The organism is Ruminococcus sp. 5_1_39BFAA, assembly GCF_964240875.1.
Classification (GTDB): domain Bacteria; phylum Bacillota; class Clostridia; order Lachnospirales; family Lachnospiraceae; genus Blautia_A.
This window is the reverse complement of record NZ_CAXSVO010000001.1, coordinates 513,920-571,590: the sequence shown is the minus strand read 5'-3', so window position 1 is coordinate 571,590 and position 57,671 is coordinate 513,920. Positions and strand designations below refer to the sequence as shown.

46 protein-coding genes (2 of these 46 running past the window's edge) are annotated in these 57,671 nt (G+C 46.1%); 35 read left to right on the top strand and 11 right to left on the bottom strand.

The genetic code is table 11. From position 1 onward, the window contains the following. The 9 genes from ACESZH_RS02515 to ACESZH_RS02475 all read left to right on the top strand — a co-directional run. Positions 1-2,389: the 3' portion of a glycoside hydrolase family 2 TIM barrel-domain containing protein gene (locus ACESZH_RS02515; RefSeq protein WP_373216719.1), read on the top strand. The gene continues 689 nt to the left of window position 1, outside the view; 2,389 of the gene's 3,078 nt are visible here — the last part of the coding sequence; its start codon lies beyond the left edge, outside the window; its stop codon occupies positions 2,387-2,389. 1 nt (position 2,390) lies between these two features. Further along, the gene (locus ACESZH_RS02510) at positions 2,391-3,755 is read left to right on the top strand and encodes an MFS transporter (protein ID WP_373216717.1); all 1,365 of its coding nucleotides are present in this window, start codon (positions 2,391-2,393) and stop codon (positions 3,753-3,755) included. A gap of 131 nt (positions 3,756-3,886) precedes the next feature. Then, positions 3,887-4,375 (top strand): RNA polymerase sigma factor, encoded by a 489-nt coding sequence (locus tag ACESZH_RS02505; RefSeq protein ID WP_373216715.1) that lies wholly within the window; start codon positions 3,887-3,889, stop codon positions 4,373-4,375. Beyond that, positions 4,359-5,069, top strand: a complete 711-nt coding sequence (locus ACESZH_RS02500; RefSeq protein WP_373216713.1) for a zf-HC2 domain-containing protein — start codon at positions 4,359-4,361, stop codon at positions 5,067-5,069. Before ACESZH_RS02505 ends, ACESZH_RS02500 begins: the two co-directional genes overlap by 17 nt. Positions 5,070-5,081: 12 nt before the next feature. Beyond that, the gene (locus ACESZH_RS02495) at positions 5,082-5,357 is read left to right on the top strand and encodes a DUF3659 domain-containing protein (protein ID WP_373216711.1); all 276 of its coding nucleotides are present in this window, start codon (positions 5,082-5,084) and stop codon (positions 5,355-5,357) included. 149 nt (positions 5,358-5,506) lie between these two features. Beyond that, positions 5,507-5,755, top strand: a complete 249-nt coding sequence (locus tag ACESZH_RS02490; protein WP_373216709.1) for a hypothetical protein — start codon at positions 5,507-5,509, stop codon at positions 5,753-5,755. 159 nt (positions 5,756-5,914) lie between these two features. Beyond that, on the top strand, positions 5,915-6,469 hold the full coding sequence (locus tag ACESZH_RS02485; protein ID WP_373216707.1) for an RNA polymerase sigma factor: 555 nt from the start codon (positions 5,915-5,917) through the stop codon (positions 6,467-6,469). Further along, positions 6,466-7,704, top strand: a complete 1,239-nt coding sequence (locus ACESZH_RS02480) for a DUF4179 domain-containing protein (RefSeq protein ID WP_373216705.1) — start codon at positions 6,466-6,468, stop codon at positions 7,702-7,704. Before ACESZH_RS02485 ends, ACESZH_RS02480 begins: the two co-directional genes overlap by 4 nt. A gap of 128 nt (positions 7,705-7,832) precedes the next feature. After that, positions 7,833-8,315 (top strand): ureidoglycolate lyase, encoded by a 483-nt coding sequence (locus ACESZH_RS02475; protein WP_373216702.1) that lies wholly within the window; start codon positions 7,833-7,835, stop codon positions 8,313-8,315. Between the two features lie 22 nt (positions 8,316-8,337). On the opposite strand, the gene ACESZH_RS02470 is transcribed toward ACESZH_RS02475, so the two are convergent. Next, positions 8,338-9,903 carry a response regulator gene (locus ACESZH_RS02470; RefSeq protein WP_373216700.1) on the bottom strand — a complete coding sequence of 522 codons (1,566 nt, stop codon included), beginning with the start codon at positions 9,901-9,903 and terminating at the stop codon, positions 8,338-8,340. 3 nt (positions 9,904-9,906) lie between these two features. After that, positions 9,907-11,667, bottom strand: coding sequence for a sensor histidine kinase (locus tag ACESZH_RS02465; protein ID WP_373216698.1), 1,761 nt, complete (start codon positions 11,665-11,667; stop codon positions 9,907-9,909). A gap of 131 nt (positions 11,668-11,798) precedes the next feature. On the opposite strand from ACESZH_RS02465, the gene ACESZH_RS02460 reads away from it, so the two are divergent. From ACESZH_RS02460 to ACESZH_RS02445, 4 genes are all read left to right on the top strand, one after another. Then, the gene (locus tag ACESZH_RS02460) at positions 11,799-13,025 is read left to right on the top strand and encodes an ABC transporter substrate-binding protein (RefSeq protein WP_373216696.1); all 1,227 of its coding nucleotides are present in this window, start codon (positions 11,799-11,801) and stop codon (positions 13,023-13,025) included. A gap of 102 nt (positions 13,026-13,127) precedes the next feature. Next, complete coding sequence (locus tag ACESZH_RS02455) at positions 13,128-16,754, top strand: family 78 glycoside hydrolase catalytic domain (RefSeq protein ID WP_373216693.1); 3,627 nt, start codon at positions 13,128-13,130, stop codon at positions 16,752-16,754. Between the two features lie 586 nt (positions 16,755-17,340). Then, a complete protein-coding gene (locus ACESZH_RS02450; protein ID WP_373216691.1) occupies positions 17,341-18,027 on the top strand; it encodes a MerR family transcriptional regulator in 687 nt (228 codons plus the stop codon). Further along, positions 18,024-18,626, top strand: coding sequence for a YidC/Oxa1 family membrane protein insertase (locus ACESZH_RS02445; RefSeq protein WP_373216689.1), 603 nt, complete (start codon positions 18,024-18,026; stop codon positions 18,624-18,626). The genes ACESZH_RS02450 and ACESZH_RS02445 overlap by 4 nt, the downstream gene beginning before the upstream one ends. Before the next feature lie 23 nt (positions 18,627-18,649). Here the strand turns inward: ACESZH_RS02445 and ACESZH_RS02440 are convergent, their stop codons facing one another. The 4 genes from ACESZH_RS02440 to ACESZH_RS02425 all read right to left on the bottom strand — a co-directional run bounded on the left by ACESZH_RS02440 (position 18,650) and on the right by ACESZH_RS02425 (position 24,350). Continuing rightward, complete coding sequence (locus ACESZH_RS02440; RefSeq protein WP_373216687.1) at positions 18,650-19,837, bottom strand: amidohydrolase; 1,188 nt, start codon at positions 19,835-19,837, stop codon at positions 18,650-18,652. A gap of 3 nt (positions 19,838-19,840) precedes the next feature. Continuing rightward, entirely contained in the window at positions 19,841-20,773 is a 933-nt protein-coding gene (cysK, locus tag ACESZH_RS02435) for a cysteine synthase A (protein ID WP_373216685.1), read from the bottom strand. A 174-nt stretch (positions 20,774-20,947) separates the two neighbouring features. After that, positions 20,948-22,510, bottom strand: a complete 1,563-nt coding sequence (locus tag ACESZH_RS02430; protein ID WP_373216683.1) for a response regulator — start codon at positions 22,508-22,510, stop codon at positions 20,948-20,950. A 46-nt stretch (positions 22,511-22,556) separates the two neighbouring features. Further along, positions 22,557-24,350 carry a sensor histidine kinase gene (locus tag ACESZH_RS02425; RefSeq protein ID WP_373216681.1) on the bottom strand — a complete coding sequence of 598 codons (1,794 nt, stop codon included), beginning with the start codon at positions 24,348-24,350 and terminating at the stop codon, positions 22,557-22,559. 198 nt (positions 24,351-24,548) lie between these two features. Between ACESZH_RS02425 and ACESZH_RS02420 the strand changes: the two genes are divergently transcribed. The 11 genes from ACESZH_RS02420 to ACESZH_RS02370 all read left to right on the top strand — a co-directional run bounded on the left by ACESZH_RS02420 (position 24,549) and on the right by ACESZH_RS02370 (position 35,336). Then, the gene (locus tag ACESZH_RS02420) at positions 24,549-26,063 is read left to right on the top strand and encodes a sugar ABC transporter ATP-binding protein (protein ID WP_373216679.1); all 1,515 of its coding nucleotides are present in this window, start codon (positions 24,549-24,551) and stop codon (positions 26,061-26,063) included. Beyond that, positions 26,056-27,042, top strand: a complete 987-nt coding sequence (locus ACESZH_RS02415; RefSeq protein ID WP_373216678.1) for an ABC transporter permease — start codon at positions 26,056-26,058, stop codon at positions 27,040-27,042. The genes ACESZH_RS02420 and ACESZH_RS02415 overlap by 8 nt, the downstream gene beginning before the upstream one ends. Before the next feature lie 17 nt (positions 27,043-27,059). After that, positions 27,060-28,151: a hypothetical protein gene (locus ACESZH_RS02410; RefSeq protein ID WP_373216677.1), complete on the top strand. Its 1,092-nt coding sequence runs from the start codon at positions 27,060-27,062 to the stop codon at positions 28,149-28,151. A 61-nt stretch (positions 28,152-28,212) separates the two neighbouring features. Beyond that, positions 28,213-29,205: an arabinose ABC transporter substrate-binding protein gene (locus ACESZH_RS02405; protein WP_373216675.1), complete on the top strand. Its 993-nt coding sequence runs from the start codon at positions 28,213-28,215 to the stop codon at positions 29,203-29,205. A gap of 115 nt (positions 29,206-29,320) precedes the next feature. Then, positions 29,321-30,583 carry a uroporphyrinogen decarboxylase family protein gene (locus ACESZH_RS02400; RefSeq protein WP_373216674.1) on the top strand — a complete coding sequence of 421 codons (1,263 nt, stop codon included), beginning with the start codon at positions 29,321-29,323 and terminating at the stop codon, positions 30,581-30,583. 86 nt (positions 30,584-30,669) lie between these two features. Next, positions 30,670-31,779: a uroporphyrinogen decarboxylase family protein gene (locus ACESZH_RS02395; RefSeq protein WP_373216673.1), complete on the top strand. Its 1,110-nt coding sequence runs from the start codon at positions 30,670-30,672 to the stop codon at positions 31,777-31,779. A gap of 127 nt (positions 31,780-31,906) precedes the next feature. Next, positions 31,907-33,217, top strand: coding sequence for an O-acetylhomoserine aminocarboxypropyltransferase/cysteine synthase family protein (locus ACESZH_RS02390; protein ID WP_373216671.1), 1,311 nt, complete (start codon positions 31,907-31,909; stop codon positions 33,215-33,217). Positions 33,218-33,353: 136 nt separating this feature from the next. Then, positions 33,354-33,788 carry an Rrf2 family transcriptional regulator gene (locus tag ACESZH_RS02385; protein WP_373216670.1) on the top strand — a complete coding sequence of 145 codons (435 nt, stop codon included), beginning with the start codon at positions 33,354-33,356 and terminating at the stop codon, positions 33,786-33,788. Positions 33,789-33,812: 24 nt separating this feature from the next. Beyond that, positions 33,813-34,265, top strand: a complete 453-nt coding sequence (locus tag ACESZH_RS02380; protein ID WP_373216669.1) for a DUF4869 domain-containing protein — start codon at positions 33,813-33,815, stop codon at positions 34,263-34,265. Then, positions 34,255-34,662 (top strand): ATPase, encoded by a 408-nt coding sequence (locus ACESZH_RS02375; RefSeq protein ID WP_373216667.1) that lies wholly within the window; start codon positions 34,255-34,257, stop codon positions 34,660-34,662. The genes ACESZH_RS02380 and ACESZH_RS02375 overlap by 11 nt, the downstream gene beginning before the upstream one ends. Then, positions 34,662-35,336: a hypothetical protein gene (locus ACESZH_RS02370; protein ID WP_373216666.1), complete on the top strand. Its 675-nt coding sequence runs from the start codon at positions 34,662-34,664 to the stop codon at positions 35,334-35,336. Before ACESZH_RS02375 ends, ACESZH_RS02370 begins: the two co-directional genes overlap by 1 nt. A 69-nt stretch (positions 35,337-35,405) precedes the next feature. On the opposite strand, the gene ACESZH_RS02365 is transcribed toward ACESZH_RS02370, so the two are convergent. Next, entirely contained in the window at positions 35,406-36,584 is a 1,179-nt protein-coding gene (locus ACESZH_RS02365) for an iron-containing alcohol dehydrogenase (protein WP_373216665.1), read from the bottom strand. Positions 36,585-36,803: 219 nt separating this feature from the next. On the opposite strand from ACESZH_RS02365, the gene ACESZH_RS02360 reads away from it, so the two are divergent. After that, positions 36,804-39,881, top strand: a complete 3,078-nt coding sequence (locus ACESZH_RS02360) for a glycosyl hydrolase (RefSeq protein WP_373216663.1) — start codon at positions 36,804-36,806, stop codon at positions 39,879-39,881. Between the two features lie 492 nt (positions 39,882-40,373). Here the strand turns inward: ACESZH_RS02360 and ACESZH_RS02355 are convergent, their stop codons facing one another. Both ACESZH_RS02355 and ACESZH_RS02350 read right to left on the bottom strand, forming a co-directional pair. After that, positions 40,374-41,345, bottom strand: coding sequence for a metallophosphoesterase (locus tag ACESZH_RS02355; protein WP_373216662.1), 972 nt, complete (start codon positions 41,343-41,345; stop codon positions 40,374-40,376). 30 nt (positions 41,346-41,375) lie between these two features. Next, on the bottom strand, positions 41,376-42,437 hold the full coding sequence (locus tag ACESZH_RS02350) for an AraC family transcriptional regulator (protein WP_373216661.1): 1,062 nt from the start codon (positions 42,435-42,437) through the stop codon (positions 41,376-41,378). A gap of 238 nt (positions 42,438-42,675) precedes the next feature. Between ACESZH_RS02350 and ACESZH_RS02345 the strand changes: the two genes are divergently transcribed. From ACESZH_RS02345 to ACESZH_RS02320, 6 genes are all read left to right on the top strand, one after another. Then, a complete protein-coding gene (locus ACESZH_RS02345) occupies positions 42,676-43,533 on the top strand; it encodes a substrate-binding domain-containing protein (RefSeq protein WP_373216659.1) in 858 nt (285 codons plus the stop codon). A gap of 156 nt (positions 43,534-43,689) precedes the next feature. Beyond that, a complete protein-coding gene (pstC, locus tag ACESZH_RS02340) occupies positions 43,690-44,547 on the top strand; it encodes a phosphate ABC transporter permease subunit PstC (RefSeq protein ID WP_373216658.1) in 858 nt (285 codons plus the stop codon). Further along, positions 44,537-45,445 (top strand): phosphate ABC transporter permease PstA, encoded by a 909-nt coding sequence (gene pstA / locus ACESZH_RS02335; RefSeq protein ID WP_373216657.1) that lies wholly within the window; start codon positions 44,537-44,539, stop codon positions 45,443-45,445. The genes pstC and pstA overlap by 11 nt, the downstream gene beginning before the upstream one ends. 5 nt (positions 45,446-45,450) lie before the next feature. Then, on the top strand, positions 45,451-46,209 hold the full coding sequence (gene pstB / locus ACESZH_RS02330; RefSeq protein WP_373216656.1) for a phosphate ABC transporter ATP-binding protein PstB: 759 nt from the start codon (positions 45,451-45,453) through the stop codon (positions 46,207-46,209). A 5-nt stretch (positions 46,210-46,214) separates the two neighbouring features. Further along, on the top strand, positions 46,215-46,880 hold the full coding sequence (phoU, locus tag ACESZH_RS02325) for a phosphate signaling complex protein PhoU (protein WP_373216750.1): 666 nt from the start codon (positions 46,215-46,217) through the stop codon (positions 46,878-46,880). 17 nt (positions 46,881-46,897) lie between these two features. Continuing rightward, entirely contained in the window at positions 46,898-48,565 is a 1,668-nt protein-coding gene (locus ACESZH_RS02320; RefSeq protein WP_373216655.1) for an ATP-binding protein, read from the top strand. Here ACESZH_RS02320 and ACESZH_RS02315 read toward each other — a convergent pair. Beyond that, positions 48,537-50,090 carry a response regulator gene (locus ACESZH_RS02315; protein ID WP_373216654.1) on the bottom strand — a complete coding sequence of 518 codons (1,554 nt, stop codon included), beginning with the start codon at positions 50,088-50,090 and terminating at the stop codon, positions 48,537-48,539. The genes ACESZH_RS02320 and ACESZH_RS02315 overlap by 29 nt on opposite strands. Beyond that, positions 50,087-51,874, bottom strand: coding sequence for a sensor histidine kinase (locus ACESZH_RS02310; RefSeq protein ID WP_373216652.1), 1,788 nt, complete (start codon positions 51,872-51,874; stop codon positions 50,087-50,089). The genes ACESZH_RS02315 and ACESZH_RS02310 overlap by 4 nt, the downstream gene beginning before the upstream one ends. A gap of 319 nt (positions 51,875-52,193) precedes the next feature. On the opposite strand from ACESZH_RS02310, the gene ACESZH_RS02305 reads away from it, so the two are divergent. The 4 genes from ACESZH_RS02305 to ACESZH_RS02290 form a co-directional block, all read left to right on the top strand. Then, on the top strand, positions 52,194-53,498 hold the full coding sequence (locus ACESZH_RS02305) for an ABC transporter substrate-binding protein (RefSeq protein ID WP_373216650.1): 1,305 nt from the start codon (positions 52,194-52,196) through the stop codon (positions 53,496-53,498). A gap of 83 nt (positions 53,499-53,581) precedes the next feature. Continuing rightward, the gene (locus ACESZH_RS02300; RefSeq protein ID WP_373216649.1) at positions 53,582-54,511 is read left to right on the top strand and encodes a carbohydrate ABC transporter permease; all 930 of its coding nucleotides are present in this window, start codon (positions 53,582-53,584) and stop codon (positions 54,509-54,511) included. Beyond that, a complete protein-coding gene (locus ACESZH_RS02295) occupies positions 54,508-55,350 on the top strand; it encodes a carbohydrate ABC transporter permease (protein WP_373216647.1) in 843 nt (280 codons plus the stop codon). Before ACESZH_RS02300 ends, ACESZH_RS02295 begins: the two co-directional genes overlap by 4 nt. A 6-nt stretch (positions 55,351-55,356) precedes the next feature. After that, positions 55,357-57,671, top strand: partial view of a glycoside hydrolase family 65 protein gene (locus tag ACESZH_RS02290; RefSeq protein WP_373216645.1) — the 5' portion only. It continues 64 nt past the right edge of the window; only the first 2,315 of its 2,379 coding nucleotides appear in the window; it begins with the start codon at positions 55,357-55,359; its stop codon lies beyond the right edge, outside the window.

Sequence of the window (57,671 nt, the reverse complement as noted above, 5' to 3'; positions counted from 1 at the left end):
GAAGGTTGAGACAGAGATCCATTACCTTACCAGTGCAGTTCCAACTAAAATTACATTATATGATGCAGAAGGAAATAGAATCGGCGGTTGTGAGACAGAAAGGGACGAAGACCGGGAAAACGTAAATATTCAAATGGATATTGAAAACCCTGTGTTATGGAATGCTGAGAATCCATACCTGTACAACATAATATTTGAAACAGAAAACGAAGTAATTACGGATCAGGTGGGAATCAGAGAGATTTATATTGAAAACAAAGTGGTTTACTTTAACGGAAAGCCCATTGTATTTCATGGAATCAACCGGCATGACTTTGATCCTGTGACTGGAGCTGCAATCAGCATCGATCAGCTCAAGAAGGATCTGATAATGATGAAGCAGTATAATTTCAATGCGATCCGTTCCAGCCATTACCCCAATGTCCCGTATTTTTACCAGCTTTGCGACCAATATGGTTTTTACGTTGTGGATGAGGCGGACAATGAAAGCCATGGCCCTAGTGAGATTTATTACGAGGACAATGATTTTGCCAACAAGAGTAAGCGGTGGAATGAGGCGATTTCCGACAATCCTGATTATATAGAAGCAACACTGGACCGTGTAAAGCGATGCGTGGAGAGAGACAAAAACCGCCCCTGTGTGGTCATCTGGTCTATGGGAAATGAATGCGCCTACGGATGCACCTTTGAGGAGGCTCTGAAATGGACAAAGGAATTCGACAATACCCGGCTGACCCATTTCGAAAGCGCCCGTTACCACAGCGATAAGCGGAAATATGATTTTTCCAATCTTGATCTGTTCAGCAGGATGTATCCGCCTTTTGAGGAGATTGACGAATATCTGGAGGATGATCCGGACAAGCCCTTTATTCTGATCGAGTATTGCCATTCCATGGGCAACGGCCCCGGGGATTTTGAGGATTATTTCCAGATTTTCCATCAGCAGGAGATCATGTGCGGAGGGTTTGTGTGGGAATGGTGTGACCATGGGATTTATCATGGGGAAGCGGCTGACGGAAGAACCAGATACTATTATGGAGGCGACCACGGAGAGGACGTCCACGACAGCAATTTCTGCATGGATGGCCTTGTGTATCCGGACCGCAGACCTCATACGGGACTTTGGGAATATAAAAATGTGTACCGCCCTGTGCGGGTTGAGTCTTTTGATGAAGAAACAAAGATGGTTACCTTCCACAGTTATCTGGATTTTACCAACACAGAAGAATTGCTTTCTGTGAAATATGAGGTGTCCTGCGATGGAAATGTTACGGAGCAGGGTGAGATAGATACATTGCGCGTGGAACCGGGACAGTCCGTGGACATAGAGCTTCCTGTTTCTATTCCGAAAAAAGGCAAAGTGTATCTGAAAACCTCCTATTATTCAAAAAAGGAGACTGCGCTTGTTCCCAAAGGACACTGTCTTGGTTTTGACGAGATCCCATTGAAAAATGAGGATGGAAGAAACCAGCTTGTACTGGAGATATTGAATCATTCCTGCCGCGGAGAGAAGGATATTGAAGTGGAGGAAAATGATTTTGCCATTGTTTTAAAGGGCGCTCAGTTCCGGTATTGTTTAGACAAGCGCACCGGGTTATTTACGGAAATGGAATATGACGGTGAACAAAAGCTTCAAAAGCCCATGGAAATCAACATCTGGCGTGCACCAACAGACAATGATATGTATATCAAAGCAGAATGGTACCGCGCAAGATATAATAAAACATCCGTAAGAGCTTACGATGCGGCTGTGGAAAAGACGGACGATCATGTATGTATTCACTGCCATATGTCTCTGTCCGCGGATACTGTTCAGCGGATCCTGAACATGGACACGGTATGGACTGTTTATGAAAACGGAGAGGTGGATCTTTCCATGTCCGTAGAAAGATGCCCGGAATTCCCTATGCTTCCCAGATTTGGAATCCGGCTGTTCCTGGACAGCAGGCTGGATCAGGTAACCTTTTGCGGAATGGGTCCCATGGAAAGCTATCGTGACAAGCACAGGGCAGCCAGCCATGGCATCTACTCCATGAAGGTGGAGGAAATGCACGAGGATTATATCAAGCCCCAGGAAAACGGCAGCCATTATGACTGTTCTTATGTGATGGCAGCGGGAGAAAATCATGGACTTGCGGCGTTCAGTCAAAAGGAATTTTCCTTTAATGCTTCTGTTTACACTCAGGAGGAGCTGACCTTGCGGAAGCACAACTTTGAGCTGATTCCCAGCGGAAATACAGTTTTGTGTCTGGATTATGCACAGAGCGGCATTGGCTCCAATAGCTGCGGTCCGGAATTATCAAAAAAATACAGGCTGGATGAAAAGGAATTTCGGTTTAACGTGCGGCTGATCCCCTACAGTATCGATAAAATGAGAAAGGAAAAGTAAAATGGAAGAAAAGAAATATTTAAAATGGTACAACAAAGTGGGCTACGGCTCCGGCGATATTGCAGGAAACGTTGTGTATGCGTTCCTGTCATCCTTTGTTATGATCTATCTGACCAATACCGTTGGCTTAAGTGCAGGTATCGTGGGAACCCTGATCGCGGTTTCCAAATTATTTGATGGTGTTACGGATGTATTTTTCGGCTCCATGATCGACAAGACAAAGAGCAAAATGGGAAAGGCAAGGCCGTGGATGTTGTACGGATATATCGGCTGTGCCGTGACACTGGTGGCTATCTATGCCATTCCCGCGAACCTGGGTCAGTTTGCCCAGTACGCATGGTTTTTCATTGCTTATACATTGTTAAATGCGGTTTTCTATACTGCAAATAATATTGCATATTCCGCATTGACAGCGCTGGTGACAAAAAACAGCAAGGAAAGAGTAGAGATGGGCTCATACCGTTTTATCTTTGCCTTTTCCACCGCTTTGTTGATCCAGTCCGTTACCATTAAGTTTGTATCTGTTCTTGGAGGCGGAGCTGCGGCATGGAGAACAGTTGCCATCATCTATGCAGTGATCGGTCTGATCGTAAATACGATCTCCGTATTTTCCGTAAAGGAGCTGCCGGAGGAGGAGCTGAATGAAAGCGGCGATGGAGCTGATGAGAAATACAGCCTGGTAGAGGCAGCAAAGCTTCTGTTTTCCAATAAGTATTACATCATGATCTGTGTTACTTATATTCTTCAGCAGGTTTATACGGCAATGCTGAACATGGGTATTTACTATATGACTTACGTTCTCCTGAATGAGAATTTATATCCGGTTTTCTCATGGGCGATCAATATCCCGCTGATCATTGCGCTGATCATTACCCCAATGCTGGTTGCAAAATGGAAAGGAATTTATAAGCTGAATGTAGTTGGCTATACACTTGGAACCATCGGCAGAGCATTGGTTGTGGTTGCCGCATATCTGGGAAGTGTTCCGCTGATGCTGGTATTTACCGGAATCGCGGCTTTTGGTATGGGCCCGTGGCAGGGCGATATGAATGCCGTGATCGCAAACTGCTCCGAATACACATATCTTACCAAGCATAAACGTGTAGATGGCACCATGTATTCCTGTACATCCCTTGGGGTAAAGCTTGGCGGCGGTCTTGGCATTGCGATCACCGGATGGCTTCTGGAATTCAGCGGCTTTAACGGTACAGTAGCAACCCAGCCTGCTTCCTGTATCCGGATGCTTTACTTTATGTACCTGTGGCTTCCTATGATTATTTCCCTGATCATGACCTTGATCATGTCAAGGATGAATGTGGAAAAGGCCAATGATGACATCAGAAACAGGAAATTGCCTTTAAAGTAATTTAGGCTTATAATTGAATCACCTTTCCTTCTTGATCGTGGATTGGATCCCATTATTTAGAAGGAAAGGTGATTTTTTTGTGACGAAACCGCGTTTACTGCGTCATATAAGCAGGAGGTGAAAATAGACAGATGGATATGGAGGAATTGTATAACCGGTACTTTACAGTTGTCTACAAATACCTGTTTTCCATATCCCAGGATAAGCATATTGCGGAAGAGCTGACACAGGAAACATTTTTCAAGGCTTTGCAGAAAATAGACGGATTCCGTGGACAGTGCAGCATCAGGGTGTGGTTGTGTCAAATTGGAAAAAACGCATATTATGATTATTTGAGAAAGAACAGGCGGCTTGTTCCGGCGGAGGAAGGAACTGAGGGTACGGCGCCGGGCAGTATGGAGCTGGATCTTGAAAAGAAGGAGACAGTTCAGAGACTGCATAGAATTCTGCACAATCTGGATGAACCTTATAAAGAGGTTTTTTCACTTCGGGTTTTCGGTGAACTGTCTTTTCGGGACATCAGCAGTCTGTTTGGGAAAAGTGAGAGCTGGGCAAAAATGACGTATCTAAGGGCAAAAAAGAAAATACAGGAGGTCATGGAATATGAAGATTACATGTGATGTTATTCAGGATCTGCTTCCTTTATATGTTGACGGGATGCTGAGCAGTGACAGCAGTCAACTGGTGGAGGAGCATCTGGAAGGCTGTGAGTCATGCAGACGGGTTTGGACGGAATTAAAGCAGGAGTCTCATTATTTTGAAAATACAGGGAGCGGAAAGAAAATGGATGAGGATGCAAAAGCAGCATTTCAGAGAGTACGCCGCTCGATCCTGAGAAAGAGGATCCTGTGGGTCTGCATTGCCGTTGCGTGCGTGCTGGCAGCGGTGCGGGTTGGCCATTATTTTTATGCGGAAAAGGAGACATATATTTCATTTGAAGACAGCGGGCTTGAGATGAGGGGAGATAAGCTGTATGCTACCAAGATTTATTATGGAAGGCTGTCCGGCCTTATTTCACCGGATCAGAAGGTACAGTTTCTGCGGATGGTGGAGACTGAGGAAGTGAGAAAGATATACCCATCGGATTCTTGCGACGAGCTGATAACGGATTATGGAGACCAGATAGATGAGCACCAGAGAACAATGGCGGATGAGAACAGGCTGAGTGGAATTGAAAAGGTGTACTATCTGCCGGAAGAGTATGTGAATTATCAGTTTAATTATGATGATCCGGAAATTGGGGCGGAACAGACCAAGGAGGTGGAGAGCAAATCCATTCTTTTATGGGAGAGCGAAGCGGAAGAGGCAAAGTAAAAGGAGGACAGAATGAATAAGAAAAAGGTGGCTGGCATCTGCGCAGCATTGTGCCTGACCGCACTGGCAGGGTGCGGCGGGAAAGCATCCAAAGAGCAGGAGACGCAGCAGATGGAGGGATCGTATATCGATAAAAATGGAAATATTGTAGACAAGGACGGGAATACCTTTAACAAAAAAGGCGAGTGGCAGGTCCCGGTAGGCGGACATGTGGATGCAAACGGATATATACGGGATAAGAACGGAAAGATCATGGGCGGCGGAGCAAGGGTGGGATCTGTGGGGTAGATGACAGTGCACCGCACGTTTTTAGAAAAAATTAACTGGTATATCAGACCGGAATGTGCTATGATGGATGAAAGCAGGCAATTACGGAATGTATCCGGGAGGGAATTCTGAGTGACTTTTTGAGCAGGAACAGAGCGGAGGCGAAAAAAGTGAGTATTTATGAATATGACGAAGAAAAAGTCATGAGGCAGACACGGCAGGAAGGCTGGGAGGATGGCAAACAGGCTGGAATAGAAGAAGGAATACAGCAAGGAATACAGCAAGGAATACAGCAGAGTAAACTGGATGCCATCAATAAAATGATGAAAGCTCTGGGTATCACTGCCGAACGTGCAATGGAGATATTGGAGATACCGGAGGAGGAGCAGGCTGAATATCTTACCAGACTGCACGGATGATTTTATGTAAATAGTTACAGCTCAAAAACCTGGGATGAAGAATACTATCTTTATCCCAGGTTTTTGTAACCTTACAAGGAATCCTACGATTTATATAGTAAGCAGAGATAAAAACCTGCAGGAATACTCATGCTTCAGAATGGGAAAAGGAGGTACACGGTGGAAGATACAGCAATTATTGAGCTGTTTTGGAAAAGAGATGAAACAGCCATTCAGGAACTAAAAAGTAAATACACCGGATATTGCTATAAAATCGCATGGAATCTGCTGGAAAACCATGAGGACACGGAAGAATGCCTGAATGATACATGGCTGGCGGCATGGCGGTATATGCCGCCAAAACGCCCGTCCGTCTTATCCGCTTTTGTGGGGAAGATCACAAGAGGACTTGCTATTGATTATTTCCGCAAAAAATGTGCTGCAAAGCGGGCGGATACACATATACAGGATGTTTGCGGTGAAATGGACGAATTGAATTTCTCATATACCGTGGATGAGAAGATAGCAGAAAAAGAACTGGTAAAGACCATTGAAAAGTTCTTGCGTAAATTGTCAGAGGCAGACCGGGATATCTTTATCAGAAGATACTGGTATCTGGATTCCATAAAAGCCATTGCAAACAGACATGGCGTATCCGAAGGATGTATTAAGACAAACCTGTGCAGAAATCGTAAAAAATTATATCGTATCTTAAAAAAGGAGGCGATGGTTTGAAGAAAGAATTTCATTTTTCGGATGAATTTGGAAACATTGATGAAAAGCTTATTGAAGAGGCAGGAAAAGAATGGACAGGGAAAAAATATGCTTTTCAATTGTACCGTAGGAGGCTTGCCAGCGCTGCGGCGATTGTGCTGATCTGCATAGCCATGGCCGGCAACGCAGGGGTACAGGCAGCAGTAAAAGAGTTTACAACAAAAATCGGTAAAATATTTGGAGTCACAAAGGATCTGGCTTCTTATACAGAAATCATCAACCAGACACAGACAAAAAATGGTGTATCCTTTACCTTGAATGAAGTGATTTTGGATGACCATAAGCTGATTGTTTCCCTGAAAGAGGTTTTCGGGGAGGAGAAAGAGCCGCATCCTGTCTGGCTGAATGAAGAAAAAACTACTATAAACGGGCAGCATTATCAGAGCTATGGAAGTCTAAACGGCAGCAGGTCAGACCCGGAGGCGCTGGAGGAAAATGTGAAAGATCCGGACATTATAATGGTAGAGGAGTATGAGGATATGACTCTGCCGGAAGGTGAGGTTCAGGTGCATCTGGTGCTGGAAGCCGGAAAAACAGATCCACAGCCAGGAGAAGAGTTTACTCCCGTGGCAGAGTTTGTGTATGATTTTATGATCACGCCGGAAGAACTAAAGGCGCAGACTGTGAAGCAGGAGCTTGCTATCAACATTTCGGATGAAAATGGCGGGAAGCTGATATTAAGAAATCTGACTATGAATGACCTGTACTGTCGGATCGTGGCATCCGGTGTGGCACAGGATGAAGAATGGGTCAATAACTATGAACTGAAGCTGAAGGGCGAGGACAGCTTCGGAAATCCGGTAAGCCTTGATGGAAGCGGTTTTATTTCAGACAATGAAATGCGGTTTGAAACCAGCTTCATGGGAGACTTTGAGCCTGGCGCTGTAATAGATGAGGAGGATTTCCATTTGTCCATCCCGGATAAGGATTGCACGTACCTGGATCTGCAGCTTTACGCCAGAAAGATCATTTGGAAAGGAGAAACAGGATCAGAGGCTTTTGAAACAGATGAGGATGGAGATGAATACAGTGTGCAGGAAAGCGCTGATACCTGGGAGGTATATGCAGAGGAAGAGAATTATGGCTGGGAGCCGGTGGGGGAAAAGTTCCGGATCAATATAGGAGAGGAGAAAGATGCTGCATCGAAAGCCATAATCGGGGGCGCAGATGAGCCAACGGAGATCCTTTTGTCCTGATATGAGGGTACATAAAAGTTTCGCTTGCGGGAGAATTCCGGAAGAGCTATACTACTCATATACAAAGCTTGCCGTCTCTGTTTATAGACAGGGGGAAACGGCTAATAAAAAAGGAGGCGTGACAAATTATGAGAAAAATAAAAGCAAAACCGATAACTGTTGAAAATTTTAAGGCGTTTGGAAGCTTTACAGATTTTATGAACCCGGAAGGGTACAGCCTGGGAGACTTTTTTCAGGACAGGCTCCTGATGCACTCGTCAGGTCAGATGCAGTTGGCGTTCTCACCGCTTCTGGTGCGCAAGCCGGAAAAAATGGTGGTGGACACGGCTGAATATCACAATCTCACCCAGGAGGGCGTGCTGTGCCTGGACGATGACGTGGTGGTTCACGTAGCTCCTGCAGGAAAAGATCCGGTTCCGGAGCTCACCGAAGCATTTCTGGTTCCAAAGGGTACCATGGTTCTTTTAAACACAGGCGTCTGGCATTTAAGCGCTATTCCTGTAAACAAAGAGCTGGCGCATGTGATGATCGCCCTGCCGGAAAGAACCTACTATAATGACTGTATTGTGGTAAACTATCCCGAAGAGCAGTGGGTGGAAATTGAATTATAGAAAAGAAGGAAAGAGAGGCACTTCACGGGGAGGTGCCTCTTTTCCTGTATTGCTCCGGCGTTTCGCCTTCTAATTTTTTGAAGATCCGGAAAAAATATTTCGCATTTTCATAGCCTACTGTCTGGGCAATCTGATAGGTTTTCTTATCTGTTTTGACGAGAAGCTCCTTCGCTTTGTCCACCCGGACTTGATTTACATAATCCACAAAGCTGGTACCAGTCCGGGTTTTGAAGGCAGAACTCAGATAGCTCCGGTTCAGATGGAAAAGGGAAGCGACGAACTCCAAAGTCAGGTCTTTGTCATAATGGAGGCGTATGTAATTCCTGACATTGTCCATAACATCCTTTTCCGTATAGAAGCCTGTGCTTTCGAATGCTTCGGCAAGATTATGGAAAACCTGCAGAAAAAATTCTTCCAGCTCCTGAAAACTGAAAATGAAATTCAGGTTATTTAAAAGGCTCAGGCTGGCAGCGGAGTTGTGCTGGACCGACATATCTTTGGGAAGAGATTTTCTCAGCGCTTCCACGATTTCCATGCAGTAGTCCTTGGCATCTTTCAGGCGGCAGCGCTCTGTCCTTGCAAAATAGTGGAAAAGCTCAGGAAAGAGCGTACGGATCTCTGCTGTCTGTCCGGATTCCGCCAGAAAAAGGAAACGCTCCAGCTTGGGCCACTCCAGCGTTACGGAAGGTTTCCTGGCTGCTTCATAAAAAACATAGTTGCTGGCGGGAATCGGGGTCATCTGATTCAGTGCATCCGCTGTTTCCAGGAAGGCTTCATGCAATCTGTCCAGAGCAGTATGGGGCTGGCTGATTCCATAGGAAGGATGAGCCTGGCAACTGTCAAAAAACTGATCCAAAAGCTCCTTACAGGAAGAAGCTTTCCGGGCAAACTCCGTTTGTTCATCCTGAGAGAGGAAGAAAAGGAGAAAGACCATATTGTCTGTATTTTCACGGGTGATCAGCACGCAGGAGGAAGCCATGTCACGTACGGAAAGAAATTCTGAAAGGGCATTTTCGTCCAGCGCTTCCCGTAGATTTACGGTCATCAGAAAATAACAGCAGTCTGCCGTGAGGCGTTCCAGCTTCCCGGAACTGAATTCCGGAGAATTTCCCAGGGAGCCGAAAAGAAGATTTTTGAGAAGCTGACGGTCATATTCATATTTTAAGGCTTCTTTTTCCGTTTCGCTCATGGTGAGCTTCTGGTCCAGCGAAGCTTTGTTTTCAATCTCAGAGATAGCCCTGGATACGGCATCCCACAGGGCTTCCCGGCTGAATGGCTTTACAATATAATCGATCGTATTGGCGCGGAGTGCCTGCTGTGCATACTCGAAATCCTTGTAGCCGCTTATAACAATGATATGTTTATCCGGGTACTGGGTGGACAGGACAGGCAGAAGCCTGGTGCCGTCCATAACAGGCATTTTCATATCCGTTATGATAAAATCAGGGTCCTTCTCTTTGATCAGTTCCAGGGCAGTCTGTCCGTTGGATGCCTGGGCAATGCAGGCAATATCCGGGAAGCCTTCCAATTTTTTGATAGTTCCCCGCCGGATAAGCGGTTCGTCGTCAATTACGATATAAGTGTACATAGGTCATACTCTCCTTGTGATCGGTGTGTCTGTCTGCTGCCCGGGCAGATCCGGAAGCCTGATAGAAACAGAGGTTCCTTTGTCTTTCTCACTGTCTATTGCGATCCCGTATGCTTCTCCATAGTAAAGCCGGATACGGGAGTGGATATTTTTTAATCCGATACTGCCGTTTTCCCGTTGGTTCAGCTCCTGGAAACGGGGCTTTTCCGCCAATGAATTCCGAAGACGTTCCAGTGTATCGGGATCCATGCCTACGCCATCGTCTGTTACGGAAAAGAGAAGCTCACCATTTTCCTGGCTGGCTGAAAGGCGGATGGTGCTTCCTGCATTGCAGTGGAGCAGTCCATGGTACAGGGCATTTTCCACCAATGGCTGCAGGATCAGTTTCAGGATCTGATGCTCCAGAAGCTCCTGGGGAACATCCATCTGGAAAGAGAAGGCATTATCAAAGCGGATGAGCTGGATAGCCACAAAATTCTGTACGTGAGCCAGTTCTTCTTTTAAGGTCACCAGCGCTCCCTTTGTTTTGATGCTGTAGCGGAACATATCGCCCAGGGCCAGAGCCATGGTGGAAATATCTTCAGAACCCTCAATACTGGCAAGACTGTTGATCGCCTCCAGCGTATTGTAAAGAAAATGGGCGTTGATCTGCGCTTCCAGTGCCCTCATCTGGGAATCCATAAGTACCAGTTGGTTTTCAAATTGTGTTTTAATGTAACGGTTGTTTTCTTCCAGCATTTTCAGATACTGGTTATAAAGGGTGCCAATCTCATCCCTGCGGTTCAGGTAAGGGGATTCCAGAATCCCGTGCTTTTCCCGGGGATGCGCCATCAGGCGGCTCAGACTGATGATGGGACGGGTAAGGTATCTGGCGAGAAAATAAGCCAGTATGGTAAAAAGGATAAAGAAAAAAATCATGGCACTGGCCAGCAAATAGAGAGTTCCCCGAAAGTCAGAAGCCATATCTGCCTTATCGAAAACCGCGGTCAGGGTAACCTGGGAAAGGGCAAGGTCCTTCGTATAGGTAATTGTCTGAGCCGGGTCTGTGAGGGAAGGCATAACACCATTCTGGTACAGCAGTTCATCGCCGCGATTTATGGAAAACCAGGTGGTTTCGGGCAGTACATTCACACTGTCCAGAGAAAGAATTTCCGGGGAGCAGTTAATATACAAAACCCCCAGAAAATCCCGTGAATACACATCATAAATGCACATGGCAAAGGACAGGGAAAGGGTATCATTCAGCAGATAATCCCGGTAACCAACACCGTCAATATACATTTTTCCGTCAAGCTCCAGAGTATTTTGATACCAGGAATCCTCTGTGGGGTCGTAGCTGCTGCGGACATCCACGCCATTGCCGTACCCCTGTCCTAGAATCACTCCGGATGGGGTAAAAATGAAAATGCCGTTAATATTTTCTGTGGAATATGTAAGATTCTGAAATATATTTTTTATCTGCTGATTGGCTGTGTAAATGTCAAGATCCGTATAATCGGAATCTGTTGAATGAAATTTTCGGAGACTCTGGGAAAGCGTGTTTTCATTATGGGAATCGTACTGCGCGTTTTCCAGAATATGTCTCAGATTAGAAAAAACGGAATTCGTCTGTATCACTGCCTGTTCCATAATGTTCGAGGAAGCAGACTGAATCTGGGCATTGGAAAGCCTCGTATAACGGGTGTATGCGATGTAGGAAAACAGCATCAGAGGAACCAGCGCCAGAGCGGAAAAAACGAAGAAAAACCTGTGTTTTAGCTGCATGAATTTATCCTTTTATGTAAATTTCTGTGGTTTACAATCCTGTAACGAATAATTATACTATATCATAGATTAATAAAGTTGTGTAGGGCAGAAAATTTCATTCAGAATATTCTAATGAAAGGAATAACACTATGAGAAAAATAACAGGAATGCTTCTGGCGGCGGTATTGACCCTGGGAAGTGCCGGTACCTGTTTAGCGGCAGAGGAGGAAGCATCAGACAAGATACAGCTTACCTTTATGGGAAGCGGCACAGGAAATTATGCGGAAAACCGGAAAAAAGAGCTGGAGGGGGTGCTGCTTGAAGATTTTCCGAATATCGAGATCATTATGGAAACCTATCCGGAGGAGCAGTATTATAGCATATTGAATACAAGGCTGAGCATGGGAGACGGACCGGACTTTTTTAATATACAGCCATACTGGGCAGGACCCAATGCAGTACAGAAGCTGGCTCCGGCAGGATATCTGGAACCTCTGGAGGAGTTTCCGGTCATTGCCAATGCTTCAGAAGAGGAGAAAGCCCCTGTAAGCTGGAACGGACATGTGTATTCTCTCAGCAGGGGCGGCATGATATTGTGTACTTATTATAATAAGAAAATTTTTGAGAAATATGGAATTTCTATTCCCCGGAACTGGACGGAATTTCTGGAGGTCTGCGAGCATTTGAAAAAAAATGGGGTAACGCCGATCATATCCGGAAATAAAGACGGATACGCACTGCAGTTTGGACTGTATCAGATCGCAGCCTGCCAGGTATATGCGGATAATCCGGACTACAACCAGCAATTGGAGGATGGCACTGTAAGATTTACGGATTCTGGAACCTGGGATACTGTGATTGACCGATACCTTTTGCTTTATCAAAAAAAATATGTACAGGAGCATTCCCTTGCCATTGGTTCAGCGGAAGCGGCAGAGCGTTTTGGCTCCGGGGAGGCAGCCATGATGTTTGGCGGCAATTTTAATTATTCCGTTCTTTCTGAATATATGGATGAAGAGGAACTGGGAGCATTTTCACTTCCGGCAAATGAAAATGGGGAACCTGTTTACGGCGTAATATCCAACGGAGGGGGCATGGCGGTCTATGCAGGAGGCACCCATGTGGAACTCTGCAAAAAAATCATACAGAAAATTTTGGAGTCAGGAAATACAGGAACGTCTTCGGGAAATGAAAGCATGTGGTCAGAATTTGAGGAGCTTCAGGAGTCAGGGAGGTATACCATTAACTGCAACCAGGGCTGGAAAGGCGATGTGGAGTGGATTCTGGAAGACGGGGTTTCAAGAAAAATCGGCGGAGAAGACATTTCCACAGATTATATAACCGACAAAATGCAGAAAGCCTATGACGAAGGCTGAAACCTAAAGATTGTGCACTATTAAAATATCAAAAAGATACCCTATGTTCTTTATAATGAAAAATAGCTGAGTAACACAGTTAAAAAAGAACGGAGGGTAAATATGAAGAAAAACAGAGTTATACTGAAAAAAAGTGTAGCCGTGGCTTTGACAGCAGCAGTTGTGGGAACAACCTTTGCCGGAGCCGTACCTGCGTTTGCAGAAGAGGACACAAAGGATATTGTGTCACTGACCGTGGATGGACTTGAAAATGCGATCGGAATTGATACCGCCACACCGGTTTTCACCTGGCAGATGCAGGCTGATGAGATTGGTGCAAAGCAGACAGCTTACCAGATCGTTGTCATGGATATGGAGAACAACGTAGTATGGGACAGCGGAGCTGTGGAAAGCGGGGAATCTGCAAATATTAAGTACGAAGGGGAAGCGCTTGCCCCAAAGACCCAGTATCAGTGGAAGGTAACCGTTACAGATGAGGACGGCAATACATGGGAATCTGAGGTCAATACCTTTGAGACTTCTTTCCTGGACACTACCTATGAGTCTTGGGGAGATGCCCAGTGGATCGGTTCCTCAAAAAAGAATCTGGACGCAGCGGCAGCAAATCTTTTTGACATGCGTGTCAATGTGACTATTCCGGAGGGCAGCACAAAGGCTTCCGTAATCCTGGGAGCAAATGACCACCGCCTTCAGAATAAGGCAATGAATGTCTGGAATAAAGAGGGAGAAAACTATTTCAGATATGAAGTAGACATCTCTGATCCGGAAGATCCAAAGCTGAATATTTATGTAGTAGGAATGCCGGCAGCAGTTAATGAGCTGGATGAAGATGGAAACCCAGTAGTTAAAGAAAGTGCCCGGGGAACTTCGTATTCCTACATCATTCAGGAAGAGGAAAATGCAGCGGACGAGCCGGATGCCACAATTTCCATCCCGGCAGAGGTGTTTGCAGATAAAAATGTGAACGACCAGATTTCTCTGCGGATCTGGACAAACCAGTGCAACCAGGTGAGTGTTTCCATGAATGGCGTAGACGTAGATTCCGGACGCCAGTTAAATCCTCTTGGAAACAATCACAACTATAATACATTCCCGAATCTGAATTCTATCGGATTTGCGGTAAATGCAGGAGAAACCGCATATTATGACAGCCTTGGAATCGACATGTACGGTGACAATGATGACGATGTAGTTTTATTTGATAAGACAACAGGAGCTACTTACAGCATTTTTGAAGGACTGGAGGGCGTGACGGTAGCAGAGGATCAGGATCAGATCACAGTGGAGGGTGGCGAAAACGGAACATTGGTTTATGCAGATCCGTCAGACGGCGCTTCTCCAATGGTAAGAACCGAATTCTCTACAGAATCCAAAGAGGTTGCCAGCGCCAGAATGTATGTAAGCGCCCAGGGAACCTACGAGATGTATATCAATGGCGAGAAAGTAGGGGATGGACTGTTTAATCCCGGAAATGAAGAGTATTCCACTTATATGCCGTATCAGATCTATGATGTGACAGATATGCTGCAGACAGGCGAGAATGCCATTGGGGTCCAGATGGGCCAGGGCTGGTGGAGCGGAGAGTTAAACTACACCACTGGTGACTATAACTATTACGGACCGTATCAGGCAGTTATGGCACGTATGGATGTCACTTATACGGATGGAACCACGGAAACCATCGTGACAAATGATCAGGATTGGATGGTATCCACAGAGGGTCCTGTAAAATCAGAGTCCCATTATAATGGCGAAAGATATGATGCACAGGCAGCAGATCTTTATGAGGGCTGGGCAACAGCCGACTATACAGAATCCGAAGACTGGGAACAGCCGGTTCAGCACGAACCAAGAATGAATGATTTTGATTTCGTAGTCCGCTATGATGAAGAGGCATCCATTGTAAAAGAGCTGGAAGTACAGGAAGCACTGGGCGAATCAAAAGAAGGAACGGGATCCTACATCTATGATATGGGAGAAAACGTAATCGGCGTTCCGCAGATCACCATTCCGGCAGAATATGTTGAGCCGGGCAGCACAGTGACAGTGCGTTATGCAGAGGTACTTTATCCGGATCTTGAAGAATATCAGGAGCAGGGACTGGTAGGCTCCATGATGGTTGAAAACCTCCGTGGCGCTCTTTGTACAGATTTCTATGTGGCTACAGAAGGAGATCAGGTATTTGAGCCGCACTTTACCTTCCATGGCTACAGATATATTGAGATCAGCGGTTTGAAGAAGGAGCTTCCAAAGGAAAATATTAAGACAGAGGTTATCTCTTCCGTAAATATGACAGGAACCTATGACAGTTCCAATGATCTGGTAAACCGTCTGTTCCAGAACGTACAGAATTCCCAGACGAGCAACTTCCTTTCTCTTCCGACTGACTGCCCGCAGAGAAACGAACGTCTTGGATGGACAGGAGATGCACAGGTATTCTCCATGGCAGCATCCTACAACGCAGATGTTTATAATTTCTACAGAAACTGGCTGAAATCCTTAAGAGCCTGCCAGCGTAAAGATGGATCTCTTCCGGTATATGCACCGACTGCAGAGCCGCAGGAGGATGAGTTCAGCGGCTCCGGCTTCTCAGGAGTATCCTGGGATGCAGCCCTTACTGTAATTCCTTATAACATGTACATGCAGACCGGAAACCCAGCGATCATCGAAGATAATATGGAAGCAATCGACAAATATCTGGATTATCTGGACAGCTATGATCTCAGCGAAGAATATACACATATGACAAGCAGAACAGGTATCCTGGCTGACTGGCTTTCCGTAGATGCTACCGATGCAGGCTTGATCAACAATGCGGTATACGTATACCTGCTGGGTCTGGCAAGAGATATGGCAGGAGTAGTTGGAAATACAGAGCTTCAGGAAAAATATTCCCAGCAGTATGACCTTGCAAAAGCGGAATGGAACGCTTGCTATGTAGAGCCGGAAACCTGCAGACTGTATTCCACAAAAGTAATTGATGACTTTGGCGAAGCACTGGATGAGCCGGTAACGGATTACTATGATACTGAGGCTGCATACGCAACACCTCTCTGCTATGGTGTATTCAGCGAAGAAAACGAAGCAAAAGCTGTTGAAAATTATGTACAGACAGTAAAAGATGCAAATTACACCATTACCTCCGGCTTCTCCGGCACACCGAACCTTGTTCCGGTACTGACCAAATATGGTTATGTAGAAGACGCATACAAATTATTTGAGCAGACAGAGTATGCTTCCTGGCTGTATCCGGTAACCCAGGGCGCTACCTCCGTATGGGAGCGTTGGAACTCCTACACATTAGAAGGCGGATTTAACGGAAACAACTCCATGAACTCCTTCAACCACTTCTCTTTAGGCGCTATTTCCGAGTGGATGATGTCCTATCAGCTTGGTATCACCAGAGAAGAGGGAGCAGCAGGCTATAAGAGTTTTGTATTACAGCCGACAGTGGGCGGTACCTTCACTTACGCAAATGGTTCCTACGATTCCAACTACGGAACAATTTACAGCGGATGGACTGCAGAGGAAGGCAAGATGACTTCCTACACAGCAACCGTTCCTGCCAATACAACCGCAACTCTGTATCTCCCGATTTCCCAGGAGGAAGCAGATGCAACAACCGTTCCGGAAGGTGCAGTATTTGTAGAAATGACTGAACATAACGGAACAACCTGCGCACAGTACACACTGGAAGCAGGAAGCTATGAATTTACAATTGGAAAATAAGAATAAACAATGAGCAGCGCTGCCCCCGGAGGTCCAATACTTTCGGGGGCAGTGTGCAGCTGGAAAAAGGAAAACCATGTAAGGTCATTCAGAAGATCACGGAGGAGGACCGGAGGTTTTGGCTGGCCTGGGCACACCAGATATTTTGAACCTTTGACATTTTTTGGAAAAGACGACATATTTCGACAAAAAATGATTTCCATATATGATACAATTTTTATGTTACCGCCCCTAGACAGGTAAAGGAAGGGGGTGTTTATATGGAAGTTATATTTTCTTTTCTTGCCGCTGTCGCGGCTGGTGTGGTTTGCCACTACATCATCAAATGGTTAGACGGCGGCAAATAGTCGGTAACTAACCTATGGATTAAGCCACCATCCCAAAACGGACTAGAAAACCCCGAAGGTCTGCCTACCTTCGGGGTTTTCATTTGTCGTTTATATGGAACTATATTTTCTTTTCTGCCTACAGGCATTATAGCATATGCTGTTTCTGATTACAATATGCTTTTTTTTACAAAAAATCCTTGACTCTGCACCTGGTTCAGGGTATAAAGTGCAGGAAAAAGAAGGAAGGAGTGGCGGCAATGCGCATCAGTGAAGCGGCAGAATTGACCGGATTAAGTGTAAGCAATATCAGATTTTATGAAAGGAAGGGTTTGCTTACTCCTGAGAGAAGGGAAGAAAGCAAGTACCGGGATTATTCCCAGGATGACATTCATAATCTGAAAAAAATCATTTTATACAGGAAAATGGGAATCCCTGTAGAAACGATCTCCCTTTTGCAGAAAGACGAGGTGTCCCTGGAGAGTGTTCTGAGGGAGCAGGAGGAGGAACTCCTGCGGCAGCAGGAAATGCTGAAAGGTTCCCTTGGTCTTTGCAGAAAGCTTCGGAAAGAAGAAAATGCAGAGAAAATTGATATTGATTATTATTTGGAATATGTAGAGGAAGAGGAGGAAAAGGGCAACCAGTTTTCCGTTGTGGATGAAATGCTGGAGTGCTTTGCGGAGTACAGCAGGGTGGCAGATTTCATAGGCGACAGGTACGTGGGAAAATATTATGCCCGACCCAGGGTATTTCGAATTGTAAACGCTCTTTGCCTGGTGTTTTACCTCCTGATGCCTGTGATCGTAGTGATAGATAAGTACGTTACAGACAGGAGGATCACAGGCGTTTCCGCTGTATTCTGGGGAGTATGGCTTCTGTGTCTTATCCTGTGCTTTCGTGATTTTTTGGCATGGAAAAAGAGAAGGGATGAGGAGGGGAAAGAATGAATGTAGATTACGGAATCGCCATTGCCGGAGTTACATTATGTGTCCGGCTGCTGCTCCTTCCTTTAGGAATCCGGCAGAGAAAACAGATGAAGAAGCAGGAAGCTGTAAATGCACAGGCAGAGCTGATACGCAAAAAATACAGCAGCGATCAGGAACGGATGAATCGGGAGCTTCAGAAGCTTTATCAGCAGGAGGGAGTGAGCCTGTCCGGGTGTCTGATCCCGTTTTTACAGCTCCCGGTCATGGCAGGTGTCTATCATGCCATCCGGCTTCTGGCAGCAGCGGATGCCGCGACCATACTGCTTCCCTGGATCAGCTCCCTTTTGGAACGGGACAGACTGATGATCCTGCCCCTCGCCACGATCCTGATCCAGATGCTGCCACAGCTTTACCCATATATGAAGTGGTTCCGGGCACTGAAGCTTAACAAAACCTCCCCGGGAATGGCGGTGATGCTGTTGGCTGTAAACGCAGCATTCGTATTTACCATTCCCTCCGGGGTGGGTATTTACTATTTTGTGTCCGGACTGTTTACTGCCGTGGAGCAGTTTGTGGAAAATCTCCTGGAGGCCGGAAAACTTCCGCAGGCGGCGAATTAAAATCCTTACTGGGAATCAGACGATCATTCTTTTGGGGTTGCCAAAAAATCATACGCAAACTGGGCATACAGCGCCGTTCCTCGTTTCAGAACCCTTTCGTCCATCGCAAAACGCTCACTGTGCTGGGGAGCACAGATTCCCTTTTCCTCGCTGCGGATTCCCAGGAATGCAAAAACGCCGGGAACCTTTTCCAGATAATAGGAAAAATCTTCGCTGCCCATCACAGCCGGATGGTCTTTCAGAGCATCATCTCCATACAGCTTCACCGCAGAAGCTCTGGCAAGTTCCGCCATACGCGGGTCGTTCATCAGAACACCGGGATAATAATCGTATTTCAAAGTGGCTGAGCCGCCGTTTGCCCGGGCGGTGTTTTCCACCACATTCCGGATCCATTCCTCAAGCTTACTGCGCGCCTGGGGGCTGTGGGTCCGGGCGGTACCTTTCATGCACACACGGTCGGCAATAATATTAAAACGCTGTCCTCCCGTAATCTCACCGATGGTAACAGCAACGGCATCCCTGGGGTCACTTCTTCTGGAGACAATTGTCTGAAGCTGCATAATGATGGCAGCGGCAATGACAATGGCATCTGTCCCGTCATTGGGTGCTGAGCCATGGGCCGCGGTACCCTTTACTATGATGGTAAAGTTATCACAACTGCTCATGCGCGCTCCGCCACTGATATTAATATAGGGCGCATCCAGAGTTGCCCATACATGGCAGCCGTACACAGCGTCCACGTCGTCCAGAAGCCCATTTTTCACGTAATATTCTGCGCCGTGACAGGATTCCTCTGCCGACTGGAACAGAAGCCGCACCGTGCCGGGGAGTTCATCCCGGTGCGCAGCCAAAAGCTTTGCCGCACCCAATAACATGGCTGTATGGGCATCGTGTCCGCAGGCGTGCATGACGCCTGGCTTTTCACTGGAAAAGGGAAGTCCCGTAGCCTCCTGGACAGGAAGCGCATCTATGTCTGCACGCAGCAGTACTGTCTTACTGCCCGGTATTGAGCTTTTTCCCGTGATATCTGCCCACACACCGCAATAATCCGGGAAAAAGCCGGGCTTTAAGCCCAGCCTTTCCAGTTCTTTTCCAATAAAAGCCGTTGTCTCCCTCTCTTCAAAGGACAGCTCCGGGCGCGCGTGAAGCTGACGTCTGGTTTTTATGATTTCGTTTTCTAAATCCTCTGCTTCTTTTCTAAAATTCATCATACTTTATTTTGTAAATAATGGGGTGGAATAGTATCTGTCACCGCTGTCCGGAAGCAGTGCAACAATGGTCTTTCCTTTATTCTCCGGTCTTTTTGCAACCTGGATCGCTGCGTGGAGTGCTGCACCGGAGGAAATTCCGGTAAGGATCCCTTCTTTTTTCGTCAGAAGCCTGGAAGTCTCAAAGGCATCCTCATTTTCCACCTTTATGATTTCATCGTAAATTCCCGTATTCAGGATTTCCGGTACAAAGCCTGCGCCGATCCCCTGAATTTTATGCGGGCCTGATTTCCCCTCGGAAAGCACCGGGGATGTGGCTGGTTCTACAGCAATCACCTGAACCTCGGGCTTTTGGCTCTTTAAATATTCTCCGATCCCGGTAACTGTTCCGCCGGTTCCCACACCTGCCACGAAAATGTCAACTGCGCCGTCCGTATCCTCCCAGATTTCAGGACCTGTGGTTTCTCTGTGTGCCTTAGGATTCACCGGATTTACAAACTGGCCCGGAATAAAGCTGTCAGGAATCTCCTTTGCCAGTTCATCCGCCTTTGCGATAGCTCCTGTCATTCCCTTGGTTCCGTCTGTCAGCACGATCTCAGCGCCATAGGCTTTCAGAATATTCCTGCGCTCTACACTCATAGTCTCCGGCATGGTGAGAATGATCCGATAGCCTTTTGCTGCGGCAATGGATGCCAGACCGATTCCTGTATTTCCGGATGTCGGCTCAATGATGGTGGAGCCTTCCTTCAAAAGACCCTTTGCCTCCGCATCCTCGATCATGGCCTTTGCGATCCTGTCCTTTACGCTTCCAGCCGGATTAAAATATTCCAGCTTTACTAAAAGAGAAGCTTCCAGACCTTTTTCCTGCTCAATTTTTGTCACTTCTACAAGGGGTGTATTTCCGATCAGTTCCAATGCACTTTTATAAACTTTTGCCATTTCTTTCTCCTCCTGAATATTTCCTAGTATTTATATATGAAATATATGTTTATTATCTGAATTATACTACATAATCAGATTTTGTCAAGAGGTCAATGGAAAATTCTTCATCCACATAAAACACCTGCACGGCACGCCTTTGGTGCCGCGGAATATTCTCAGTGAACGGTAACTTCAGGGATTCAGCATTTGGTCACGGTATTCTCCGGGCGTCATACCGACATATTTTTTAAAAATCGTGTAGAAACTCTGGGGATTATTAAAACCAGTGGCTGTCACGATTTCGTTGATTTTAATGTAGTCTTTTAAAAGCAATTCCTTTGCTTTTTCAATCCGCACGTTTCGGATATATTCATTGACGCTTTTTCCCGTTTCCTGTTTAAAGATTTTGGCCAGGTAAACTTTGTGTAACCAGAAAGTATCAGCAACGGTTTCAAGACTGATATCCTGCTGGTAATTATTTTTGATATAATGCAGGATGTTGCGGATGCGGACACTATATGAAGGTGCATCCATGTCCGAAGCTTCAACAAGCCGGGAAAAGCAGTTCTGAAACCATTGGAGAACACTGTCCGGCGTATTCATCTTATCAAATACATCAAAACTTAACGTCTCAGTTCCAAATACCGTTTCATACGAAACATTGCGCTTCTGGCAATTTTCCATAAGGATTTCCAAAAGCACGGCATTGACATAACTCAGATAATGATAGTGCATGATACCGTCAAGGCATTTACCGTAAATCTGGCTAAGCGTACTCAAAATGGTATCTTTATCCCGCTTTTCCAAAGAAGAACGGATTTGCTGGAATTGACTGTTCAGGGTGTCGATCTGGAATTTTTGATTCCGGTTATATTGGGGATTATAGAAAAGGTTTTTTCCAGTACCCTGAAAGATCTTGCTTTTAAATGCCTGATAGGATTCGTTGATCAACTGCTGCAAGCGCTCAGAATGCCTGCTTTGGCTGGAAACGCCAATGGTTATGGAACATCCGGTTAAAAGCTCCAACCGCTTTCTGATGAGCAGCAGACTCTGAAAACGGTTATTGAAGAGCTCCATCTGGCTGTTTTGATGTTTCATAAAACAGAGGATCAGAAGATAGTGACCGTGATAGACGGAAGCCTCCCCTTTTCCGGACTCGTTCAGACAGCTTTGGAGCTCTTCCGCCAGAATATCCCATTCAGAGGGAAGACATGAAAAGCCTTCCATGCAGCAAGTGCAGCAGAAAAATTCTTCCCCTTTTGCAGTGTTGGAATCCAGAAGATGAACGGCCTCCTGTTGTTCACTGGGAATGGCTGAGAGGGCCTTTGTTAAAATTTTGGAATTTGAGGAGGACAGAAGGTGGTTTTGCGAGTCGTCCGGATCATCCAATTTGTTCAGGCCTTCTAACAGATTGTATAGGACTTCACCAGTGAGAGCATCTTTTATGAGATAGTCCATCACGCCTAATTTTAATGCTTGTTTAGCATAAGAAAAGTTCTCATGGCAGCTTAGTATAACCACCTTCTGCGTCGGACAGATTGTTTTCACCTGCTCCAAAAACTCCAGTCCGTCCATCACCGGCATTTGTACGTCGGTTATAATTAAGTCCGGTTGTTTTACGGAATAATATTCCAGAGCCTGCCTGCCATTGCGGGCCTCATATATAATTTTAAAACCTGTTTTTTCCCAGTCTATGGTCATTTTCAGAAGTTCCCGTGCAGGACGTTCATCGTCTACAAGCATGACTGTTTTCATAAAAAATCTCCTTTCACAAATGGTGTTTCATTCAGATCGATCAACTTTAAACGGGGATACTGAAGCTAAAGCTGGTCCCCTCTTGTGGGGAACTCTCAATGACCAGATGGCTGCTGGCACCATAACTCAGTATAAGCCGGGCATTTACGTTGGTGATCCCTATACGGCTGTAGCCTTTTGCGGAGGGTCTCAGCCGTTCCTCCAGTTGAGAGAGCTGAGACTTGGAAATACCGGCACCGTCGTCCCAGACGATAACCCAAAGCCGATTGTCTGCTACTCTTGCTTTTACACGGATACTGCCGCCATCGTTGGGAGCAATTCCGTGAAAAAGGGAATTTTCCACGAGAGGCTGTAAGATCAATTTTGGCAGGAGAACAGCGGAAATATCTATTGGGATATCGCATTGGAAATCAATAGGAAAATCGTACCTCTCTTTTTGGATATCCATGTAGTGATACAGATTTTCCACTTCCTCATTTAGGGGAATCATGAGCTTTTCCGTAGACATACTGGTTCTAAGCAGGGCATTGAAGGAGCTGATCAGGTTTTCAAGCCTTTCTGCTTTTGCAATTTTTGCCATATATTTCATGGTATTCAAGGTGTTATGGATAAAATGCGGATTAATCTGGGATTCCAGCAGATCAAGCTGGGATTGGATCAGAGCCACCTCATTTTTTCGGGTCTCTTCCTCCTGGGCAGCTATCCGGGCTGTCATTTCCTGCAGTGCCAGGTTCATCTTGTTAAATCCCTTTAGCGTTTCGGACATCTCATTTTCCTGGGTGACAGGAATGGGGGAGGGCCATTCTCCTTTTCGGATCGTGCGCATAGCTTCGTTTAAAACACGAATAGGGATCGTGATATGCTGTGTCAAATAATAATGGATGATACAGGCAAAAAATATCAGAACAAAATATACAGAAATCAGGGTTGTAAAAATATTTTTCAGGGGCTGGTAAATATCGCGGCAGTCAATAAAGCTTACGATCCGCCAGTTGGGATATTGGTTGACCTTAGTAGAATAACCCATATATGTGGTGCTGTTCATGGATATACGCTGGCCAAGAGCCGGGTAATCGTTAGCCAGAAGCTGCTTAAGCTCCGGAGAAGAGTCAGGATTTAACGGATTGGAATAAATGATATTCTGGTTTTTGTCCACAATATAAAATTGATTCCATGTTTCCTGAAAAAGCTCTTCCAAATCCTTAAACAGGCTGTTTCGGTTAATATTGATAGCAATATAGCCCAAATCCTGATAATTGTCTTTATCGTAAAGGCGTCCAAAACAGGTGAGGGTGGAGTTCTGGCTGACAGAATCCGCCTCCTCAGCCCTGAAGGGAAAGGAGCTAGGGGCGGAAATACGAAGTGTAAGCTGGGAATCCAAAAATTTTTGGAATTCCGGATTGTCATCCACCAACCATCGGTAAGTATCCAGACTGTACAAGGGGTCTAGGATTGTACCTTCTTTTGAGATGGCAAAAACAGAGCGTATATTCAGTGTCTTCTTATCTGTATCGCTGATTGCTTTTTTTAATGTGCTTTGGAACTGTTCTGAATCTTTCAGGGAGGAGTCCAGAGTCAGAGCGGACATAGTCTCCTGAACCTGCGGCCTTTTAACAAGAGAAAAATGATAATTCCAGATTTCTTTAATCCTGTTATCCAGAAGCGTGCTTGCAAATTCCATCTGCTGACTGGCTACCATGTTAATTTCCGCTGTCAATTTGTCAGAAAACAAGGAAGTGATGACAAAAGCAAAAATGGAAAAAATAGCGGTGGTGGTAGCAAGAAACATGAGTATGAGCCGGGTACTTATTTTTTTAATTTTATATTTACGAAATTTCATTCCGATATCTCCTCGTTGTGATATTTACCAAATATATACTCTCTTTATAACATATTTTTGATAAAAATACTGTAAAAAAAGTGAATTGGCTAATTTTGTTGATGAAAAATTAATAACTTTGATAGTTTCGGAAAAGAAATAAAGGTAATATAACACAAAAGAAAGGCAATTGCAATAAATCATAAAGGAGGCATTGTTGTGGGAAGCGTATTAGAGTTTAGCGGCATTTCCAAATATTTTCCAGGTGTAAAAGCCCTTGACGATATTTCCTTTAAAGCCTATGGCGGAGAGGTACTGGCATTTTTAGGGGAAAATGGTGCAGGGAAATCTACACTGTTGAAAGTGTTAAATGGTGACTATCAGCCAACAAAAGGAAAGTATTTATTGGATGGCGTAGAAAAGCACCACTTTCATACGCCGCAGGAAGCAATAGAGGAAGGGATTAGTGTAATTTATCAGGAACGCCAGATTCTGCTGGAATTAAGTGTTGCGGAAAATATTTTTCTCGGCAGGATGCCGTCTAATAAGCTGGGTGTAATTGATACAAAAAAGGCAAATCAAATGGCACAGAAAATTATCAACGATTTTGGACTGCCCATAGATCCGTCTGCTAAGGTTAAAGATTTGAGTATCGCCTATCAGCAGATGGTAGAAATCATGAAAGCATACAGCCGCGAAAATCTTAAAGTAATTTGCTTTGATGAGCCTACTGCAAGTTTGAGTGATTCAGAGATTGAGAGCCTGTTTTCCATAATCGAAAAGCTGAAAGCGGAAGGAAAGATTGTAATTTATGTATCCCACCGCATGAGTGAGCTGCAGCGTATTACAGATAAGGTGGCTATCTTTAAAGATGGAAGATACGTTGACACTGTTGTGACCGGGGAGATCTCTGAGAAAGAGATGATTAAAATGATGGTCGGCAGGGACTTAGGAGATATTTATAATGATCTGGACCGGGATAAGGAGATTGGAGAGGTTCTTCTTGAAGTGAAAAATGTTTCTTCTGACTACGTAAAGCCGGTGTCCTTTACCCTACATAAAGGCGAAGTCCTTGGCTTTTCAGGTTTAGTCGGTGCAGGGCGGACAGAAGTGATGCGCGCTATTATAGGAGCAGATCCGATGCGAAGCGGAGAAATATATCTGGAAGGAAAGAAAATTGTAAATCGTTCTCCGAAAGAAGCAATGGATAATGGCATCGTTCTTGTCCCGGAAGACCGTAAATTACAGGGGATTTTGGCAAACCTTGATATAAAGGACAATATAAGTATCAGCCTTCTTGATAAGAATGCTGATCGATTAGGGATTGTCAATTCAAAAAAGGAGCGCGAGGCGGCGGAAAAGGGAATCCGTGATTTCAGGATCAAAACCCCGTCTGCATCAAAGAAAATCGTAGAGCTTTCCGGCGGAAACCAGCAAAAGTGCATCGTTGCCCGGTGGATTGCAACCAATCCTAAAGTATTGATTCTGGATGAACCTACAAAGGGAATTGACGTGGGAGCGAAATCTGAGTTTTATAACATGATCTGCGAGTTTGCAAAACAGGGTTTAGGAGTTATTTTAGTGTCTTCTGAGCTGCCGGAGGTTATCGGTTTGTCAGATCGTATAATCGTTATGAAATCGTTACGGATCACCGGAGAGGTTCTGCGTGAAGAGGCTACGGAAGACAGGCTGCTTAGCCTGGGAATGATAGGGGAGGAAATGAAAGATGAATAATGCAAAGCAGAAGAAAAAAATAATCGGCGGAGATAAGCTGATCCTTATCGCTGCGATCATAGTAGTATTTATTTTATTTACATCATTGAACAGAAACTTTTTTTCATGGACCAATATTGTAAATCTTCTGATAGCAGCCTCTCTTGTGGGACTTGTTGCCATCGGACATACATATCTGATCATTGCAGGACAGAACGATCTGTCTCCTGGTTCGCTGGCTGCTTTATGCGGTGTTGTCGCAGCTCTTTTAGTCAGTAAAGGGATGCCCTTTGGACTTTCATTGATCGTTACGATTATTGTAGGTGCACTAGTAGGTGTATTCAATGCGTGGATGGTGAACTGCATCAAACTGGAAGCGTTTATTGCAACGCTGGTTACCCAGACAATCATCCGGGGTTTTGCCTATATTCTGTGTGATGGAAAACCAGTAGCGATCAGCGATGCAACGTTCCTTTATATCGGTAAAGTAAGGTTTTTGACAATTCCGTTATCCGTATGGATCATGTTGATCGCAGTGGCGATTTTTGGTTTTATCCTTGCAAAGACTAAATTTGGACGCGGTATCTATGCCATCGGCGGAAATATGGATGCGGCCCGCCTGGCAGGTTTAAATCCAAGGAGACTGATCTTACTGTGCTATATTATGATGGGTGTGCTGTGTGCCGTAGGCGGAACAATTTTTGCGGCACGTATGAACTCCGGTCAGCCCGCTGCCTGTGTAAACCTTGAGTTTGATGCGATCACTGCGGTTGTTCTTGGCGGCGTGTCATTTACCGGCGGTGTAGGAAATATGTTCGGAACCTTCCTTGGTATTTTGCTGATCCAGGCATTTAATACAGGTCTTACCATGGTTAACGTTCCATCGTTCTGGCAGTATGTTGCCCGTGGAGGATTATTACTGTTTGCACTGACTTCCGACTTTATTCGTGAGAGAAACCGTCAGAAGAGTTTACTGGAAGCAAGTATGAAGAACTTATAACTAATGAGGAGGTAAAAATGGGCAGGAAGTTTCAGACAGATATTGAATTAGAGACAAAGCCGGATTTCCTGGAATGTATGGACAGGGTCTATGCGTGGTATGAGAATGAAATCATCGACAGAGTGCCGGTCCGTTTTTCCGCACATAATGCAGAATACAATGTGATTGATAAAACCAACCGCTGGAGCAGCATGAAAGAAAAGTGGTTTGATACACAGTATCAGGTTGAACGCTTTGAAAAGGGGATTGAGGGAAAGGTTTTTCTCGGAGAGACGTTTCCGGTTTACTGGCCGAATTTAGGGCCTAACGTATATCCCTGTATGCTGGGATGTGATGTTGAATTCGGTGATGTTACTACATGGGCAAAGCATACACTGAATGAAGTATCTGAATATGACAAGATCTATTTTTCAATGGAAAATGAGTATTTCAGAAAGCTGGAAGAAATGACTAAGTACGCTATTTCCAGATGCAAGGGAAAATATATGGTAGGCTATACGGATATTCACAGTGGAGGTGATGCTGCGGATGCTTTGAGAGGAACCCAGGAGCTTCTTATGGATATATACGATGAACCGGAGGAGACAAAAAAACTAATTGAGAAATGTGGTGAGGCTTTCGGCACAGTATTTGAGCACTTTAATAAAATGCTTAAAGATGCCGGACAGCCGTCTGTAACCTGGATCAATATTCCTTCCTTTGACACATTCCATATTCCAGGCACTGACCTGGGAGCTATGCTTTCACCGGAAATGTACAATGAATATATTCTTCCGGAAGTAATAAAAGAGGTGAAGTATGCGAAGCATAATGTATTTCATGTAGACGGAAAAGGCGTTGCAAGACATTTGGACAGCCTTCTGGAAATCGATGAAATATGCGGGTATCAGTGGGTTCAGGGAATGGGTGCAGACGAGCCGATCATGCAGTGGGTTCCTATGATAAAAAAGATCCAGGACAGAAAGAAAGGTATTGTAGTAGATTTAAAACCGGCAGAGCTGGATAGCTTTATGGACGCAGTAAAGCCCAACGGAATCTATCTATGTATTGACACATCGGTAGAAGAAGAACAGAGGGCAATTCTTAAAAAATTAGAAAAATGGAAATAAACGCGAACCATAAACGTGTAAGCACGTGTGGAAATAAAAAATTAAATCATGGAGGTAAAAAATGATGAAAAAGAGAGTTTTAGGTGTATTACTTAGCGCAGCAATGGCAGCTTCTATGCTTGCGGTACCGAGCACAGTTTCCGCAGAAGAGGATAAACTTCTGGTTTATGGCATTTACAAATCCGGTGACCAGACATGGTTCCTGGACGAGGGGGCTGCGGCACAGAAGGCAGTGGAAGAAGCAGGCGGGGAATTCATTTATGTTGACGTTAAGTTAAGCCCGGAAGAATATCTCAAAGCCCTGGACAATGCAATTGCAAACGGAGCATCCGGTGTTGTTACCTGTACGCCGGACCAGACAATGTCCCAGGCAGTTGTCGACAAATTAGCTGAAGCAGGGATCCCGGTTGTAGCAGCAGATGATGCTCTGGAAGCAGACGGCGAAAAACTCGCTCCATGGGTTGGAATCAATGCCTATGCAATTGGCGCTACAAACGGCGAGTGGATTGCAAACTACGCAATTGAAAATAATCTGGTAGATGATCCGGAAGTTGGGCTGCTCCTTATGACCATTGATACTGTTTCCGGATGTGTACCGCGTACAGATGGAGAGTACGACAAATTTACAGAGCTTTGCCCGGATTTTGATACAGACAAAATCTTCAGAGCAGACAATGACGGAACAACAGACAAGGGGAACACTGCAGCAGCAGCCGTTATCACAGCTCATCCGGAGATCAAAAAATGGCTTGTGACAGGCGCAAACGAAGAGTCCTGTATTGGTGCAGCAAGAGCTCTTGAGAGTGCCGGTCTGGATGCAGATGCCTGTGTAGTTGGGCTTGGCGGATATATGGCAAAAGACGAGTACAAGAAAGAGGGCGGCTCCTGTATGAAAGCTTCCACATATTTCTCTTCTGACGCTGTAGGTGCAGGTTCCGTAGAAGTATTGTTAGACCTTATTGCAGGCAATGATGTAGAAATGGAAACAGCAGTAGATGCAATTATCGTTACTCCTGAAAACTACGAAGAGGTTATGGGAGATGCTGCCAAATAAGCAGAATTAAATGAAGTGAACCCATAAAAATGAAGCAGGGGAGCGGTTCTGATGATTGGAACAGTTTCCCTGCTTTTTTGGTTCAAAACAATAACAGAAAGCATGAGGTATAAAAATGACATCAAGAGAACGTTTAATAGCGGCCATCAATCATCAGGAGCCGGACTATGTCCCACTGGATTTAGGTTCTAATGGTCAGACGGGCATGAGCGCCAGCACCCTTTACAGATTACGGAAAGCGTATGGGCTGGATGAGCATCCTATCCGTATCAGTGAACCATTTCAGCTTCTGGGGGAGGTAGAAGAGGATCTTCTTAAAAAAGTAGGCGCTGATGTAGTTCCTCTGTGGAATCGGGGGAATCTGCTCGGTTTATCTAACAATTATACAAAGCCCTGGAAAATGACGGACCAGACTCCGGTATGGATGCCGGATAATTTTGAATATGATCTGGATGAAAAGGGAGATACTTTTGTATATCCCTGCGGTGACAGATGTGCGCCATACAGTGCGCATATGACAAATGACGGCTTCTTTTTTGACAATATAGACCGTGCGCCGGAGGTGGATGAGGATGATCTGACACCTCTTGAGGATTTTAAAGACAATTATACAGTAAAAACGGAAGAAGACTGCCAATATTGGGAAAAAAATGCCACACGCCTTTATGAGAATACGGATTACGGCATCATGGGAGTTCTTGGCGGAATGGGACTTGGAGATTCGGCTGAAATTCCCGGTCCATTTCTTAAAAATCCGAAAGGGATCCGTAAATTTGAGGACTGGATGATGGCGCATCTCCTTTACCCGGAATATGTGGAAGAGATTTTTGAATATCAGACAGAAGTCATGCTGAAAAACCTGGAGATGTATAAACAGGCAGTGGGCGATAAAATCCAGGTTATCTGGATAAGCGGCACTGACTTCGGTTCACAGAATGCCATGATATATTCGAAACAGGTATTTCGCGATATGTATAAGCCTTACTATAAGCGTGTAAATGACTGGGTACACCAGAACACAAGCTGGAAAACCTTTTATCATTCCTGCGGCGCAGTTGCAGAGCTTATTCCGGAGTTTATCGATATGGGAGTGGATATCCTCAATCCGGTTCAGTGCTCCGCAGCAGGTATGGATCCGCATAAGCTGAAAGACACTTACGGAAAGGATATTGTATTTTGGGGCGGCGGAGTTGATACTCAGAAAACACTCCCGATGGGGACACCGGAGGAAGTCCGCAAGGAAGTTTTAAGCCGTCTGGAAATATTCTCTAAAGGCGGCGGATACGTATTTACAAGTATTCATAATGTTGTGGCAAAGGTTCCTGTCGAAAATCTTATGGCAATGTATGATGCGGTAAGAGAATTCAGAGGCTTATAGTAATATCCGGATAGCCAGCAATGAAATATGGGAAAAGATCCATAATCTGACAGTTGGCAGTAAAAACAATAAAGGGGGAAATATTTATGAACGCAAGAGAACGGGTATTGGCAGTTGTAAACAGAAAAGTTCCGGATAGAATCCCTAAAGATCTAAGCTGGGGCTTGTGTCCTGCCAAGGAGGAAGAATTTAGAAGAAGAACAGGAAAAGAGGATTATTACGAGTATTTTGACTTGGATGTACGGATCCTGGATTTCGCTCCTACCAGGCTGAAACGGGATTTTTCCCAATATTATATAGGAAGGGATACGGAACGAGGCTTTTCCATTAACGAATGGGGAGTGGGGAGCGGCAGATCCCAGGATGAAAGCCTGCATTTTGAACACATCATTTCGCCGTTTAAGGAAGGAATGACAGAGGAGGAAGCGGCTGCGTTTCCGCTCCCTGATTTTCTGGAAGAGTACAGGCATAGTCATTTCAAAAAGACTGTAGAGGATTACCACGAAAGAGGACTGGCTGTCTGCGGAAGTCTTGTGCAGACTATTTTTGAGAAATCCTGGGCTATCCGCGGATTTGAGGAAACTATGATGGATATGCTGGTGGAACCTGAGGCGATCAGCATTTTATTTGACCGGATCACAGAGCTGCGTATCCAGCAGATGAAGCTGATGGTGGAAGCAGGCATTGATGTACTGATGCTGGGCGACGATGTGGGGATGCAGAGCGGAATGCTCATGGGAGTAGATACCTGGAGAGAGTTTTTAAAGCCCAGAATGGCAAAAATTATCCGGGAGGCTAAGAAAATCAGACCGGATCTTCCTGTCTTTTATCACTCCTGCGGAGATCCCGGCGCGATCATACCGGAATTAATTGAGATCGGCGTTACCGTGTTAAATCCTATTCAACCGGAATGTCTGGACCATCAATTTGTAAAAGAAACATATGGAGATAAGCTGGCTTTCTGGGGAGGAATCAGCGCGCAGACCAATCTTTCATTTGGTACGCCGGAGCAGGTAAAAGAGGAGGTAAAGCGCTGTATTGAAGTTCTGGGAAAGGATGGCGGTTATTTGATCGGACCTAATCACATGGTGGAACCGGAGGTGCCATGGGAGAATCTGGAGGCTTTTTTTGAGGCGGTAGAGTTGTATGGGGATTACGGAAATTCGGTGAGTCAGGAGAAATCGTGTCAGCTATAGCCAAAAACTATAACCAACAGTGCGTTTTATATATTGGACAGAATAAAATCAATGGGGTAGAATAACCTTGTAAACAGATAGGGAATATAAAATACATTATTTGGAGATAGAAAAGGAGAACATGACAATGAGCAAGAAAACAAGAGCAGAAAGAGATTTTAAATTTGAAACATTACAGTTGCACGTTGGACAGGAAAAACCGGATCCGGCGACAGGCGCGAGAGCAGTCCCGATTTACCAGACTTCCTCTTATGTATTTGATAATTGCAATCACGCAGCCGCAAGATTTGGCCTGTCTGACGCGGGCAACATTTATGGAAGGCTGACCAATCCTACGGAGGATGTTTTTGAACAGCGTATTGCAGCTCTGGAGGGTGGAGTGGCAGCCCTGGCGGTAGCATCCGGTGCGGCGGCGATCTCCTATACTTTTGAAAATCTGGCTCAGGCAGGGGATCATATCGTATCCGCTAAAAATATTTACGGCGGTACTTTTAATTTCCTGGCACATACATTTCCTCAGTTTGGTGTAAACACCACCTTCGTAGACATTTTTGATTTCAAAGCGATCGAGGAGGCCATCCAGGATAATACAAAGGCTCTTTTCATAGAGACACTTGGCAATCCAAATTCTGACGTAGTAGACATCGAAGCAGTTGCAAAGATTGCCCATGCACATAAGATTCCTCTGGTAGTTGACAATACCTTTGCAACGCCGTACCTGGTTCGTCCTATTGAGTATGGTGCAGATATCGTGGTACATTCCGCCACAAAATTTATCGGCGGACATGGATCGGCTATTGGCGGTGTGATTGTGGACGGCGGAAAGTTTGACTGGGAGGCATCCGGTAAGTTTGCCTCTTTGGTAGACCCGAATCCAAGCTACCATGGAATCAGCTTTACAAAGGCAGTTGGAGCCGCCGCTTTCGTGACAAAAATTCGTGCAATCCTCCTTCGTGACACAGGTGCGACCGTTTCTCCGTTCCATTCCTTCCTGTTTCTGCAGGGATTGGAGACACTTTCCCTGCGGGTAGAACGTCATGTGGAAAATGCACTGAAGGTTGTGGAATATTTGAATAATCATCCGCAGGTAGAGAAAGTAAATCATCCTTCTGTATCCGAAGATCCGGAACAGAAGAGGCTTTACGAGAAATATTTCCCGAACGGCGGTGGTTCCATCTTTACCTTTGAGATCAAAGGCGATGCTGAAAAAGCTAAGAAGTTTATCGACAATCTGGAGCTGTTCTCCCTTCTGGCAAATGTGGCAGATGTGAAATCCCTTGTAATCCATCCAGCTACCACGACCCACAGCCAGTGTACAGAGGAAGAGCTGGCAGACCAGGGCATTAAGCCCAACACGATCCGTCTTTCCATCGGTACAGAGAATGTAGCGGACATCCTGGAAGACCTGGAGGAAGCATTTAAAGCAACGGCGGAATAAATTTAATACTTAATCCTTTACATGCGCAGAAGGCGGGCTGTCAGACGAGAACAGCCCGCCAAATTTTGCGTTGCGAAAAGAATATGCAAATGGTAAAATTAAAATAATATGAATACGTTAGTCAGGGAGGAAAAGCATGAAGATATCTACCAGAGGAAGATACGCCATACGTCTGATGCTTGATTTGGCAATGAACTGTTCGGGAGAGCCGATCCGCTTGAAGGATGTGGCGAAAAGACAGGAGATTTCCGAAAAATATTTGGAGCAGATCATTTCAATCTTAAATAAAGCCGGTTTTGTAAGAAGTGTAAGAGGTCCCCAGGGTGGTTACACGCTGCTGAAGGATCCGGAGGAATACACGGTGGGCATGATCCTGCGGCTCACGGAAGGGAGCCTGGCGCCTGTGGAGTGCGCAGGGAATGGAAGCCAATACTGTGACCGGGAAGACAACTGTGCGACCAGGATCCTGTGGAAAAAACTGGACGATGCGATAAACAGTGTGGTGGATACCATTACGCTTGAAGATCTTATGAACTGGCAGGCCGCAAAGGCAGATGATTATGTGATATAAATCCATTTTGGGGAGCTGAATGATTTGATATATTTATATACGGAAAAACAGGAATCTGATAACTGGATATTGAAAAACGATTTATATTTTAATTTATATACCAGTAACCTTCCGTTTACGGAGCAAGATAAAAGAGCAGTCTTTCAAATTGACGGAGCCAGAATAACAGAAGATAAACATATTGAAACAAAATATGGTCTGGGAACAGTCCGCAACCTCTCCAGTGGATGTAAAACATATTTAAATGTGATAAAGAATCCGGATAGAGTTGTCAGCGCAAAAGAATGTGGAGGAAATGTGTTGACACTGCTTTTTAGACTGGATGGAATCCATATCTATATGGATTGCCCTGAACGCTTTGAAATAGGCAAAGACACACAAATTATGATCAATGATAAGGAGATCGTGGTAGGAAAAGCGGGTTATGAAGCATGGTGGAGCAAAGAGTACAAGAGGAGGGCAGAAGATGATTTATAATACGATTGAATTTCAGGCAAGCCCTTTTGAATACAATTTGCAGTTCACTAACCGCATCACGTTGGTGAGAGGAGACAGCGCGACAGGAAAAACATATCTATATCAGATATTAGAGGATTTAAAGCAATTGGACATCTATAAAAATATCAGATTGTTTAATTATAAAAGCGAAGATTTTCACACCAGCCTGCAGTCTTGTCGAGGCAAATTTATTGTGATAGACAATGCGGATACGATTTTGGAGGAAAAAGACAAAAGATTTATTAATTTTGAAAAAAGTAATCAGTACCTTCTTTTTCTTAGAAATTGTGACGGATTAAATGTTTCAGCAGATAGTTTTACGGTATTGCAGGAAGAAAAATATCATGTATCTCTGCGGAAAGAATTGGTAAGGTAATGAAATATTTGTGGACAGAAGACCAGGGAGCAGGGCTGCATTTCTGGCAGTTAGTAAATCAATATTTGTTTCAAAATAAAATGGTGATCGAAAGCAAAGGAAGTAATCAGGGACTGCTGGATGCGGTCAGAAGCCTGGAACCAGCGGAGAATGATGCCTATTATCTGGCTTTTGATATTGTCTATGACAATATGGATGTAGTTAATAAATTGCTGGAGCTGCAGGAACTGAAAGCGAAATATCCAGAGCAGATTATTATGCTGGATATGACTTGTTTTGAGCATATCATTTTTTCTTTCAGCAAATTGATAGAATGGACAGGAAGCGGGCATAAGGATGTGATAAACATGCGTAAATATATTCTGGAAGCCATTAAAGATCACAGGATTAATCTGGAGGAGATTACGGACGAAAAGACGAAACGCTATTTGATGGGATTTAAGCGATTTTCTACAGAGAGAGTGATAAAGTCTATGACATATATGCTGACTGACGGAGATGCCTGGAGTGTAAAGGGCAGAACACTTGGTGATTGCTGGCATAAAGATTGCTGCGTTCTGAGCAGCAAAGATAATAAGAAATGTCATTTGGGCGCTATGACAGGATTTGAGAAAATGGAAGAATTATTATCAGATACAGAATTTCAAAGAATAGCCAGTGCCATCCAAATGTAAGCAAGGGAGTGCAGGTAAGTTGATGCCTGCACTCCCTGTTTTTGGGTGAGTAACGGATCGGTCGCCAGCCTACCGCGCCATCCGGTAAATTTCCAGCATATCTGCCTTGTGCAGAACTTTCGCAGACCCTTTCTTATCGCCTGAGGCAATACTGCACTTTTCTGCAAGTTCTTCAATCTGTTCATCGGTAGGATGAATCCCCAGCTCAGACATGGAAATAGGCATATGGATCTCATGGAGAAAATCTTCGAATGCCCGGATCCCTGCCAGAGCAGTATCCTCCAGCGTTCCGCTCTCCTCAACACTCATAACACGAACTGCAAATTTCTGGAAACGGTGGAGACAATCTCTGTAAACATAACGGGCCCAACTTCCCCACAGTGCAGCCAGTCCGGCGCCGTGAGCCACGTCAAACATTCCGCTGATCTCATGCTCCAGGGCATGTGTGGCAAAATCGTTGCCGCCGTTGCCGCATCCGGTAAGCCCATTGTGGGAAAGGCTGCCCGCCCACATCACCTCAGCGCGGGCATCGTAATTCTGAGGATCATTTGCGAGGATTTTTGCATTGACCATAACTGTGCGCATCAGGCCCTCTGCAATGGAGTCAGTAATCTCCATATTTCCGCCGTTGGTAAAATAGCGTTCCATGGTGTGCATCAGAATATCTGTGCAGCCGCAGGCTGTCTGATAATCCGGAAGAGTCATGGTAAGCTCCGGGTTCATCACGGCAAAAACAGGGCGGGCATAGTCACTGCTGTAGCCGCGCTTGATCCAGCCCTCCTCTTTTGTGATAACAGAGGAATCGCTCATTTCACTGCCAGTAGCCGCCAGGGTCAGAACAACACCGACGGGCAGGCATCCTGTGGCTGTCCGCTTTCTGTCATAAAGCTCCCATACATCGCCTTCATTAGCAACACCGTACCCGATTGCTTTTGCAGAATCAATAGCACTGCCGCCGCCTACGGCCAGAATGAAATCAATGCCTTCCTTTTTTACCAGCTCAATGCCTTCGTAAACCAGGGAAAGTCTGGGATTGGGGACAACACCGCCTAACTCCGCGTAAGGAATCTGTTCTGCATCCAGCGATTTTTTGATCCTGTCCAAAAGACCGGAGCGCTTCACGCTTCCGCCCCCATAATGAATGAGGACTTTAGTACCTCCTGCTTCTTTTATGAGCTGTCCGGTCTGTTCTTCCGTGCTTTTTCCAAACACTACTTTTGTAGGAGTATAATAGTTAAAATTGTTCATATGCTTTTCCTTTCCGGCAGCCTAAACTCCGGGTTTTCCCTGGTTAGCAGCCTGCTTTTTCTTACAGTTTAGCAGACATGGAGGGAAAAAGGAATAGAAAATGACATAAATCAGGTTAAAAGGTGAGATAGAAAGCCGATTTTATTTATGGGATAATTCTGTCATCAAAAAGGAAATCGTGATTTTCCTGAAACAGAACATAAAATGAAGGAGGCTCTTATGAAGAAAACAGCGAAAAAACTCACATCTGTTCTCATCGCACTGGCACTGCCCATCTCAGGGATTGCGACTGTGTTTGGAGAAGAGCAGGGAACATTCCAGACAGACCTGGAGGGCAAATTTGCAGAACCAGCTATGGAGTATTGGCCGGAGGCGCGCTGGTGGCTTGCAGAGGGAAGCAATACGGATGAGACTATTAAGGAAACCATACAGTCTGCTTATGACTCCGGCATCGGGGCAGTGGAATTTGCCACACTGGAGGCAGGAGTGGATGCGGAAACCTATTCCTGGGGCAGTGATGAGTGGGTCAGCGACTCCCATAAGGTTATCGAGGAGGCTACTGCTCTTGGAATGGGAGCAAGCTTTACCTCCGGTACACATTGGAAAACAGCAAATATTCCGGGGCTGGATCCCAACAGTGATGCGGCATCCCAGGAGCTTGCCGTGACTACACAGGAGGTGGCAGCAGGTGAAACCTTTGACGGTGTCATTGCAATGCCGGAAGCGGCAGAGAATATCACCGCACAGAAGCTGGTGGCTGTAGTAGCAGCCCGTGTGAACAGGGCAGAGGAGGAGACCGCTTACCTGGATTCCGATTCTATCCAGGAAATAACAGACACCGCAGAGCAGACTGAGGAAGGCTGCAAAGTGGCGTTTAGCGCTGAAGGAGGAGACTATGTATTATTTACATACTGGCAGCGCGGCACCGGACAGGTTTGTACACCATCAGTGGAAACAAATTACTCGATCAACTATTTTGCACTGGACGGCTTCAATGCTTTTAAGGAATACTGGGATACAAACATTCTGACGGATGAAATGAAACAGCTTATTGCAGACAACGGCAATGTACAGATGTTCATGGATTCCCTGGAGCTTGCTCATGGAGGCGGCTTTGTATACTGGACAAGCCAGTTCCGCGAGGAGTTTATGAACCGCAAAGGCTATGATATCATGCCTTATGTGATGCTTATGCTTGGCGGCAGCCGGGGACCGGCTTCCTATGTACTGGACGGAGAGGATGTTCTGAATGAAAAATACATCAATGATTTTAACGATGTGATTACACAGCTTTACATTGAGTATCTGATGCAGCCTATGGCTGATTACATGCACGAAAACGGAATCGAGCTGCGTGCCCAGATCGCATATGGACAGACTTTGGAAGCATCTCTGCCGATTCAGACCCTGGATTATGTGGAATCCGAGTCCCTGAACGGAAATGACCAGCCGGAGGTTTACCGTTTCCAGGCAGGGGCACAGCACCTTTATGACATCAATGAGTTTTCATCTGAGACAGGCGCTACCTGGGTGAATTACGCCTGGTCTCTGAAGCATATCCTTGAAAATCCGATCTATACCGAATATCTGGGCGGTGTCAACCGTGTGATCTATCACGGAATCGCAAGCATCTGGGGACCGGAAGGAACCTCATGGCCCGGATACGAAGGCATGTACGGCGATATTTCCGAGCGTATGGATCAGCGCCAGCCATTTTACCAGGATCTGAAGTCCTTTAACACACACCTTGCACGTATCCAGCAGGCGCTGCGTTATGGACAGCCCCAGATGGATGTGGGACTTCTCACCCTGGAATATAATATGAACACCGCATATGGACAGCCGATCAGCCATCTTCTCGAGCATCAGGGCTACTACTGGCCGGATATAAATATGCAGGATGCAGGCTATACCTATGAATATTTTAACCCACAGATCCTTACACAGGAAAATATCACCGCTGAAAACGGGGAGGTTGATCCGAATGGCGTTTCCTATCAGGCATTGATCGTTTGGCAGGATACTCTTCCCGCAGATGTGGCACAGAAGCTGGTTGAGTATGCGAATGCAGGCGTAAGAATCCTGATTCTTGAGGGCGCTGCACAGCATACGCCGTGGAATGATGGTCTGGATGAGGAGCTGGCAGCGGCTATGGAAGAGCTTCGCGGCTGTGATACCGTTACCACCATTGAGAAAGAAGCCGATGCAGCGGCAGCCCTTGCAGAGCTTGGGGTACAACCCCGTACTGCTTTTGCGGAGCCGAATCAGGCGATTCTCACTGTGCTCCGTGCGGACGATGACGCTGCTTATATGTTTGTAAACAACTATACACAGGCAAAAGAAACTACAGCAGAGGAAAATGCAGATCTGGCAGAAGGCGAGCCATACATGCGCCACTATGACCAGTCTACGGCAGTTTCCATCGACACCGCTATTTCCGTGGAGGGCAGCTATGTTCCGTATCTGATCGACACCTGGAGCGGAGAAGTTTCCCGTGTTGCAGATTATACGATCGAAGACGGACGCACCGTGATTCCGGTATCCCTTGACAGCGGAGACACCGCATTGTATGCGTTTGAACCTGTTGCAGAAAATGTAAATACGACCATTGTTTCCACCACTGCTGATGAAACTGCTTCTGCAGACGGACAGCTTGCAGTACGTGCATTTGCCAGCGGAAGCTATGAAACAACACTGTCTGACGGCACAACTGTCACAAGTGATCTGACTGTAAGCGATCCGATTTCTCTGGCTGCTGCAAGCTGGCATCTGTCTGTTGAGGACTGGAAGCAGGGTGAGCTTCTTACCCGCACAGAGGAAAAGGAAGGCTACACAACCACGGAATATACCTATGAAACATCCAAGGATACCATTGATGTGGATCTGGACAGTCTGAAGACCTGGAACAATATCGAGGAGATTGGCCTGGATGTTTCCGGCGTAGGCTATTACAGTACCACCTTCACCCTGCCGGATGGCTTCACTGCAGAAAACGGCGCTTATCTTGACCTGGGCAATCTGGAAAGCAGTGCAAAGGTGACTATAAATGGAAAAGAGACTGCGGATGTAAATCTGGATCGTCCCCGTGTGGATGTTTCCGATTTGTTGGTGGACGGAGAAAACACCATCGAGATCCGTATCTCCACCACACTGACAAACCGTGCGCTGGCTGAGGGCATTCAGAAGCCGGGTGTTGCAAACCTGTGGATGGAATTTCCGCGCTATATCAACGGATATTTCGAATATGGACTGACAACGGTTGATCTGGTTCCGTATGCAGAGGCAATCGTGGGATGATCCTGGCTAATACTTTAGACAGGATATAAAAATAAACTCCCTGACGGACATTAAGCAAAACAAGGCTTATCTCTGTCAGGGAGTCTTTTGTTTACGCTGCGGAGATTTGAGTGGTTGTTGGGTGATTATGAACGTGATATAATCATCATGACAAATTTGAACCTGCCCTTAGCGCGTAAGCCTGGAAAGCCAGTGTTTATGCGGATGTCAAAGACTTTTGACAACGGAAAAATAGCGCAAAAACGGGAATGTCAAAGCCGTTTGATAGACGGCCGCCCTCTTTTTGATTAAGCTTTGAAATGCAAGGAGACAAAAAATGGAACTGGCGGAAATGATTCATTATATCAGCGATATGACTGCGATTATGGCAGCTTGTGTTTTGACAAGCTCGATGTAAAATAAAAGCACTGCTGTACCAATGATTGAATGTTCAATGGTCGGCAGTGCTTTTGAGGTGACTGTAGCAGAATGCTTTCGTCCCCTGGATGGTATCTATTCTGGCTTTAACGTCACAAAAAGCGCATGTTTTTCATAAGCTGCCCCTGTAACGATCTGTGCCAGTCTTTCGTTCAGGTTATCCTTATGGTAAAAATGAATATGCCCGCCCAAAACAAGCTGCACCATACTGTCCGGAGCTGTGATCAGATCAATGAATTCCTGGGTATCCTCTTTGGGCTTGCAGCTGTTTTTTCCAAGAAGCACCCTGGAGCGTCCCTTTTTGGATGGCCCCCATACATCAATACTCTGCTGAAGGAGACTGTCATCTCCGGTCAAAGGTTCAATGGGCACATGGAGCACTACAACCACGGGTTTTCCTGTCTCCAGAGCGGCTTTCAGCCCGTCCACTGTGCTTTTGTCTATCTGATTATTTTTGTCATTTGCAGCAAAGATGATCAGGTCATCGTATTCCACTGTCTGATAAGTGCCCTCGTTGCGCACAGTATCCAGGCGGGGCAGATAATCTTCATAGGCAGCATCGGAAAAATATTCCTCTCCGTATTCAAAGTCATGGTTGCCAAGGCTATACAGATAAGGTGCCTTTAATTTGCCAAGCTCATCCTTCAGGTAATCAATAGACGCATACATGGCAGAATCAATAATATCCCCTCCCATGATAAAGAGATCGGATTCCAAAGTGTTGGAAGCCTTGACCAGCTTGTCAAAGGTTTCAGGCGAGGCAACCCCATTTTCATCGCAAAATGCCGCCTGCCGCTGCTGGGCTTTTTCCAGAACCTCTGCATCCCGGTCGTCACACAGGGAAATATGGGAATCCGCCATAAAGAAGAGGTGATATTCCTTCGCGAGTCCGGGAACCGCGATTTCTTCCCGGGAAATATACAGCTCTTCCAGTTGACTTTGGGATAACGTATCTTTCTTTTTCGCATAAACCAATGAGGCGGAGATTGCTATAGCCGCAATCAGGAGTGCAAGAATCAATCCTATGGTAAGTTGTTTCTTTTTCATTTAAAGTCAGTTCCTTTCTTCAAAAGATAATTAAGTCCTCTGCCGAAACTGCGCCGGAGACACCGCCACCAGCGCTTTAAACCTTCGCTCGAAGTTGGCTCGCGAGGAAAATCCCATCAATTCCGCTATCTCATCAATATTTAAAGGTGTGCACTGCAACAGAGTCTTTGCCTTTTCCTGCCAGTAGTATGAGGAAAGCTCCTTAAAAGTCTTTCCGGTGGTTTCCCGGATCAGGCGGGAAAGGTAATTCAGGGAAAAGTGATTTTCCTCTGCAAGCTCCTGCAGGGTCACCATGCCGCATTTTGCCTGGATGGTTTCCAGTACAGCTTCCAGGGAGGGATTCCTGGGAGTCAGGCGCGGCTCTGAGTTGAAGCCCTTTACGCAATGAATGCGCGCCATCTCCGCAAGGAGAGGGATCAGATAGCATTTCATCACCGTCTGGGAGGTTTCATCATTCATAAGGTACGCCCGGAGCATCTGGTAAATGATGGATTCCAGGTGGTGATTGGGCGTGTCCTGCAAATGGATACAGGCGGCCGCCTGGTTTTCGTTGCTGACCGAGGACGCGTAAAACTGCCAGAACATGGGAATGTCCCGGAGCATATTCAAAAGCTGGGTGGTGAAAACTTTTTTCCGAACACAGATCGTGAGGATCATGGAATCCTCATCGGCAAGCACCCGCTCATGTGCAGTCTGGAAGTTCATCATACAGACACTGCCCTCCTGGAAGAGCTCCTCCTGCCCATTAATATAGTTATAACAGGAACCCTTCAGAACATAAAACATTTCAAAATAATCATGATCGTGACAATATCCCGCCTTTGCCCTGGCACGGCTTGCCTCCACATCGGGCGTGATCCCAAAGGATTTCCAGCAGTCGGCAAAAAGGATAATGTCATCCGTCTCTCCGAAGATACACTCCTGGACCATGTGGCGCACCTTTTGACGGCGCAGCATTGCACGGTACTGATCTAAGGCCAGTCCCGCCTCATCTGCTTTTTTCTTATCATATTCTAACTGCCTTTTTTCTGCCTGTTCAAAACGGAACGGTGTCTGCAGCATTAATTCCGCAAGGTTCTCCAGCATTTCCATAACGCACCCCACCTGTGGCGCTGCCTGCACGGGCAGCGAATCTTTTTTCATTACGTACATTTTATCATAATCCATCCCATGAAACACAGTCAAATTTTACGGAAATGGTAGTAAAATCTTATTTCCTTTTACAATCATTTTACAGAATCAGGATTTTGGATTTTACGATGGGTTTTTATAATGTGACTTGTAAATAAGAAAACAAGATTTCACAGAAAATAACAGAGGAGATTTTATCATGAAGAAAAAAATTGCGACAATTTTAACAGCAGCAGTTATAGGAGTTACAGCATTCGGCACCGTGGCAAGTGCAGCAAGCGGAGACATTACCGTAGTATCCCGTGAGGATGGTTCCGGTACCCGCGGCGCATTCATCGAACTGTTCGGAATTGAAGAGAAGCAGGGCGACGAGAAGGTGGACATGACGACAGAGGAAGCAAGCATCACAAACAGCACCTCCGTTATGATGACAACCGTATCCGGCGATGACAATGCGATCGGCTACATTTCCCTTGGTTCCCTGGATGACACAGTAAAGGCTGTAAAGATCGACGGAGCAGAGGCAAGCGTTGAGAACGTTGCAAATGATACTTATAAAGTGTCCCGTCCGTTCAACATCATCACAGGCGAGGAAGTAAGCGAGACAGCACAGGATTTTATCAACTTTATCATGAGCGCTGACGGACAGCAGATCGTAGAGGACAACGGATATATCAAGGTAGACACAGAAGCTCCTGCTTATGAAGGCGCAGAGGTTTCCGGAAAAGTCGTAGTAGCTGGTTCTTCATCCGTAACCCCGGTAATGGAGAAATTAAGCGAGGCTTATAAAGAGGTCAATCCGGATGTAACCGTAGAGGTACAGCAGAGCGACTCTACCACAGGTATCACCTCCACAAAAGACGGCATCTGCGACATCGGTATGGCATCCCGTGATCTGAAGGACGAGGAAAAAGACGGCCTCACCGCAACGGTTATCGCAAAGGACGGAATCGCAGTGATCGTAAATAACAGCAACGAGATGGAAGACCTTACAAGCGAGCAGGTAAAAGCAATCTTCACCGGAGAGACAACAACCTGGGAAGACCTTGCTGAATAGGTAAAAGATAGAACCATTCAGTGGGCATCATCCTTTAAATCCCGAGACAATATTACCGAATAAGTGTGAAAAGCGGCTCAGAGGTGTCTACAGGCATATGTATGGGCCGCTTGCATTGTCCGGTATCCATGACAAAATCAGAAAGACAGGTGTGTTATGAATCACATAAAAGAAAAAGGTATGAAGATCATTTTCATGATCGCAGCATGTACCTCTGTTCTTGCAGTATTTTTAATCTGTATCTTCCTTTTTGCAAACGGAATTCCGACCATAGGAAAAATTGGCCCGCTGAAATTCCTGCTTGGTCAGGAGTGGAAGCCGTCCAATGACAAATTCGGGATTTTTCCCATGATCATAGCAAGTATTTACGTAACAGGCGGCGCTGTGCTGCTGGGTGTTCCAATTGCCCTTCTTACCTCTGTGTTCATGGCCCGATACTGTCCGAAAAAAATCTATGGTCCGTTAAAATCAGGCATTGAGCTGATGGCAGGCGTTCCCTCTATCGTATATGGATTTTTCGGGCTTGTTTTGATCGTTCCCCTTATCCGGGACATCTTTGGAGGCACGGGAACAAGTATGCTGGCAGCCATTATCCTTCTGGGCATGATGATCCTTCCCACCATTATCGGAGTGACGGAATCTGCGATCCGCAGCGTGCCGGAAAGCTACTACGAAGGCTCGCTGGCACTGGGCGCAACAAAGGAAAGAAGCATTTTTGCCGTTATGCTCCCGGCAGCAAAATCAGGAATTCTGGCAGGCGTTGTTCTTGGGATCGGCCGTGCCATTGGAGAAACCATGGCGGTGGTCATGATCGCAGGAAACCAGCCCCGTATGCCCAAAGGCTTGTTAAAGGGCGTGCGTACTATGACGATGAATATCGTCACAGAGATGGGCTATGCCTCCGGCCTTCACAGAGAGGCGCTGATTGCAACAGCAGTTGTGCTGTTCGTATTTATCCTGATCATCAACTTAAGTCTTTCTTTATTAAACAGGAGGGCGGAACATGCAGATTAATACATCCGCAGTGGCAGAAGTTCCCGTTTCTTCCAGAAAGAGAAACACCTCTACCTTTGCAAACAAAATGAAATCCTATCTTCGCCATCCGGGTTCAGGGGTCCTGGCGCTTCTGACTTTGCTGGCAACGATCATGACCTTTGGAATGCTGGCTTTTCTGGTTGGCTACATACTGGTTAAGGGTATCCCTTATCTGAGTGCGGACCTGTTCAGCCTGACCTATACCTCGGAAAATGTTTCTCTGGTTCCGTCGCTGATCAATACGTTTATCATGACAGTCATGTCCCTGCTGATCGCCGCCCCGCTGGGGATTTTTGCAGCCATTTATCTGGTAGAATATGCAAAAAAGGGAAGCAGGCTGGTAGGGCTGATTCGTATCACGGCAGAGACGCTTTCCGGTATTCCGTCCATCGTATTCGGTCTGTTTGGTATGCTGTTTTTTGTGACAGCGCTGAAGTGGAGAATGTCACTTCTGGCAGGTGCGTTTACTATGGTGATCATGATCCTGCCTCTGATCATGCGTACTGCTGAGGAGGCGTTAAAGGCTGTTCCGGACTCCTACAGAGAGGCAAGCTTCGGCCTCGGGGCAGGCAAACTCCGGACGATTTTTACCATTGTACTTCCGTCTGCTGTTCCCGGAATCCTGGCAGGGATCATCCTTGCTATAGGACGTGTAGTTGGGGAGACGGCAGCACTGCTTTATACATCAGGAACCCTGCCTTCTGTGCCGGACAGCCTGATGGGTTCCGGACGTACCCTGGCGCTGCATATGTACGTGCTTTCCTGCGAAGGTCTTCATATGAACCAGGCGGCAGCCACTGCGGTGGTCATTCTGGTCTTTGTATTATTCATCAACTGGCTGTCCGGTATGGTGGCAAAACGAATCGCGAAAGGATAAGAAAAATGAGTGAAACCACAAAGTTTTTGGTAGGAGATATGAATCTCCATTATGGGAAATTTCATGCGCTGAAAAACATCAATATGGACATTCCTGAGAAAGAGATCACGGCATTTATCGGACCAAGCGGATGCGGAAAATCCACTCTTTTGAAATCTTTAAACCGAATGAATGACCTGGTTGAGGGATGTGTGATCACTGGAAAAGTTGAGCTGGACGGAGAGGATATTTACGGAGATATGGACGTAAATATGCTGAGAAAAAGGGTGGGAATGGTATTCCAGAAGCCAAATCCTTTTCCAATGAGCATCTATGACAATATTGCTTACGGTCCGCGTACCCACGGCATCCGGTCCAAAGCAAAGCTGGATGAGATCGTGGAGACTTCCCTGAGAAATGCAGCCATCTGGGACGAGGTTAAGGATCGCCTGAAAAAGAGTGCGCTGGGCATGTCCGGCGGTCAGCAGCAGCGTCTGTGTATTGCAAGAGCATTGGCAGTCCAGCCTGAGGTACTGCTGATGGATGAGCCAACATCCGCCCTTGATCCCATTTCCACCTCGAAGATTGAAGAGCTGGCTATGGAATTAAAAAAGGATTACACCATTGTCATTGTCACCCACAACATGCAGCAGGCAACCCGTATTTCCGATAAAACAGCATTCTTCCTGCTGGGAGAGGTCGTGGAATATGCGGATACGGATAAGCTGTTTTCCATGCCGGGAGACAAGCGGACAGAGGACTATATTACAGGAAGGTTTGGTTGATGATTATGGGTACACGGTTTGAAAGGCAGCTGGAAGAGCTGCATGTACAGCTCATTACTATGGGAAGTCTCTGCGAAAAAGCGATCTCTCTTTCCGCAAGAGCCATTCAGGAAGAGGACAAAACGCTGGCGCGTATGGCTTTTGAGACGGATAAGGAGATCGATGCAAAGGAGCGTGAGATTGAGACACAGTGTATGAGCCTTTTGCTTCACCAGCATCCGGTAGCGGGAGATTTAAGAAGCATCTCAGCAGCACTGAAAATGGTGTCCGATATGGAGCGTATTGGAGATCAGGCAGCGGATATTGCGGATCTTTCTCTTTATATTGATAAGGATGCAGTAAATGCGCCCATCAACATTGTGGAAATCGCTGATGAGACAGTAAAGATGGTGACTGGCAGTGTGGATGCTTTTGTGAAGTCGGACTTGAAATTGTGCAGAAAAGTCATTGACGAGGACGACATTGTGGACAATGCTTTTAATCAGATAAAAGAGCAGTTGGTAGATCTGATCTACGGACGCAGGATCGATGCAAAGACGGGCCTGGATCTTCTGATGACAGCAAAATATTTTGAGCGTATTGGCGACCATGCGGTGAATATTGCAGAGTGGGTAGAGTATTCTATCACGGGTGAGCATAGAAAAAATGAGCACCAGGCATATTATGAATAAGGACAAAGGGGTAAGCTTTGACTAAGAAAATATTTAAATCTACTATGCTGGTTTCAGGCGCTGTATTGGCACTGGGACTGGCATTTGTGCTGGGAATCTTGTATCATTATTTTGGAAATCAGATACTGGGAGAGCTTCGCAAGGAGGCTTCCTATCTTTCCTACGGAGTCGAAACACAAGGGGTGGAATACCTGGAAAATATCGCCAGTGACCAGTCCAGAATTACATATATAAAGCAGGACGGAACGGTGCTTTATGACAGTCAGGCAGATGCGGAAAACATGGAAAACCACAGCGACAGGGAGGAAGTGAAGGCCGCCCTTTCTAAGGGAGTGGGGCAGTCTTCCCGTATGTCCGAAACCCTGTCGGAAAAGACTACTTATTTTGCCCTGCGGCTGAAAAACGGAAATATACTCAGGGTTTCCAGCACCCAGTATTCCATTGCGGCGTTGGTATTTGAACTGATTCAGCCCATGTTGTGGGTTATTCTTGTGATGCTTATTTTGTCAGGGATGTTTTCGTTCAGAATAGCCAGGAGGATCGTGAAACCTATCAATGAGCTGGATTTGGAACACCCGGAGGAAAACCAGATTTATGATGAGGTTTCGCCCCTGCTGAGCCGTCTGTATAAGCAAAACAGGATGATCGATCAGCAGCTCGAGACAGCAAAAAGAGAACGGGATGAGTTTAATATCATCACGGAAAATATGCAGGAGGGCCTTGTCATTATAGACCGGCATACCAGGATCCTGTCTGGAAACGCCAGTGCATGGAAGCTTTTTAAGCTGGGCGGATCGAAAGAGGGAGAAAGCGTTTACGCTTTGAGCAGAAGCGAAGGGTTCCGGAATATTATCGCCGGCGTACTGGAAGGAAATCATGAAGAAAGGATTCTGAAGATCGGCGGTACGGATGTGCAGGTGATCGCCAATGCGGTTACCCGCGGCGAGGAGATACAGGGTGCAGTCCTGATCATGATGAATGTTACGGAAAAGGTGGAACGGGAGAATTTGAGAAGAGAATTTTCCGCAAATGTATCCCATGAACTGAAAACTCCCCTTACGTCCATTTCCGGATATGCGGAGATCATGGAGAGCGGTTTTGTAAAAGAAGAGGATATCAAAGCCTTTGCCGGAAGAATCCACAGTGAGGCGGGGAGACTGATTGCCCTGGTGGAGGATGTGCTGAAGATCTCCCAGTTGGACGAAGGTGAAATTCCTTACGAATGGGGTGAAACGGACGTTTTCATGCTCTGCAAGGAGGTTTTCGGGAACCTGCAGGAAATTGCAAAAAAGCGAAATGTCAGCCTGTATATCGGAGGAAGTCCTGTCAGGCTATATACGGTTAAGCCGATTTTAGAGGAGATTATCAGCAACCTGTGCGAGAATGCTGTAAAGTATAACCGGGATGACGGAAGTGCGAGTATTTATCTTATGGACATGGACGAATCAGTCAGCATTACGGTAAAGGACACAGGGATCGGCATTCCCCGGGAGGATCAGGGACGTATTTTCGAGCGGTTTTACCGCGTGGATAAAAGCCATTCCAGGGAAATTGGCGGCACAGGCCTGGGCCTTTCTATTGTGAAGCACGGTGTAACCTACCTGGGAGGTAGCATTACCCTGGAGAGCGGGGAAGGTGTGGGAACAGAGATCACGGTTACTTTCCCGAAGAGCCGTCAGGAGTGATATGCTGCCGGTATTCCGTAGGGCTGACCCCGGCGTAGCGTTTGAATATGGAGGAGAAATAGGTGGGATCATGATAGCCCACCAGCTCCGCCACCTCATAGGCAAGGATGTCGGATTTTTCCAGATATTCCTTTGCCTTTTCTACTCTGGCGCGGTTCACATATTCCGTCAGGGATTCCCCGCATTCCCGCTTAAAGGTGCGGCTTAAATGGGAAGAGGAAATATGCAGGTGTTCGGAAATATGCTCCAGGGAAAGGGGCGCTGACAGGTTTCCGTGGATGTAGCGCAGCGCATTCTCGATCAGCCTGTTCTGGCTGCCGGAAAGGCTCTGCAGATGGCTCTTGGTATAAGCCATTAGTGCCCTTGTGGTTTCCTCCAGAACAAAAATATCCGAGGCATCGTGGAGCTGTTCCAGGTATTTGGGGGACGGCGGCGAGACCTCTTTTTTTATCAAAACACGGGAGCAGATATAGTAGATCTGGGAGCAGATGTTTTTGGCATCCCTGGAGTTGACGAAGTTCTGCTTGAAGTTCATAAAGATGCTGTCCGTGACACTTTCAGCCTCCTGAAACTGCCAATTGTTCAGGTGATTTTCAAACTGGAACAGCGCCATGGAGTTTTCCGCAGTCAGGTCATACCCGCTTGTTTCGGAAGACAATTTGAAGCAGGACAGATTCTCTTCGGAATAAAAATTCTGGGTCAGGGCAAAGATCGCCTCCGACACAGCAATACCGAAATTTTCCGGTCCCTGGTGGAAGCGGCTGATTCCTACCGCAGTATTCTGGGAAGCCAGAGCATGGGCAATGTGAATGATCTCCCGGCAGTTCTCAATAATATTTCGGGGAACGGACGATCTTTCAGCGCCTTTTTCTTCAGAATCCATAAAATAAATGGTAATGATCAGGTTGTTGTAGCGATAGCAGTAAGCATTTCTTTTTTCGTCAATAATGATCTTTTTCAGGGCGCTGATATCCTCGCCCATTGGTATCATCTGAAATGCGGCAACATAGTATTGCTGCAGGAAAATGCCAAGCTTATTCAGCCGTTCCTCATACTCCGGAGTGAGGGGCTGATTGGTCAGCTCCTGGAGAAGCTGGTCCTTTAAAAAGGCAAGCTCTTCCTTTGCAATGGCGTTGTTTTTCTTGGAAACGATCAGCTTCTTCTGGGCTTCCTGGACTGCTTCAAACAGAGCCTTTTTGTTTGTTGGCTTCAGGATAAAGGAGGATACATTATAGCGGATGGCAGTGCGGGCATACTCAAATTCTGCATATCCGGTGAGCAGGATCACCTTGATATCCAGGCGGTTTTCGTAGACAAAACGGGCGACCTCAAGCCCGTCTGCTACAGGCATCTTGATATCCGTAATGATGATATCCACCGCATTTTTTTGCAGAAAATCAATGGCTTCCATACCATCGCTGGCTGTGCCTGCCACAGTACAGTCGATGGATGCCCAGTTCATAAAATTGGCAATTCCTTTTCTCATTGTGGCTTCATCATCCACGATCAGCAGCTTGAAAATCATGACGCATCCCCCTTATCAGCAGGAATCGTAAAGGAAATAGAGGTACATATATTTGGCGTACTGGAAATATGAAGTCTGGCATCCTCCCCAAACAATAATTCCAGACGTTTATCCAGATTTTTCAGTCCGATATGGGTATGGGAATCCGTGGTGGAGGAGGCAATTTTGCGCACATCCGGAATCTCTTCAAAGCCCACACCGTTGTCTGTGATATGGATTTCCATAAAATTCTCCGGCATTTTCACAATCCTTATGGTAAGCTGCCCTTTCCCTTTTTTGGGCTCCAGGCCATGTACAATGGCATTTTCTACAAGGGGCTGAATGCAGAAGCAAGGGATCTTGCAGGAGAGAAGCTCTGGAGGGATCTGAATGGAGCATGAGATCTTATCCTCAAAGCGCATCTGCTGTAAATAGATATAAAAGCGCACATATTCCATCTCTTTTTCTAATTCTACAAAGGCTCTGTCCCTGGAAATAGTGTTCATTTTCAGCAGCTCACCCAGGGAGATCACCATCTGATAAATCTCTTCGTTGTCGATCATCTGGGCTTTCCAGGCAATGGTATTCAGCACATTAAAAAGAAAATGAGGGTCCATCTGAGACTGCAAAGCGTGGATCTCTGCATTTTTCAGAAGGAGCTGCTTCTGAAAATTGTCGTTATAATAGGTATCCAGCTTTTTCAGCATCTCGTTAAAGGAAGAGGCCCATACGTCAAACTCATGATACAGCTTCATGGGAGGCAGAGTAGACGGTTTTCCCTGGGAAATTTCATTGATATGATAGACCATTTTCTCAATGGGCCTGGTAATGGCGCGGCTTATGATGATGGCGGCAGCCAGGGCAACCAGGATGGTCACACTAAGGAGAAGCAGGTAGGATTTCAGGGTATCGTTTAAGTCCTTCAGAAGCAGCTTACGAGGCGCTGCCACTGCAGAGGTAAGACCAATCTCATCCAGGGTCTGGGCAGCCACATAATAAGAAGCATCGGAAAGCTCCAGCTCCTGAAAGGAAATGTCCTGGCTGTGCAGGGAGATCCCGGATTCCATTTCCTCCACCTGCTGCTCCATTTCCAGATTAGACAGGATGTGGATGGAGGGATTATAAAGGAAAATAAACCAGGCAGGATCAATACCCTTGGCACAGTATTGGATCCATTTATCCGTGTCAATATTGAGGATCATAAGCCCTATATGGCGGCCCGTATTGCTGCTGAACAGATTTCTGGCAAAGTAAAGATTACTGTGGTCCGAGGGTAAAGTAAGACACATCAGACGGGTCTCACTTTCATCAATGGAGGCAATCAGCTCCTGGCTTTTTTCGGAAACTGCTTCCAGATTCCCGGAAGTATAGGTGTGAAAAACCGTGTCATCATCCCCGATCAGATAAATGGAATTGGTAAAATTTTTGCTGGAAAGGGGCGTGCTGCAGTAAATATAGGACATCTGCCGCTCAATCTGAAAGCGGTTGTTGACGCTTTTGTTGGAAGGATGAGGAGACTCCAGGGCATCCATGATCATATTGTTTGACATAAAAAGGGGAATAACGGAATCAATGGAATCAATCTGCTCGGTAATGCGGTCATTGACCTGATTGAGCTGCCGTACAATGGATTCCTGGGAATTGTCCTTTAAAAGTGCGGAGGTTCTGGCATAATAAAAGAGGGTGGAGCAAAGAAGGACCACCGTTACGATCAGGGAGACTGCAGCCGTAATAAAGGTGCGGAGGGAAAGATTGTTTTTCTGAAAAACACCGGAAAAAAATGGTGGTTTTTTCATATTTTCCATATGATTCTCCCTTCTTCCGTTATGATTTGAAATGTTGTTTCCACCTGGCAGCCGAAACGTTATATTTATAATTATTACATATTTGTCAGATTTCATCAATGCGTTTCGGAAAAATGCAAAAAATTCAAAAGAAAAAGTCAAAATTTTCAATGAGGACCAGGAAGAGCTGTGAAAAGGGCAAAAAGCGGGACAGAAAAGGATGGAAATTCCAAGGAATCCGGCAAAGGAGTTTATTAAAAGAATGCCGGACAGGTGCTATAGTAAACATATGAGGACAGGGCAGTGTCAGGCGCCCGGAAAAAATGAAGGAGGAATGAAGATGAAAAAAAGATGGACAAAGCAGATCCTTGCAGGAGCCATGGCAGGACTGATGGCAGCAAGCCTTCCGGTATATGCGGGAGAGGATGAAAAGATCGTGCTGAACGTGATCAATTATCATGTGGGAACAGACTACGCAGCAGATTATTACGCTTATTTATTTGAAGAATTCCAGAAAACTGAGGAAGGAAAAAACGTGGAATTCCAGTTTGAGGAAATCCCTACCACGGATGCTTACAACCAGAAGATCAAGCTTCTGATCTCCAGCGGAGATCTGCCGGATATTGTATTTAACGGAGGCAATAATATCACTGAGCTTGCTGCGAAATCCGGCAAGGTGGCAGACCTGACACCGTATTTTGAGGAGGATGCAGAGTGGAAAGCACTGTTCGATGAAACCTCTCTGGAATTCAATACCGTGGATGGAAAAATCTACGGGGTTCCGGTTTCTAAGGAGATTTCCTACATTTATTATAACAAAGAGCTGTTCGAGCAGGCTGGCATTGAAGCACCGGAGGTATCATATGCAAGCTGGGATGAATTTTTTGAGGCATGTGACAAGCTGAAGGAGGCGGGGATCACACCGCTGGGAATGGACAGCGCAGATTCCGGCTGGCTTACAAATCTGTGGATGAGCGCGCTGATCGGAACAAACGGCGAGGCAGGCAATATCTGGATGAACACCATGTATCCCACAGACTTTAACACACCGGAGGTGGAAGCTGCAGCAGAAACCATCCAGAAAATGTTCCAGGAATATACTACCCCGGATGCGGTAGGCGGAAAATATGATCCAATGGCAACCCATTTCTTTAACGGCGAAGTGGCAATGTTCCCCAACGGACCATGGATGATCCCGGATTTCTCCGAGACAGAAAAAGCGCCGGAAGGCTTTTACGACAACGTGGGAATCATGCTGATGCCTGGAAACGGCATGGAAATGGTACCGACACCTGGTGATATGGTAGGCGCGAAGGACGAGGAAAAGATCAAGGCAGCCGTAGCATTCCTGAAATTTGAGACAAGTCCGGAAAACCAGATCAAGGCTCTGGAAATGACTGGTCTGCAGCCGGTTTCCGACAACCTGGAAATTCCGTCCGGACTGACAGAGAGCGATCCTCTGATGGCACAGGTTCTGGACATCCAGGGAAAAGCAGAGATCACCTATGGACAGAATCAGGCTTACTGGTATCAGAACACCATCGACACCTTCTCCACACAGCTTCCGGAGCTGGCTTACGGCAATATCACGGCCCAGGAATTCTGCCAGAAGCTCTCCGAATCTGCGGAGAAAAATGCAGAATAAACCCTGTAAATAAACGAAAAGGGGGCGCAAACCGCTGCCCTCTTTTTCCATGCAGGAAGAATAAATAAGAAGGAGGTTGTCTGATGAGAACAAAGAATAAAGGAATATGGATCGCTCTGTTTACCATTCCCTGTATGCTGTTATTTGCGCTGGTTTATGCAGCGCCCATCGTGACCGTGGCGTATACTTCCCTGTGCAATTACACCACATTTTCCAGCCCTGTATTTCAGGGGATCAAGAATTTTGTAACCATTTTCCAGGACGGGGATTTCCTGGTCTCTATCCGGAATACTCTTGTGTGGGTAGTGCTCCAGTCCACATTTCATGTTGCACTTGGCCTTTCCATGGCGCTGGTGCTGAGAAGAAAACCAAAGGGCTGGAAGGTGGTCCGCACGGCATATATGATCCCCAATATTATCCCAACAGCAGCTACGGGCGTGATGTTCACCCTGCTTTTGAATCCTTCCTTTGGGGTGGTCAAACCCTTCCTGGATTTTCTTGGAGTGGACTATACCATGGTGCCGAACCTGTTCGGAAATTCCCGCTACGCATTCTGGACTGTGACATGTACCTGGATCTTATATTCAGGCTTTAACACCATAATTTTCCTTTCAGAAATGGGAGCCATTGATAAGGAAATCTATGAGGCAGCAGTGGTGGACGGGGCAAAGCCCTGGCAGGTGGACCGGTATATTACCCTGCCTTTGATGAAAAATATCTTCGGAACCTGTGTGACGCTGGCATCCGTGGCCATGGTATCCCAGTTTGATATTATCTATATGACTACAAAGGGAGGTCCGGGAAATGCCACCCTGAACCTGCCGATCTACCTGTATAAAACAGCAACCCTGGAGAACAATTATGGAAAGGCAAACGCAGTGGGCGTGGTGCAGATTACCATAGGTCTGGTGCTGGTTCTGCTGATCCAGAATATTTTCAGGGAGAGATCTGAGACAGAAAAAGGAGGCCGCAGAAGCAAAAAAGCGGCTGCCGGAAAGGGGGAAATCCGATGAAAAAGACATCAAAGATTTTGATATATTTGGCGGTCTTTGCGAAATATTTGTTTATGATCTTCTTTACATTGATCGCAGTAGGCCCTATCGTCTGGGCTTTTATCAGCTCCTTTAAGACCTATAGTGAGATCAATTCTTCCGCTCTGTCATGGCCCGCAAGCTTTAAGCCGGATAACTACATAGCAGCTTTTAAGTATGCGCCCATCGCAAAGTATTTCCTGAACAGCGTGATCATTGTGGGCTGCAGCGTCCTTGTAACAGTGGCTCTTGTGGCGATGTGCTCCTATATTATTTCAAGGTTTGATTTCAAACTGAAAATCCTGGTAGTGCTTTTGATATCCGCCTCCCTTATGCTTCCGGCGCAGGCGATATCACAGCCTCTGTTTGCCATTTTCCAGAAGCTGGGGATATTTGATACAAAGCTTGGACTGGTCATTGTATATTCTGCAATGGGGATTCCCATGTCCTTTTTTGTCATGACAAGCTATTACAAAACCATTCCCATGGCGCTGGAGGAATCGGCTTATATAGACGGGGCAACCTTTTTGCAGACCTTTCTGCGGATCATTCTGCCCCTGGCAAAACCGGGGCTTGTGACCATTGCGCTTTTGCAGTTTATCAATACGTGGAATGAGTTTTATTTTGCCCTGATGCTTACCAGCGGGGACAGAGCCAGAACCGTTCCCATTGCCCTGAACTACTATATGGGAACCTTTGCAAACAATTATTCCGCCCTTTTTGCGGCAGTGGTGATGACTGTTCTGCCTACGATCGTGCTGTTCATTATTTTGCAGAAACAGGTAATGGAAAGCCTGACGGCCGGGGCGGTGAAAGGATAAAAGTATATGGATTTATATAAGAAGCCAATCTATCCTGTGGAGCCGTGGACCATTACGGAAACCACATTTGAGATCGAAAACAATTACAGAAACGAGACGGCATTTGCCCTGTCAAACGGGTATATCGGAACGAGAGGGACCTTTGAGGAAGCCTATCCTTTTGATGAGGATACAGGGCTGGAAGGAAACTTTATCAATGGCTTTTATGAAAGCGAAAAGATCCGTTACGGGGAAGCAAACTTTGGCTCTCCGCTTTTCAGCCAGTCTCTTTTAAACCTTCCAAATCTGAAAGAGACAAGGGTAATGGCGGACGGTGAGTGGTTTGACATGAGGGAGGGAAGAACAGAAAATTATAAAAGAACCCTTCATTTAAAGGAAGGAATTCTCACCCGCAGCCTGGTCTGGACATCCCCGAAAGGGAAGAAAATGAAAATCGAAATCACCCGGCTTGTATCCTTTCAGTATAAGAATATCATGGCGATCCGGTATGGCGTGACCCCGCTTAATTTCAGTGGAAGGGTGCAATTTTGTTCAAAGCTGCAGGCAAATGTGGAAAACCATACAAGAAAGACGAACCCGATTGTGGATTACGGGCCTTTTGGACGGAAGCTGGAGCCGCAGAAGCTTTTTGCCAGGGAGGATCTGTTGTTTTACCAGGGAATTACAAAAACCAGCGGGCTGACCATGGCGTGCGGCAGCATCCACAGCATAGGGGTATCGGACGGAGCAGAAACTTCTGCAGAGAACGAAAGCTGTACAGAGGAACGGGATATCGGGTTTGTTAAGGAGACCGGAGAACTAGAGGCAGAGCTGCGGAAAACGGTTTTTGTAAACCTGGGTCAGGAAGCAGTTCTGGAAAAATTTATATGCTATACCTCGGATCTGGATATGCGGGCAGAGAAGCTGGAAGGATTTACCTGCAGGCTGTTGGAGCAGGTAAAGGATCAGGGCTTTGCTTCCCTGGAGCAATGGCAAAAGGACTATATGCACCAATTTTGGGAGAACGCTGACGTGGAGATCCGGGGGCAGGATGCCCTGCAGCAGGGAATGCGTTTTAATCTGTTTCATATTATGCAGTCCGCCGGAAGAGACGGACGTACCGGGCAGGGCGCAAAGGGATTATCGGGAGAGGGATATGAGGGCCATTATTTCTGGGATACGGAGATGTACATACTTCCTTTCTATATTTATACGGCACCGGAGCTGGCGAGAAGTCTTCTGGAATACCGTTACCGGACTCTTGACAAGGCCCGCGCCCGCGCCAGGATCCTGGGACATGACAAGGGAGCGCTTTACCCCTGGCGCACCATCAACGGGGAGGAGGCATCCACCTACTATCCACTGGGAACGGCGCAGTACCACATTAATGCGGATATCGAATACGCACTGGCTCTCTATCTGAGGGTGACGGGAGATGTGGAATTTTTTATAGAAATGGGTGCGGAAATGCTGATCGAGACAGCTCGTGTCTGGGCGGATGTGGGAAGCTTTGCAGAGTGCAAGGGAGGAAAATACTGCATTTGTGATGTGACAGGCCCGGATGAATATAACGTTCTGGTGGACAATAATTTCTACACCAATCTGATGGCAAGAGAGCATCTTCGGGATGCTGTTGCAGCCGTGGAGTATCTTAAGGAGAACCATACCGAGAAGCTGAATGAGCTTTCAAAAAAGATGGATTTTGCCCTGGAAGAAACGGAATTATGGCAGAAAATCGTGGAAAATATGTATTTCCCATACGATGAAAAACGGAGGATCTATCCCATGGATAACGGCTTTATGATGCGCAGACCCTGGGATGAATCCAGGATTCCTCCGGAGAAAAGGGCATGGCTGTATGAGAATTACCATCCGCTTTTTATCATGCGCCACCGCATGTCAAAGCAGGCTGACGCCATCCTTGGGATGTATCTCCACAGCAACCTTTTTACAGAGGAGGAGATCAGGCGGAATTATGATTTTTACCAGGAGGTCACGCTGCATCATTCCTCACTGTCTACCTGTATTTTCGGGATTGTTGCGTGTCAGATCGGAAATTATGAGGAGGCGTACCGCTATTTTTCCCAGTCAGCCCGCATGGATCTGGACGATTATCACAATAATTTTTATGCCGGAATCCACGCTGCGAACATGGCGGGCACCTGGCAGGCGATCGTAAACGGTTTTGCCGGACTGAGGACCAACGGCGGGCGGCTGGAATTCAAGCCTTATCTGCCAAAGGAATGGCAGGGCTATTCCTTCCGTATCCGGTATCAGGGAAGTCTTTTGAAGGCAGAGATCACGGACAGGGGTGCGGAATTTACACTTATAGAAGGAAAGCC

Excerpts from the sequence above, each read along its gene's own strand:
- ACESZH_RS02310 (WP_373216652.1), bottom strand. The coding sequence starts at position 51,874 with ATGGAAAATATGAAAAAACCACCATTTTTTTCCGGTGTTTTTCAGAAA.
- ACESZH_RS02455 (WP_373216693.1), top strand. The coding sequence starts at position 13,128 with ATGAAGAAAAACAGAGTTATACTGAAAAAAAGTGTAGCCGTGGCTTTG.
- ACESZH_RS02425 (WP_373216681.1), bottom strand. The coding sequence starts at position 24,350 with ATGAAATTTCGTAAATATAAAATTAAAAAAATAAGTACCCGGCTCATA.
- ACESZH_RS02390 (WP_373216671.1), top strand. The coding sequence starts at position 31,907 with ATGAGCAAGAAAACAAGAGCAGAAAGAGATTTTAAATTTGAAACATTA.
- ACESZH_RS02315 (WP_373216654.1), bottom strand. The coding sequence starts at position 50,090 with ATGATTTTCAAGCTGCTGATCGTGGATGATGAAGCCACAATGAGAAAA.
- ACESZH_RS02445 (WP_373216689.1), top strand. The coding sequence starts at position 18,024 with ATGAATGTAGATTACGGAATCGCCATTGCCGGAGTTACATTATGTGTC.
- pstB (WP_373216656.1), top strand. The coding sequence starts at position 45,451 with ATGAGTGAAACCACAAAGTTTTTGGTAGGAGATATGAATCTCCATTAT.
- ACESZH_RS02440 (WP_373216687.1), bottom strand. The coding sequence starts at position 19,837 with ATGATGAATTTTAGAAAAGAAGCAGAGGATTTAGAAAACGAAATCATA.
- pstA (WP_373216657.1), top strand. The coding sequence starts at position 44,537 with ATGCAGATTAATACATCCGCAGTGGCAGAAGTTCCCGTTTCTTCCAGA.
- ACESZH_RS02410 (WP_373216677.1), top strand. The coding sequence starts at position 27,060 with ATGGGCAGGAAGTTTCAGACAGATATTGAATTAGAGACAAAGCCGGAT.
- ACESZH_RS02470 (WP_373216700.1), bottom strand. The coding sequence starts at position 9,903 with ATGTACACTTATATCGTAATTGACGACGAACCGCTTATCCGGCGGGGA.
- ACESZH_RS02430 (WP_373216683.1), bottom strand. The coding sequence starts at position 22,510 with ATGAAAACAGTCATGCTTGTAGACGATGAACGTCCTGCACGGGAACTT.
- phoU (WP_373216750.1), top strand. The coding sequence starts at position 46,215 with ATGGGTACACGGTTTGAAAGGCAGCTGGAAGAGCTGCATGTACAGCTC.
- ACESZH_RS02460 (WP_373216696.1), top strand. The coding sequence starts at position 11,799 with ATGAGAAAAATAACAGGAATGCTTCTGGCGGCGGTATTGACCCTGGGA.
- ACESZH_RS02395 (WP_373216673.1), top strand. The coding sequence starts at position 30,670 with ATGAACGCAAGAGAACGGGTATTGGCAGTTGTAAACAGAAAAGTTCCG.
- ACESZH_RS02350 (WP_373216661.1), bottom strand. The coding sequence starts at position 42,437 with ATGGAAATGCTGGAGAACCTTGCGGAATTAATGCTGCAGACACCGTTC.
- pstC (WP_373216658.1), top strand. The coding sequence starts at position 43,690 with ATGAATCACATAAAAGAAAAAGGTATGAAGATCATTTTCATGATCGCA.
- ACESZH_RS02295 (WP_373216647.1), top strand. The coding sequence starts at position 54,508 with ATGAAAAAGACATCAAAGATTTTGATATATTTGGCGGTCTTTGCGAAA.
- ACESZH_RS02510 (WP_373216717.1), top strand. The coding sequence starts at position 2,391 with ATGGAAGAAAAGAAATATTTAAAATGGTACAACAAAGTGGGCTACGGC.
- ACESZH_RS02450 (WP_373216691.1), top strand. The coding sequence starts at position 17,341 with ATGCGCATCAGTGAAGCGGCAGAATTGACCGGATTAAGTGTAAGCAAT.
- ACESZH_RS02400 (WP_373216674.1), top strand. The coding sequence starts at position 29,321 with ATGACATCAAGAGAACGTTTAATAGCGGCCATCAATCATCAGGAGCCG.
- ACESZH_RS02300 (WP_373216649.1), top strand. The coding sequence starts at position 53,582 with ATGAGAACAAAGAATAAAGGAATATGGATCGCTCTGTTTACCATTCCC.
- cysK (WP_373216685.1), bottom strand. The coding sequence starts at position 20,773 with ATGGCAAAAGTTTATAAAAGTGCATTGGAACTGATCGGAAATACACCC.
- ACESZH_RS02375 (WP_373216667.1), top strand. The coding sequence starts at position 34,255 with ATGATTTATAATACGATTGAATTTCAGGCAAGCCCTTTTGAATACAAT.
- ACESZH_RS02360 (WP_373216663.1), top strand. The coding sequence starts at position 36,804 with ATGAAGAAAACAGCGAAAAAACTCACATCTGTTCTCATCGCACTGGCA.
- ACESZH_RS02365 (WP_373216665.1), bottom strand. The coding sequence starts at position 36,584 with ATGAACAATTTTAACTATTATACTCCTACAAAAGTAGTGTTTGGAAAA.
- ACESZH_RS02385 (WP_373216670.1), top strand. The coding sequence starts at position 33,354 with ATGAAGATATCTACCAGAGGAAGATACGCCATACGTCTGATGCTTGAT.
- ACESZH_RS02495 (WP_373216711.1), top strand. The coding sequence starts at position 5,082 with ATGAATAAGAAAAAGGTGGCTGGCATCTGCGCAGCATTGTGCCTGACC.
- ACESZH_RS02355 (WP_373216662.1), bottom strand. The coding sequence starts at position 41,345 with ATGAAAAAGAAACAACTTACCATAGGATTGATTCTTGCACTCCTGATT.
- ACESZH_RS02500 (WP_373216713.1), top strand. The coding sequence starts at position 4,359 with ATGAAGATTACATGTGATGTTATTCAGGATCTGCTTCCTTTATATGTT.
- ACESZH_RS02505 (WP_373216715.1), top strand. The coding sequence starts at position 3,887 with ATGGATATGGAGGAATTGTATAACCGGTACTTTACAGTTGTCTACAAA.
- ACESZH_RS02475 (WP_373216702.1), top strand. The coding sequence starts at position 7,833 with ATGAGAAAAATAAAAGCAAAACCGATAACTGTTGAAAATTTTAAGGCG.
- ACESZH_RS02345 (WP_373216659.1), top strand. The coding sequence starts at position 42,676 with ATGAAGAAAAAAATTGCGACAATTTTAACAGCAGCAGTTATAGGAGTT.
- ACESZH_RS02305 (WP_373216650.1), top strand. The coding sequence starts at position 52,194 with ATGAAAAAAAGATGGACAAAGCAGATCCTTGCAGGAGCCATGGCAGGA.
- ACESZH_RS02415 (WP_373216678.1), top strand. The coding sequence starts at position 26,056 with ATGAATAATGCAAAGCAGAAGAAAAAAATAATCGGCGGAGATAAGCTG.
- ACESZH_RS02370 (WP_373216666.1), top strand. The coding sequence starts at position 34,662 with ATGAAATATTTGTGGACAGAAGACCAGGGAGCAGGGCTGCATTTCTGG.
- ACESZH_RS02465 (WP_373216698.1), bottom strand. The coding sequence starts at position 11,667 with ATGCAGCTAAAACACAGGTTTTTCTTCGTTTTTTCCGCTCTGGCGCTG.
- ACESZH_RS02405 (WP_373216675.1), top strand. The coding sequence starts at position 28,213 with ATGATGAAAAAGAGAGTTTTAGGTGTATTACTTAGCGCAGCAATGGCA.